Source organism: Geothrix campi (assembly GCF_024609265.1).
Lineage (GTDB): Bacteria > Acidobacteriota > Holophagae > Holophagales > Holophagaceae > Geothrix > Geothrix campi.
Genome location: NZ_JANHMP010000001.1, coordinates 220,373 through 274,824, shown reverse-complemented (window position 1 = coordinate 274,824; position 54,452 = coordinate 220,373). Strand labels below are relative to the sequence as shown.

General features: G+C 66.1%; 58 protein-coding genes (1 of these 58 cut by a window edge). 20 read left to right on the top strand and 38 right to left on the bottom strand.

The annotated features are described in order from the left end of the window. Positions 1-822, bottom strand: the 5' portion of a protein-coding gene (gene mltG / locus NOV65_RS01390; protein ID WP_257303571.1) for an endolytic transglycosylase MltG. Its footprint begins 195 nt before the window's first position; 822 of the gene's 1,017 nt are visible here — the first part of the coding sequence; its start codon is at positions 820-822; its stop codon lies beyond the left edge, outside the window. Between the two features lie 47 nt (positions 823-869). Between mltG and NOV65_RS01385 the strand changes: the two genes are divergently transcribed. Both NOV65_RS01385 and NOV65_RS01380 read left to right on the top strand, forming a co-directional pair. Then, on the top strand, positions 870-2,300 hold the full coding sequence (locus tag NOV65_RS01385) for an APC family permease (RefSeq protein WP_257303569.1): 1,431 nt from the start codon (positions 870-872) through the stop codon (positions 2,298-2,300). Next, positions 2,297-3,418, top strand: coding sequence for a saccharopine dehydrogenase family protein (locus NOV65_RS01380; RefSeq protein ID WP_257303568.1), 1,122 nt, complete (start codon positions 2,297-2,299; stop codon positions 3,416-3,418). Before NOV65_RS01385 ends, NOV65_RS01380 begins: the two co-directional genes overlap by 4 nt. Here NOV65_RS01380 and rapZ read toward each other — a convergent pair whose 3' ends face one another. Next, positions 3,419-4,270, bottom strand: coding sequence for an RNase adapter RapZ (rapZ, locus tag NOV65_RS01375; protein WP_257303566.1), 852 nt, complete (start codon positions 4,268-4,270; stop codon positions 3,419-3,421). Between the two features lie 98 nt (positions 4,271-4,368). Further along, positions 4,369-6,987: a preprotein translocase subunit SecA gene (gene secA / locus NOV65_RS01370; protein WP_257303564.1), complete on the bottom strand. Its 2,619-nt coding sequence runs from the start codon at positions 6,985-6,987 to the stop codon at positions 4,369-4,371. 139 nt (positions 6,988-7,126) lie between these two features. Here secA and ndk point away from each other — a divergent pair, with 139 nt between their 5' ends. Beyond that, the gene (ndk, locus tag NOV65_RS01365; RefSeq protein WP_257303562.1) at positions 7,127-7,546 is read left to right on the top strand and encodes a nucleoside-diphosphate kinase; all 420 of its coding nucleotides are present in this window, start codon (positions 7,127-7,129) and stop codon (positions 7,544-7,546) included. Between the two features lie 75 nt (positions 7,547-7,621). Here ndk and NOV65_RS01360 read toward each other — a convergent pair whose 3' ends face one another. The 4 genes from NOV65_RS01360 to NOV65_RS01345 all read right to left on the bottom strand — a co-directional run bounded on the left by NOV65_RS01360 (position 7,622) and on the right by NOV65_RS01345 (position 10,933). After that, complete coding sequence (locus NOV65_RS01360) at positions 7,622-8,095, bottom strand: hypothetical protein (protein WP_257303561.1); 474 nt, start codon at positions 8,093-8,095, stop codon at positions 7,622-7,624. Further along, positions 8,095-9,936: a proline--tRNA ligase gene (locus NOV65_RS01355; protein WP_257303559.1), complete on the bottom strand. Its 1,842-nt coding sequence runs from the start codon at positions 9,934-9,936 to the stop codon at positions 8,095-8,097. Before NOV65_RS01355 ends, NOV65_RS01360 begins: the two co-directional genes overlap by 1 nt. A 187-nt stretch (positions 9,937-10,123) precedes the next feature. After that, positions 10,124-10,573, bottom strand: a complete 450-nt coding sequence (locus NOV65_RS01350; protein ID WP_257303558.1) for a GatB/YqeY domain-containing protein — start codon at positions 10,571-10,573, stop codon at positions 10,124-10,126. A gap of 105 nt (positions 10,574-10,678) precedes the next feature. After that, positions 10,679-10,933 carry a ferredoxin gene (locus NOV65_RS01345; protein ID WP_026853950.1) on the bottom strand — a complete coding sequence of 85 codons (255 nt, stop codon included), beginning with the start codon at positions 10,931-10,933 and terminating at the stop codon, positions 10,679-10,681. Positions 10,934-11,068: 135 nt separating this feature from the next. Between NOV65_RS01345 and NOV65_RS01340 the strand changes: the two genes are divergently transcribed. From NOV65_RS01340 to recR, 4 genes are read left to right on the top strand one after another with little or no spacing between them, the layout of a single operon-like run. Continuing rightward, positions 11,069-11,986 carry a thiamine-phosphate kinase gene (locus tag NOV65_RS01340; RefSeq protein WP_257303555.1) on the top strand — a complete coding sequence of 306 codons (918 nt, stop codon included), beginning with the start codon at positions 11,069-11,071 and terminating at the stop codon, positions 11,984-11,986. Further along, on the top strand, positions 11,983-12,495 hold the full coding sequence (locus tag NOV65_RS01335; RefSeq protein ID WP_257303554.1) for a DUF2062 domain-containing protein: 513 nt from the start codon (positions 11,983-11,985) through the stop codon (positions 12,493-12,495). The genes NOV65_RS01340 and NOV65_RS01335 overlap by 4 nt, the downstream gene beginning before the upstream one ends. A gap of 2 nt (positions 12,496-12,497) precedes the next feature. Further along, positions 12,498-12,800, top strand: coding sequence for a YbaB/EbfC family nucleoid-associated protein (locus NOV65_RS01330; RefSeq protein WP_257303552.1), 303 nt, complete (start codon positions 12,498-12,500; stop codon positions 12,798-12,800). Positions 12,801-12,816: 16 nt separating this feature from the next. Then, the gene (recR, locus tag NOV65_RS01325) at positions 12,817-13,416 is read left to right on the top strand and encodes a recombination mediator RecR (RefSeq protein WP_257303550.1); all 600 of its coding nucleotides are present in this window, start codon (positions 12,817-12,819) and stop codon (positions 13,414-13,416) included. A 7-nt stretch (positions 13,417-13,423) separates the two neighbouring features. Here recR and NOV65_RS01320 read toward each other — a convergent pair whose 3' ends face one another. The 6 genes from NOV65_RS01320 to NOV65_RS01295 form a co-directional block, all read right to left on the bottom strand. Continuing rightward, on the bottom strand, positions 13,424-13,705 hold the full coding sequence (locus NOV65_RS01320; protein ID WP_257303548.1) for a 2Fe-2S iron-sulfur cluster-binding protein: 282 nt from the start codon (positions 13,703-13,705) through the stop codon (positions 13,424-13,426). A 76-nt stretch (positions 13,706-13,781) separates the two neighbouring features. Beyond that, complete coding sequence (locus tag NOV65_RS01315; RefSeq protein WP_257303546.1) at positions 13,782-15,653, bottom strand: erythromycin esterase family protein; 1,872 nt, start codon at positions 15,651-15,653, stop codon at positions 13,782-13,784. Positions 15,654-15,669: 16 nt separating this feature from the next. Further along, positions 15,670-17,082, bottom strand: a complete 1,413-nt coding sequence (locus NOV65_RS01310) for a cryptochrome/photolyase family protein (RefSeq protein ID WP_257303544.1) — start codon at positions 17,080-17,082, stop codon at positions 15,670-15,672. A gap of 27 nt (positions 17,083-17,109) precedes the next feature. Further along, the gene (locus tag NOV65_RS01305) at positions 17,110-17,451 is read right to left on the bottom strand and encodes a P-II family nitrogen regulator (protein WP_257303543.1); all 342 of its coding nucleotides are present in this window, start codon (positions 17,449-17,451) and stop codon (positions 17,110-17,112) included. Positions 17,452-17,460: 9 nt separating this feature from the next. Next, complete coding sequence (locus NOV65_RS01300; RefSeq protein ID WP_257303541.1) at positions 17,461-18,783, bottom strand: ammonium transporter; 1,323 nt, start codon at positions 18,781-18,783, stop codon at positions 17,461-17,463. A gap of 139 nt (positions 18,784-18,922) precedes the next feature. Further along, positions 18,923-19,423 (bottom strand): YqgE/AlgH family protein, encoded by a 501-nt coding sequence (locus tag NOV65_RS01295; protein ID WP_257303540.1) that lies wholly within the window; start codon positions 19,421-19,423, stop codon positions 18,923-18,925. A gap of 36 nt (positions 19,424-19,459) precedes the next feature. On the opposite strand from NOV65_RS01295, the gene NOV65_RS01290 reads away from it, so the two are divergent. Then, positions 19,460-20,203, top strand: a complete 744-nt coding sequence (locus NOV65_RS01290) for a hypothetical protein (RefSeq protein ID WP_257303539.1) — start codon at positions 19,460-19,462, stop codon at positions 20,201-20,203. Between the two features lie 82 nt (positions 20,204-20,285). On the opposite strand, the gene NOV65_RS01285 is transcribed toward NOV65_RS01290, so the two are convergent. The 8 genes from NOV65_RS01285 to NOV65_RS01250 form a co-directional block, all read right to left on the bottom strand. Then, entirely contained in the window at positions 20,286-20,501 is a 216-nt protein-coding gene (locus NOV65_RS01285) for a hypothetical protein (protein ID WP_257303537.1), read from the bottom strand. Beyond that, entirely contained in the window at positions 20,498-20,983 is a 486-nt protein-coding gene (locus tag NOV65_RS01280) for a MogA/MoaB family molybdenum cofactor biosynthesis protein (RefSeq protein WP_257303536.1), read from the bottom strand. The genes NOV65_RS01285 and NOV65_RS01280 overlap by 4 nt, the downstream gene beginning before the upstream one ends. 1 nt (position 20,984) lies before the next feature. Beyond that, positions 20,985-21,482, bottom strand: a complete 498-nt coding sequence (gene purE / locus NOV65_RS01275) for a 5-(carboxyamino)imidazole ribonucleotide mutase (protein WP_257303534.1) — start codon at positions 21,480-21,482, stop codon at positions 20,985-20,987. Between the two features lie 75 nt (positions 21,483-21,557). Continuing rightward, positions 21,558-21,983, bottom strand: a complete 426-nt coding sequence (locus tag NOV65_RS01270) for a hypothetical protein (protein WP_257303532.1) — start codon at positions 21,981-21,983, stop codon at positions 21,558-21,560. Positions 21,984-22,056: 73 nt separating this feature from the next. Further along, positions 22,057-23,739 (bottom strand): N-acetylmuramoyl-L-alanine amidase family protein, encoded by a 1,683-nt coding sequence (locus tag NOV65_RS01265; protein ID WP_257303530.1) that lies wholly within the window; start codon positions 23,737-23,739, stop codon positions 22,057-22,059. Continuing rightward, positions 23,736-24,284: a hypothetical protein gene (locus tag NOV65_RS01260; RefSeq protein WP_257303528.1), complete on the bottom strand. Its 549-nt coding sequence runs from the start codon at positions 24,282-24,284 to the stop codon at positions 23,736-23,738. Before NOV65_RS01260 ends, NOV65_RS01265 begins: the two co-directional genes overlap by 4 nt. Further along, positions 24,285-24,896: a recombination-associated protein RdgC gene (rdgC, locus tag NOV65_RS01255; protein ID WP_257303526.1), complete on the bottom strand. Its 612-nt coding sequence runs from the start codon at positions 24,894-24,896 to the stop codon at positions 24,285-24,287. Beyond that, the gene (locus NOV65_RS01250; protein WP_257303524.1) at positions 24,893-25,813 is read right to left on the bottom strand and encodes a PP2C family protein-serine/threonine phosphatase; all 921 of its coding nucleotides are present in this window, start codon (positions 25,811-25,813) and stop codon (positions 24,893-24,895) included. Before NOV65_RS01250 ends, rdgC begins: the two co-directional genes overlap by 4 nt. 205 nt (positions 25,814-26,018) lie before the next feature. On the opposite strand from NOV65_RS01250, the gene NOV65_RS01245 reads away from it, so the two are divergent. From NOV65_RS01245 to NOV65_RS01235, 3 genes are read left to right on the top strand one after another with little or no spacing between them, the layout of a single operon-like run. Beyond that, positions 26,019-26,879: a 3-hydroxyacyl-CoA dehydrogenase family protein gene (locus NOV65_RS01245; protein ID WP_257303522.1), complete on the top strand. Its 861-nt coding sequence runs from the start codon at positions 26,019-26,021 to the stop codon at positions 26,877-26,879. Next, positions 26,876-27,028, top strand: a complete 153-nt coding sequence (locus tag NOV65_RS01240) for a hypothetical protein (protein WP_257303521.1) — start codon at positions 26,876-26,878, stop codon at positions 27,026-27,028. The genes NOV65_RS01245 and NOV65_RS01240 overlap by 4 nt, the downstream gene beginning before the upstream one ends. Before the next feature lie 25 nt (positions 27,029-27,053). Further along, positions 27,054-27,254 (top strand): hypothetical protein, encoded by a 201-nt coding sequence (locus NOV65_RS01235; protein ID WP_257303520.1) that lies wholly within the window; start codon positions 27,054-27,056, stop codon positions 27,252-27,254. Between the two features lie 62 nt (positions 27,255-27,316). On the opposite strand, the gene NOV65_RS01230 is transcribed toward NOV65_RS01235, so the two are convergent. The 7 genes from NOV65_RS01230 to NOV65_RS01200 all read right to left on the bottom strand — a co-directional run bounded on the left by NOV65_RS01230 (position 27,317) and on the right by NOV65_RS01200 (position 33,716). After that, positions 27,317-29,341 carry a type IV pilus secretin family protein gene (locus NOV65_RS01230; protein ID WP_257303519.1) on the bottom strand — a complete coding sequence of 675 codons (2,025 nt, stop codon included), beginning with the start codon at positions 29,339-29,341 and terminating at the stop codon, positions 27,317-27,319. Next, positions 29,338-29,808, bottom strand: coding sequence for a pilus assembly protein PilP (locus NOV65_RS01225; protein WP_257303518.1), 471 nt, complete (start codon positions 29,806-29,808; stop codon positions 29,338-29,340). Before NOV65_RS01225 ends, NOV65_RS01230 begins: the two co-directional genes overlap by 4 nt. Positions 29,809-29,818: 10 nt before the next feature. Continuing rightward, positions 29,819-30,430 (bottom strand): type IV pilus inner membrane component PilO, encoded by a 612-nt coding sequence (locus tag NOV65_RS01220; protein ID WP_257303517.1) that lies wholly within the window; start codon positions 30,428-30,430, stop codon positions 29,819-29,821. An 8-nt stretch (positions 30,431-30,438) separates the two neighbouring features. After that, entirely contained in the window at positions 30,439-31,038 is a 600-nt protein-coding gene (locus NOV65_RS01215) for a PilN domain-containing protein (RefSeq protein WP_257303516.1), read from the bottom strand. Beyond that, positions 31,035-32,117 carry a type IV pilus assembly protein PilM gene (gene pilM / locus NOV65_RS01210; protein ID WP_257303515.1) on the bottom strand — a complete coding sequence of 361 codons (1,083 nt, stop codon included), beginning with the start codon at positions 32,115-32,117 and terminating at the stop codon, positions 31,035-31,037. The genes NOV65_RS01215 and pilM overlap by 4 nt, the downstream gene beginning before the upstream one ends. Positions 32,118-32,196: 79 nt before the next feature. Beyond that, positions 32,197-32,964, bottom strand: coding sequence for a Stp1/IreP family PP2C-type Ser/Thr phosphatase (locus NOV65_RS01205; RefSeq protein ID WP_257303514.1), 768 nt, complete (start codon positions 32,962-32,964; stop codon positions 32,197-32,199). A gap of 2 nt (positions 32,965-32,966) precedes the next feature. Beyond that, positions 32,967-33,716, bottom strand: coding sequence for a J domain-containing protein (locus NOV65_RS01200; protein ID WP_257303513.1), 750 nt, complete (start codon positions 33,714-33,716; stop codon positions 32,967-32,969). Between the two features lie 211 nt (positions 33,717-33,927). Between NOV65_RS01200 and gatA the strand changes: the two genes are divergently transcribed. Further along, positions 33,928-35,388: an Asp-tRNA(Asn)/Glu-tRNA(Gln) amidotransferase subunit GatA gene (gatA, locus tag NOV65_RS01195; protein WP_257303512.1), complete on the top strand. Its 1,461-nt coding sequence runs from the start codon at positions 33,928-33,930 to the stop codon at positions 35,386-35,388. Between the two features lie 9 nt (positions 35,389-35,397). Next, positions 35,398-36,732 carry a dihydrolipoamide acetyltransferase family protein gene (locus NOV65_RS01190; protein ID WP_257303511.1) on the top strand — a complete coding sequence of 445 codons (1,335 nt, stop codon included), beginning with the start codon at positions 35,398-35,400 and terminating at the stop codon, positions 36,730-36,732. 156 nt (positions 36,733-36,888) lie between these two features. Here the strand turns inward: NOV65_RS01190 and NOV65_RS01185 are convergent, their stop codons facing one another. Together NOV65_RS01185 and NOV65_RS01180 are read right to left on the bottom strand one after the other, a co-directional pair. Further along, positions 36,889-38,262 (bottom strand): replicative DNA helicase, encoded by a 1,374-nt coding sequence (locus NOV65_RS01185; protein ID WP_257303510.1) that lies wholly within the window; start codon positions 38,260-38,262, stop codon positions 36,889-36,891. Between the two features lie 119 nt (positions 38,263-38,381). Then, positions 38,382-41,528 (bottom strand): CehA/McbA family metallohydrolase domain-containing protein, encoded by a 3,147-nt coding sequence (locus NOV65_RS01180; RefSeq protein WP_257303509.1) that lies wholly within the window; start codon positions 41,526-41,528, stop codon positions 38,382-38,384. Between the two features lie 181 nt (positions 41,529-41,709). Here NOV65_RS01180 and NOV65_RS01175 point away from each other — a divergent pair, with 181 nt between their 5' ends. From NOV65_RS01175 to NOV65_RS01160, 4 genes are all read left to right on the top strand, one after another. After that, positions 41,710-42,279 carry a SanA/YdcF family protein gene (locus tag NOV65_RS01175; protein ID WP_257303508.1) on the top strand — a complete coding sequence of 190 codons (570 nt, stop codon included), beginning with the start codon at positions 41,710-41,712 and terminating at the stop codon, positions 42,277-42,279. Further along, entirely contained in the window at positions 42,276-43,415 is a 1,140-nt protein-coding gene (locus NOV65_RS01170) for a thiolase family protein (RefSeq protein ID WP_257303507.1), read from the top strand. The genes NOV65_RS01175 and NOV65_RS01170 overlap by 4 nt, the downstream gene beginning before the upstream one ends. Positions 43,416-43,485: 70 nt before the next feature. Further along, a complete protein-coding gene (locus NOV65_RS01165) occupies positions 43,486-44,217 on the top strand; it encodes an ABC transporter ATP-binding protein (protein ID WP_257303506.1) in 732 nt (243 codons plus the stop codon). Positions 44,218-44,261: 44 nt separating this feature from the next. Further along, positions 44,262-44,930 (top strand): carbonic anhydrase, encoded by a 669-nt coding sequence (locus tag NOV65_RS01160; protein WP_257303505.1) that lies wholly within the window; start codon positions 44,262-44,264, stop codon positions 44,928-44,930. An 80-nt stretch (positions 44,931-45,010) separates the two neighbouring features. Here NOV65_RS01160 and era read toward each other — a convergent pair whose 3' ends face one another. Genes era through NOV65_RS01140 form a run of 4 tightly spaced genes read right to left on the bottom strand, consistent with a single transcriptional unit; the run spans position 45,011 to position 48,920 of the window. Next, positions 45,011-45,922, bottom strand: coding sequence for a GTPase Era (gene era / locus NOV65_RS01155; protein ID WP_257303503.1), 912 nt, complete (start codon positions 45,920-45,922; stop codon positions 45,011-45,013). Continuing rightward, positions 45,915-46,700, bottom strand: a complete 786-nt coding sequence (lpxA, locus tag NOV65_RS01150) for an acyl-ACP--UDP-N-acetylglucosamine O-acyltransferase (RefSeq protein ID WP_257303501.1) — start codon at positions 46,698-46,700, stop codon at positions 45,915-45,917. The genes era and lpxA overlap by 8 nt, the downstream gene beginning before the upstream one ends. Continuing rightward, the gene (fabZ, locus tag NOV65_RS01145) at positions 46,697-47,167 is read right to left on the bottom strand and encodes a 3-hydroxyacyl-ACP dehydratase FabZ (protein ID WP_257303500.1); all 471 of its coding nucleotides are present in this window, start codon (positions 47,165-47,167) and stop codon (positions 46,697-46,699) included. Before fabZ ends, lpxA begins: the two co-directional genes overlap by 4 nt. A gap of 49 nt (positions 47,168-47,216) precedes the next feature. Continuing rightward, complete coding sequence (locus NOV65_RS01140) at positions 47,217-48,920, bottom strand: HD family phosphohydrolase (protein ID WP_257303498.1); 1,704 nt, start codon at positions 48,918-48,920, stop codon at positions 47,217-47,219. Between the two features lie 88 nt (positions 48,921-49,008). Between NOV65_RS01140 and NOV65_RS01135 the strand changes: the two genes are divergently transcribed. Beyond that, a complete protein-coding gene (locus tag NOV65_RS01135; protein ID WP_257303495.1) occupies positions 49,009-50,181 on the top strand; it encodes a class I SAM-dependent RNA methyltransferase in 1,173 nt (390 codons plus the stop codon). Continuing rightward, on the top strand, positions 50,178-50,537 hold the full coding sequence (speD, locus tag NOV65_RS01130; protein WP_257303494.1) for an adenosylmethionine decarboxylase: 360 nt from the start codon (positions 50,178-50,180) through the stop codon (positions 50,535-50,537). Before NOV65_RS01135 ends, speD begins: the two co-directional genes overlap by 4 nt. Here the strand turns inward: speD and NOV65_RS01125 are convergent. From NOV65_RS01125 to NOV65_RS01110, 4 genes are all read right to left on the bottom strand, one after another. Beyond that, a complete protein-coding gene (locus NOV65_RS01125) occupies positions 50,527-51,030 on the bottom strand; it encodes a methylated-DNA--[protein]-cysteine S-methyltransferase (protein ID WP_257303492.1) in 504 nt (167 codons plus the stop codon). The two genes, speD and NOV65_RS01125, sit on opposite strands and share 11 nt — an antisense overlap. Beyond that, positions 51,027-52,439, bottom strand: a complete 1,413-nt coding sequence (locus NOV65_RS01120; RefSeq protein WP_257303490.1) for a DNA-3-methyladenine glycosylase 2 — start codon at positions 52,437-52,439, stop codon at positions 51,027-51,029. Before NOV65_RS01120 ends, NOV65_RS01125 begins: the two co-directional genes overlap by 4 nt. A gap of 69 nt (positions 52,440-52,508) precedes the next feature. Next, positions 52,509-53,033, bottom strand: a complete 525-nt coding sequence (locus NOV65_RS01115) for a methylated-DNA--[protein]-cysteine S-methyltransferase (RefSeq protein ID WP_257303488.1) — start codon at positions 53,031-53,033, stop codon at positions 52,509-52,511. Between the two features lie 30 nt (positions 53,034-53,063). Further along, entirely contained in the window at positions 53,064-53,495 is a 432-nt protein-coding gene (locus tag NOV65_RS01110) for a methylated-DNA--[protein]-cysteine S-methyltransferase (protein WP_257303486.1), read from the bottom strand. 92 nt (positions 53,496-53,587) lie between these two features. Between NOV65_RS01110 and NOV65_RS01105 the strand changes: the two genes are divergently transcribed. Next, positions 53,588-54,397, top strand: coding sequence for a menaquinone biosynthetic enzyme MqnA/MqnD family protein (locus NOV65_RS01105; RefSeq protein WP_257303484.1), 810 nt, complete (start codon positions 53,588-53,590; stop codon positions 54,395-54,397). The last annotated feature ends 55 nt before the right edge of the window (positions 54,398-54,452 follow it).

Sequence of the window (54,452 nt, the reverse complement as noted above, 5' to 3'; positions counted from 1 at the left end):
AAGGCCCTTCACCGTGTAGGTGTTGAAACGGCTGGGGCGGCGGATGTCCTGCGGCGTGGGCGCGGTGAAACGCAGGTCGCCGGAGGCCCACCGGGCGTAGAGGCTCGTGGGATCGCACTGGAGGCGCATGCCGATCTTCAGCCGCTTCAGGTAGACGCCGGCCACCCTGGGCTGTTCCTCCGACAGCTTTGTCTCCTTCTCCACCAGACTCGCCAGGATCAAGGTTTCGTAAGGGGGCAGCACCCCGCCCTCCAGCTTCGGCCGCACCTGATTCCGGAAGGCCTCCACCAGCATGAGCATCACCTCTTCGGGCTCCAGGGCGTGATGCAGCTTGTAGGTGGCCGGAGCCACCAGCCCCTCCAGGCTCTCGGCCTCCTCGAAGCCGGCCGTCTTGGCCAGCCTGGGGCTCTTCCAGAGGGTCCAGAAAACCTCCTCGGGCACAAAGTCGTTCAGGCGCCTCTGCACGGCCCAGGCATGGGCCCCCTCGGGAATGGACACGGCAGTGTAGTGGATCTCGGCTCGCCGCAATTTGCCCGCCACGTCCGACAGGCTGGCTCGGGGGGTGAAGGTGTACTCGCCCCGGATGAGCTGGAGCTTCCGCGCCCGGGCCCAGAGCTTGAAGAGCGACGCCGACCGGATCACCCCGTCCCGCTCCAGCTGATCGGCCACCTGATTGATGCTGGTCCCCCGCTTCACCAGGACCGTGGCCTCCTGGCGGAGGGGGCCCTGCCCCTTCCAGGCCCACCAGCCCCCCGCGACAGGAGCCGCGGCCAGGATGAGAGTGGCCAGGAAGAACCTGAGGGAGATTGAAGATCGCGCCATGCCTCCAGAATGCCGTGATAGCGTGGATCCATCCACCCAAGGAACCTATGAGCGCACCCGGCTATCGCCGTCACGTCGGATTGTTTTCGGCCACCATGCTCATCGCCGGCTCGATGATCGGCAGCGGCGTGTTCATCGTGGCCGCGGACATGGTGCGCACCGGGGGCTCCGGGGGCTTCCTGCTGGCGGCCTGGGGTCTCACGGCGATACTCACCCTCTTTGCGGCCCTCAGCTACGGCGAACTGGCGGGGATGTTCCCCCAGGCCGGCGGCCAGTACACCTACCTGCGCGAGACTTATGGCCCCGCCGTCGGGTTCCTCTACGGCTGGACCTTCTTCGTCGTCATCGAATGCGGCACCATCGCGGCGGTGGCCGTGGGCTTCGGTAAGTACCTGGGCAGCTTCCTCCCGGCGGTCACGGATTCGGCCTGGATGGGGCCCCACCTGGACGTGCCCCTCATGAAGATCACCCACGCCATCGCCGTAGGCCCCTATCACCTCGGGCTCACCCCCTCGCGACTGTCCGGCATCGCCGTGGTGGTGCTGCTGAGTGCCGTGAACCTCTATGGCGTGCGGCTCGGCACCCGCATCCAGGATCTCTTCACCGTGGCCAAGATCGGCGGCCTCGCGGCCCTGATCCTGCTGGGCCTGCTGCTGAAGCCCGCCGTCGCCCCCTCCCAGGCTCCCTTCATCGCCACAGACGGCGCCGCCCTGCCCTTCCTCACGGCCCTGCTCGTGGTGCAGACGGGGAGCATGTTCTCGGCGGATGCCTGGAATTCCATCACCTTCATCGCCGGGGAAGTGAAGGATCCGAAGCGGACCATCCCCTTCGCGCTGCTCATCGGCACCACCCTGGTCTGCGGCCTCTACGTGCTGGCCAATGCCGCCTACCTGAAGGTGCTGGGGCCTTCGGGCATCGCCCACGCCCCCCAGGATCGGGTGGGCAGCGCCGCCCTCCAGGCCGTGCTGGGCAGCGGGGGTGGGCTCATCATGGCAGGGAGCATCCTGGTCTCCATGTTCGGGTGCCTCAATGGCCTGGTGCTGTCCGGTGCCCGGGTCTACCAGCGCATGGCGGAGGATGGCCTCTTCTACCCCCGGGCGGCCCTCCTCAACGAGCATGGCGTCCCGGGCTTCGGCCTCTGGATCCAGGCCCTCTGGACCTGCCTGCTCACCCTCACGGGCACCTACGGCCAGCTGCTGGACTTCGTGATGCTGCCCACGATCCTCTTCTACGTCCTGGCCGTGGGCGGGATCTTCCTCCTCCGCTGGTGGCGGCCCGACCTTGAACGTCCCGTGAAGGTCTGGGGCTACCCCTACGTTCCCGGCCTCTACGTCCTCGGCGCCCTCGCCATCATCGGTGCCCTCTTCATTTACCGCCCCAGCTATTCCTGGCCGGGCCTGGCCTTGGTGGCCCTGGGTTGGCCGGTCTACTTCGCCGTGAAGCCCCGCGCCGCGGCCCCTGAAGGGAGTCTCCCATGACCCATGTCGTCGTTCTCGGAGCCGGCCGCGTCGGCGGTGCCATGGCCAAGGATCTCGCCCTGGATTTCAAGGTCACGGTGGCCGACCGCTCGGAAGGTGCTCTGGCCCGCATGCGCAGCGTGGGGTTGACCACCCGGCCCGCCGACCTGGCTTCCCCCGATGGCGTGAAGGCGGCCGTGGCGGATGCGGACTTGGTCGTGGGTGCCGTGCCGGGCTTCATGGGCTTCGCCACGGCCAAGGCCGTGCTGGAGGCTGGCAAGCCCCTGGTGGACATCTCCTTCTTCGACGAGGACTGCTTCGAGCTGGACGCCTTGGCGAAGGCCCAGGGCCTCACGGCCATCGTGGACTGTGGTGTGGCACCGGGCTGCGGCAACATCATCCTGGGCGATACCTTGCGGCAGTGGGATCACGTGGATTCCTTCGAGTGCCTGGTGGGCGGCCTGCCCGCGGTGCGGACCTGGCCCTACGAATACAAGGCCGGCTTCAGCCCTATCGACGTCATCGAGGAATACACCCGCCCCGCCCGCTACGTGAAGGACGGCCGCACGGTGACGCTGCCGGCCCTGTCCGAACCGGAGCTGCTGGACTTCGAGGGTCTGGGCACGCTGGAATCCTTCAACACGGACGGCCTCCGCAGCCTCATCAAGACCTTCCCCCAGGTACCAGACATGAAGGAGAAGACCCTCCGCTATCCAGGTCATATCGAGAAGATGCGGATGCTGCGGGAATCCGGGTTCTTCAACAAGGAGAAGCTCCAGGTGGCCGGGGTGGAGATCAGCCCCCTGGACCTCACCACCGCCCTGCTCTTCCCCATGTGGTCCATGCAGGAAGGCGATGAGGATTTCACGATCATGCGAGTCACCGTGGCTGGCTTGAAGAATGGTCAGCGGGTGTGTCGGGAGCTGAACCTCCTGGACCGCTACGACCCCGCCACGAAGACCACCTCCATGGCGAGGACGACTGGCTACACCTGCACCGCCGCCGTGCGGCTCGTCGTCCAGAAGGGCTATGCCCGGCCCGGCGTCAACCCGCCGGAATTCCTGGGGCAGGAACCCGGAGCCTGGGACTTCATCCGCGCGGAATTGGCCAAGCGCGGCGTGATCTTTACAGGGGAATGATCACCCGTTCAGCTCGCGGTGGCGCACGGTGAGGGCGGCCACATCGTTCCGGATCCGGTGGGCGAGCAGCTCCACCAGGGCCACGGAACGGTGCTGACCGCCGGTGCAGCCGATGGCGAGGGTGTGGTAGGCCCGGCCCTCCTGGCGGACCAGGGGCAGAGACCAGCGCAGCCAGGATTCGGCGCGCTCCAGGAACTCACGGAACTCCGGGGATTCCAGCAGGTACTCCTGTACGGCCGAATCGCACCCCGTCAGCGGTTTCAGGGCTTCCACATAGTACGGATTGGGCAGGAACCGGGCGTCCAGCACCACATCCGCATCCGCGGGTACCCCCCGCTTGAAGCCGAAACTGAGCAGCCGGACGGCCGTGCTGCGGGTGGGGAGCTGGGGCACCAGGGCCGCGACGCGCAACCGCAACTCCGCCAGGCTCAGACCGGTGGTGTCCAGGATGGTGGTTGCCAGGGCGCGGATCGGGGCGAGCAGCTCCCGTTCCCGCTGGATCCCCTCGCCCGCGGAGCCCAGCAGGGCGAGGTGGTGGGGTCGCCGGGTTTCCGAATAGCGGCGCAGCAGCACGCTGTCGTCTGCCTCCACGAAGACCACCTGCACCGGCACATTGCCGCTGCTGAGACGTTCCAGCAGGGGGCCGAACTCGTGCGCGAAATCCGCGTGGCGGCTGTCCATGCCCACCACCAGGCGCTCCCGACCGGGCCTGAGCTTCGATTCCAGCTCGATCAGGGGCTCGAGAAGCCGGGGCGGGACATTGTCCAGGGCCGTGCAGCCGCTGTCCTCCAGCGCTCCCAGCACCGAATGGCGCCCGGCTCCGGAAAGTCCCGTGACGACGATGAGTTCCATATCCAGAAACCGTAGCAGGGCCGACGGGCCTGCCCAAGAAAATCGCAGGGGGCCAAGTGGCCCCCTGCGATTTTCTCAAGTCAAACAAGCCTGGGTGCTCAATCCTCCAGGCCGCCCGCGGTAAACCGCAGCACGCGCTGGATGCCCTCGGGGGGATTGCCCTGCTCGTCGGGGCCGAGCTCGATGGTGTCGCCGGGGCCGCGGAAGAGCTCCTCCTCTGGCGTGTAGGCCGGCTGGGGCTCCACCCGGTAGAGGTAGGAGATGATCTCGTCCTCGTAGCCGAAGCGCATCTGCTCGAAGTATTCGTAGCTCTCGCGCTTGTATTCCACCAGCGGATCCTTCTGCCCATACCCGCGGAAGCCGATGGCTTCCTTGAGGTGGTCCATGACCAGCAGATGGCGCTTCCAGGCCGCGTCGATGATCTGGAGGATGGACCAGCGCTCGTAGCTGCGCATGCCTTCGCCGCCCAGCCGTTCGTCCTTGCCCTCGTAGAACCGCTGCACCAGGGCAGCCAGGGCCTCGCTGGCCTGGGCGTAGGGCAGCTGGCCCACGGCGTCGACCTCTTCGCCAGTCAGCGTGAAGAGCTGCTCCACGCGCTCGCGGAAGCCCGCCAGATCGCGCTCACCCTTGTCGGGCAGGAAGTCGTGGGCAATGCCCTCGGCGATCTCCCCGGCCACCCGCAGCACGTAATCCTTCGTGTTGCCCTTCAGGATCTCCGTGCGCAGCCCGTAGAAGAAGATGCGCTGCTTGTTCATCACATCGTCGTACTCGAGCAGGTGCTTGCGGATCTCGAAGTGGTGGGCTTCCACGCGCTTCTGGCTGCGTTCGATGGCCCGGGTGACCATGCCGGCCTCGATGGGCTCGTCATCATTCATGCCCATGGCGCCCATGAGGCTCTTGATGCGATCGCCCCCGAAGATCCGCATCAGGTCGTCCTCGAGGGACAGGTAGAAGCGGCTGCTGCCGGGATCGCCCTGGCGGCCGGCGCGGCCACGGAGCTGATTGTCGATGCGGCGGCTTTCGTGGCGCTCGGTGCCGAGGATGTGCAGGCCACCGAGGCTGACCACCTCCTCGTGCTCGGCCGCAGTCTGTTCGCGCATCTGCTCCACGAGGGCGGAGAATTCGGCTGTTTCCAGGCCCTCCTCGTCGTAGAGGGCGATGTCCTTCTTCTTGGCCTCCATCCGGGCCATGCCCTCGGGGTTGCCACCGAGGATGATGTCCGTGCCGCGGCCAGCCATGTTGGTGGCGATGGTGACGGCACCTCTGCGGCCTGCCTGGGCCACGATCTCGGCCTCCCGCTCATGGTGCTTGGCGTTCAGCACCACATGGGGGATCCGGGCAGCCTTGAGGGCATCAGCCAGGTCTTCGCTGCTCTCGATGCTGGCGGTGCCCACCAGGACCGGCTGGCCCTTGGTGTGGAGCTCCCGGATCTCCTCGACGATGGCCTTCTTCTTCCCCTTGCGGGTGGCGTACACCGTGTCTGCGAAATCCCTGCGGACCATGGGCATGTTGGTGGGGACGATGACCACATCGAGCTTGTAGATGGAGTGCAGTTCCGTGGCTTCGGTCTCGGCCGTGCCGGTCATGCCCGCCAACTTGCCATACATGCGGAAGAAGTTCTGGAAGGTCACCGTGGCAAGTGTCTGGTTCTCGGCGTTGACTTCCACGCCCTCCTTGGCCTCGATGGCCTGATGCAGGCCGTTGGACCAGCGGCGGCCCGGCATGAGGCGGCCCGTGAACTCGTCCACGATGACCACTTCCATGCCCTTCCCGTCTTCCTTGGGGCGGACCATGTAGTCCACGTCCAGACGGTACAGGTTGTGGGCCAGCAAGGCCTGGTTGAGGCCGTGCAGGGTCTCGATGCTGCCCGGATCGTACAGGTTCGCCACGCCCAGGAGCTGCTCGGCATGATGGATGCCCTCATCGGTGAGCATCACCTGGCGGTCCTTCTCATCCACCTTGTAGTGGACTTCGGCCTTGAGCTTGGGCACGACGGCATCGATGCGGAAGTACTTGGAGGTGTCCTCCTCGCTGCTGCCCGCAATGATCAGCGGGGTGCGCGCCTCGTCAATGAGGATGGAGTCCACCTCGTCCACGATGGCGTAATGGAAGCCGCGCTGGGTGAAGTCCTCCAGGTCCCACTTCATGTTGTCGCGGAGGTAGTCGAAGCCCAGCTCATTGTTGGTGGCGTAGGTGATGTCGCAGGCGTAGGCGTCGCGGCGCTCCTGGTCATCGAGGCCGTGCTGGACGACGCCGATGGTGAGCCCCAGCCAGGAATAGAGGCGACCCATCCACTCGGCGTCGCGCCGAGCCAGGTAGTCGTTCACGGTGACGAGATGGGCGCCCTGGCCCGCCAGGGCGTTGAGATAGAGCGGCAGCGTGGCGGTGAGGGTCTTGCCCTCGCCCGTCCTCATCTCAGCCACCTTGCCTTCGTGCAACACCATGCCGCCCACCAGCTGCACGTCGAAGTGCCGCATCTTGAGGACGCGCTTGCTGGCTTCCCGTGCCACGGCGAAAGCCTCGGGCAGGATCTCCTCCAAGGTCGCACCGTTGGCCAGCTTCTCCCTGAAGTAGGGCGTCTTGGCCTTCAGCGCCTCATCGCTCAGGGCCGAAATCTCCGGCTCCAAGGCATTGATGAACTGGACCTTGGCCCACAGCCGCTTCAGCTCCCGGTCGTTCTTGGAACCGATGAGTTTCTTGAGGAGGTTGTCGATCATGGATCCGTCCAGTCGCGTAAACCATTGATTGTAGCCTGACGAATCGCCATTTCCCAGCGTGAGGACCACCAGCCAAGCCTCCTTGGTTGCCGAATTTACCTAGTCTGGGCAGACTGATCGTTTGGATTCTGGAGAAATCATGGCCTTCGAACGCACCTTTGCCATCGTCAAGCCCGACGCCGTCAAGGACGGCCACATGGGGGAGATCCTCACCGCCATCGAACAGAGCGGCCTCAAGATCGTCGGCCTGAAGCTGACCCGCCTCACCCCCGCCATCTGCCAGGGCTTTTACCACGAGCACGTGGGCAAGGGCTTCTACGCCGAGTTGGAGGCCTTCATGACCGAGGGCCCCGTGGCGATCATGGTGCTTGAGGGCGAGAACGCCATCCTGCGCTGGCGCGACCTCATGGGCGCCACCAACCCGGCCAATGCCGCCGAGGGCACGCTCCGCAAGCGCTTCGGCGCCAGCATCGGCCGTAATGCCACCCACGGCAGCGACAAACCCGAGAGCGCCAAGTTCGAGGTGAGCTACTTCTTCAACGCCTTCGAACAGTTCTGATTCCAGGGCGCGGCTCCTACGAAAATCGGCGCCGTTCGGCGCCGATTTTCGTAGGAACGGAAGCTGGCTGGAACCTCAGCCTTCGGACACCGCTTGCAGGGCCGCCTGGCAGAGCCTCCGCACCCCAGGCAACAGGTCCGCGTTCTGAAGACCCCTGTCGTTGAACCACTGGCCGCCGGTGGGTGGCGGAGGCAGCAGATCCTCGGGGGCCTTGGTCCGCAGGAGGTGGCTGAGGTAGAGGCGCTGCTGGCCTTCGAGCCCTTCGAGCCGGAGCAGCCAGGGCGTGGGAAGGCGACTCGTACGCTCGTCGAAGACCACTGGGAGGGTGGACTTGTCCACGAACCGGTAGGGCATGCCCCACCCCGCCTCGATTTGTGCGTTCAGCAAAGCAGTGGGCAGGAAACCAGGCGACCAGGGGATCTGGGCGGGCATGAGCAGACCGCGATGCGGAGAATGGGGCGAGGGCACGAGCAGCACGAAGGGTGTCTGCTGGCCGTGGACGAGCACACCCTCGATGAACGTCGTGAGGTGGACCCGACCCTCAGCCATTAACGTCCTCCCGCAGTTTCCAGTTCCTGCATGATGCGATCGCGAGCGGCGGCGACCTCGGCGACGGCGGCCTCCGGCTTGAGCTTCACGACTTCCTTGGTGCGGCGGTCGCGCAGCTCCACGAGGCCGTCCTTGAGTCCCTTGGCGCCCACAATAAGGCGCAGGGGGAAGCCCAGCAGATCCGCGTCCTTGAACTTGGCGCCGGGGCTCATGCCCTCGCGGTCGTCGTGCAGCACCTCGAAGCCCGCCTTTTCCAAATCCTGCTCGACCTGGGACGCGATCCCAGCCACCTCCGCACTACCCGGATCCAGGCAGACGATGTGCACCTGGTAGGGCGCGATGGGCCAAGGCCAGATGATGCCGTCGGCATCGTAGTTCTGCTCGATAGCGGCGGCCACGGTGCGGGTGATGCCGATGCCGTAGCAGCCCATCACCATGGGGTTCTCCTTGCCCTGCTCATCCAGGAAGGTGCAGCCCATGCTCTTGGAATACTTCAGGCCCAGCTTGAACACCTGGCCCACCTCGATGCCGCGGAAGGCCTGGTAGGTGCCCTTCCCGCAGCGGGTGCAGGCATCGTGCTCGGCAGCCATGCGCAGATCCACGTAGGTGCAACCCGGCAGGTCGCGCATCGGGTCGAGGCCGAAGTGATGGTAGTCCGTGTGGTTGGCACCGCAAGTGAGGTTCACCGCGCCTTCAAGGCTGCGGTCCACCAACAGCTGGACGTCCTTCAATCCCACGGGCCCCATGAAGCCGGTCTTGGCACCGGTGAAGGCCTCAGCCTCCTCCAGGGGCATCAGCTCCATCTCGGCTGCGCCCACGAAGTTCTTCACCTTCACCGGGTTCACCTCGTGATCGCCACGCAGGACAGCACCCACCAGCTTGGTGCTCCCATCCGCGAAGGTGACGCGGTAGAGGAAGAACTTGCTGGTCTGAGTGATCGGCACCCCCGCGGGATGCTCCGCATCGATCATCCCCGCGGCCTGCTCCACCTGCCCCACCACGCCCGGCGTGCGGAAGTGGTCCTTCTTCAACTCGAAGGCCTTCCCATGATCGCCCGCAGGCAGCGTCGGAGCCTCCGTCTTCTCGATGTTGGAGGTGTAGTCGCAGGCGTCGCAGCTGAGGATGGCGTCCTCGCCGCTGCCGGCCAGCACATGGAACTCATGGGTGAAGCTGCCACCGATGGCGCCGCTGTCCGCTTCCACCGGGCGGAACTTCACACCCAGGCGGCTGAAGATCCGCTTGTAGGCGTTGAACATGGCCCAGTACTCACGATCGGCGCAGGCGTCGTCCGCGTGGAAGGAGTAGCCGTCCTTCATGGTGAACTCGCGGCCCCGCATGAGGCCGAATCGCGGGCGGCGCTCGTCGCGGAACTTGGTCTGGATCTGGAAGAGGTTCATGGGCAGCTGCTTGTAGCTGCGCACGTTCTTCCGGACGATGTCGGTGATCACTTCTTCGTGGGTGGGGCCCAGACAGAAGTTGTAGAACTCGCGCTCGTCCGGCTTCTCGCCCCGGGCGCGGCGCTCGGCCACTTCCGCTTTCGCCTTGCGATCGCAGAACCGCAGCAGCTCGTCGCCATAGAATTTCCAGCGCCCACTCTCCTGCCACAGCTCCGCGGGCAGCACCGCGGGCATGAGCAGTTCCTGGCAGCCGTCCTTGGCCAGTTCCTCGCGGACGATCTCCTCGAACTTGCGGATGCTGCGGAAGGCCAGCGGCAGGTAGCTGTAGATGCCTGCGGCCACCTTTTGGATCATGCCGGCGCGCATCATGAGCTGCTGGCTCACCACGTCGGCATCGCGCGGCGTCTCGCGCAGGGTCTGGATCAGGAGCTTCGACTGCTTCATCAGGGGCCTCGAACCTTCGAGTCTAACCCAGGCAGGAGCCACATCCGGACCAGGAATGCCGAACCGCGAAAGGCGCTGCGGACCTACGCGAAAATACCTTGGTCAGGAATGAATCGGACGATTTCCAGGGATTCCCCAAAGGGCCCCGGCACCCTGGCCTCGACCCCCTTTCGCGTGTTTCGCGGTTTCAGGGCAGCAGGCTCTGGACGAGGGTGCTGGCAGCCTTGCCGTCGAAGGCGCCGCCATGGGCGGCCTGCAGGGCCTTCATGACCAGCCCCATGTCCTTCTTCGTCGTGGCCCCGGATTCAGCAATGGCCGCCTTCACGGCCGCCTCCAGGGCCGGGCCCTCGATCATGGCCGGCAGGTAGGGCTTTAGCAGCTCGATCTCCGCCCGCTCCTGGGCCGCCCGGTCCGCCTGGCCCACCTTCTCGAACTGGGCGATGCTGTCTTCCCGTGACTTCACCAGGCGCTTGAGGACAGCCAGGGCATCCGCCTCGGCCAAGGTGCCCTGAGGGCTCAGCCCCTTGGCCACCGCTTCGTTCTTGTAGGCGGCCAGGGCCATGCGGAGCACCTGGGTCCGGGCTGCATCCCTGGCCAGCATGGCGGTTTTCAGATCGGCCTGCAGACGGTTGAGCATCGGGACCTCCGGAGGACTTCCATGGTGACGCAGTTGCAGCCCGAAGTACAGAACGGGCGCCGATCGGCGCCCGTTCTCATCTGAAACGGCAAAGCCGTTTCAGTCCTAGGCTTTCTCGAACTTGATGACTTCCACGGGGCAGCCGGCGGCGGCGGCCTCGATGCTGGCTTCCAGGTCGGTGCCGAAGCTGCCGGAGAGAGGGCTCTGCTCATCCCGGTTCTCGGAATCGATGCCGTCCTCGCGCACGGAGCCATTGATGTTGCAGCTGGTGTCGGTGACGTGGAACACGTCGGGGCACTCGGCCTCGCAGGCATTGCACACGATGCAGCCTTCGTCGATCCAGACTTTGGTGATGGCCATGGTCGTCTCCTAGAAATTCAATGGGGGCCCTGGCAAGGGGCGAACCCAACCAAACTAGCATCGCCATGGCCGCGGACCAAGCTTCGCCTGGCTTCCAGGGCCGTGGGAGACTGGAGTTGTGACGGAGGTCCGCCCATGAGCCTGCAGGAAACGGGAATTCTTGCCCGGATCCGGGATCTGCTGCCTGGCGGCGGCGAGCTCATGGATGACTGCGGCGCCCTGCCAGCAACTCCCTTCGGCCAGACTCTGCTGGTGACCACGGATCTCATGGAGTCGGGCCAGCACTTCAGCCTCGACTGGCACCCCCCGGATCTCCTGGCCCGCAAGCTGCTGGCGGTGAACCTGTCGGACCTGGACGCCTCCGGCGCCCGGCCCTTCGGCTACACCCTCACCCTGGCCATGGGCCCGGAAATCGACGGCCCTTGGCTGGAGACCTTCCTGAAGGGCCTGGCGGCGGCTTCTGGTGAAGCTGCTGTCCAGGTGCTGGGCGGGGATACCGTGGGCCGGCCCTCAGGGCTTGGCCTGGGCCTCACGGCCTTCGGGTTCGCGACCCGCTGGCTGCGACGGGATGGCCTCCTTACAGGCGACCGGATCTTCGTGGACCAGCGCCCCGGCGCCAGCCTGCGGGGTTTGCGGAAGCTCCAGGCGGGCCGGCGCTGGGATCCCGCCCATCCCGACGCCGACCTGGAGGCTCATCTGGCGCCCCGGCCAAGACTGGGCCTGGGCCCGCGCCTGGCGGAGATTCCCGAAGTTCACGCCTGCCTGGACCTGTCCGACGGCCTGAGCCGGGACCTGCGCAACCTGGCGGATGCCTCCGGCCTCAGCATCACCGTGGATCCTGGCCTGGACGAGGACGCGCTGCGCGGCGGCGAGGACTACGCCCGCTGTTTCGGCAGTTCCTTGTCCCAGGTGGAGCTGGAGGCCTGCCTCGGCCTGCCCCTTATCTCCGTAGGCATGGCCCTGCCCCGCGGGGAATCCCCCGTGCTGGCCTATGATGGAGATTCGCTCCGCCCCCTTCCCGACCTCAGCTTCAACCACTTCGGATCTTCATGAAGCATCACGACAAGACGCACATCTGGGCCCGCACCAAGCGCTTCCTGGCCGATCCGGATCTGGAGCCGCACCACCTGGCCTGGAGCTTCGCCCTGGGCTTCGCCATCGCCTGGAACCCGCTGCTGGGCACGCACACCGGACTGGTGCTCATGGCCTGCGCCCTGACGAAAAAGCTGCATCGGCCCCTCGCCTTCCTGGGCGCCTTCACCAATAACCCCTGGACCATGGTGCCCATGGCCACCGGCTCCGCCCTGTTCGGCAACGTCCTCCTAGGCCGGGGCCTGCACCTGGATCTGAGCGGCGTGGCCTGGAAGAGCATCGGCTGGCAGAGCGTCAGCTCCCGTGAAGGCTTCGAGGCCGCGGCCGCCATGCTCAAACCCATCCTCGCGCCCTATCTGCTGGGCGGGTTCGTGATGAGCGGCCTGGCGATACCCGTGGGATATTTTCTGATGCTGCGGTTGGCGCACCGCCTGCGCCGCCCCGTGCCCACCCCCATTCCCGGAGACTGACCATGGACATGCGCTTCCTGATGAAACAGGCCCAGCAGATGCAGGCGAAACTGGCCGAAGCCCAGGCCAATCTGCGCGTTGAGGGCACCGCCGGCGGCGAACTGGTGAAGGTCACCCTCAACGGCTCCAAGGAACTGATGGGGATCTCCATTGCCAAGGAGGCCATGGATCCTGAGGATCCCTCCATGCTCGAGGATCTCCTCACGGCCGCCTTCCGCGATGCCGCCAGCAAGGTGGACGAGACCATGAAGAAGCAGATGGGCGGCATGGGCGCAGGTCTCAACCTGCCGGGCCTGGGGTTGTGAAGAACAGGAGCGGGCGATGAAGCTGCCGCCGCCCCTCGAGGCCGTGGTGGAAAGCCTTCAGAAGCTGCCGGGCGTGGGCGCCAAGTCCGCCCAGCGCATGGCCCTGCACCTGTTGAAGGAAGGACCGGAGGCCATGGCCCACCTGGCTCATCAGCTGCAACAGGCGTCGGAAAAGGTGGGGTTCTGCCAGGTCTGCGGCGCCTTCACGGACCAGCCCACCTGCCCCATCTGTCTGGATCCCCGGCGGGATCCCACCAGTCTCGTCATCGTGGCGGAGGCCTCCAACGTGCTCAGCTTCGAGCGTAGCGGCCACTTCCGGGGCCGCTACCACGTGCTGGGCGGCCTGGTCTCGCCCCTGCGCGGCGTGGGGCCCGACCAGCTGCGCATCCGTGAACTGCTGAAACGCCTGGAGGATGGCGCCATCCAGGAGGTCATCCTGGCCACCAATCCCACTGTGGATGGCGAGGCCACGGCCAGCTGGTTGGCCCGCATCCTCGAGCCCATCGGCGTCCGCACCACCCGCATCGGACTGGGCCTGCCGATCGGCAGCGACCTTGAATATGCCGACGAACTCACGCTGGATCGGGCCATGGAGGGCCGCCGGCCAGTGGGGTGATCCGAGGCTAGTACGTCACGCTCACATCGCCCTTCGCCCAGGCCTGGCAGGCAAGGCGCTGATCGGGCTTGGCCTTCAGCACTTCCAGCACACGGGTCTCGGTGATGCCCTTCTCACTCAGGTGTTCGGCACCCTCGACCACGGTGACGAGGCAGGTACCACAACGAGCATGTCCCCCGCAGCGGTGCGGCAGCGGCACGCCCGCCCGGGTGCTGGCCGCCAGCAGCGCCGTCTCCTGTTCACAGTCCGCGGTTCCAGGTTTCTTGCCGTCGAATCGGATGATGTGCATGCAATACCCATAAGTCAATAAAGCAGAAGGGATAGCGGCGAACCGCTTCCTCCACTCTATCAGGGCATCCCCCGCCTTAGGGCTTTTGGCAGGGCGTGGCCGCCAAGGTCCGGCTCACGAACAGCAACGCATCGTAGTAGGCGGTAATGGGTTCCTTCTGGAGGAAGCGATCGGCAGAGGCTGGGATGAATTCAGCCCCGACATCCCAGGTACCCTGAGGTGCCTCGAACCATTCCCGAATCGGCCCCTGTCCCGGCAGCCGACCCAAGTCCAACGCCAGGATGGGGAGGTTCGTAGACCCGAGCGCCGCGTCCAAGGTGCCCTTGGCCTGCGGCGCCACCGTGAAGGTCATCGCCCCTTTCCGTTCCGGCCCCGCATCCCAGGCCCGGAAGGCGCCATCCCGGAAAGCGAAGCCAAAGTTCCGATAGGCCTGCCCCATGGAGCGACGCAGGTACCAGCCCATGGTTTCGGCCCCGATCTTCACCCCCGGACGATAGGCGATATGGCCGTTGTGAGCCCACAGGACCATCTTTGCGCCCGGATCCTGTGCCAGCCTCCAGGCCACATTGGTGGCCATGAAGCGATCCCGCAGACCTCGATCGGCATCCCCCCTGACTGCCGCGAACTGAGCCAGCAGGCGGATGTTCTGGAACTGGCACCGGGCCACTTCCGACAGCCCCGCCGAAATCGAGACCGCCATCCGCTTCTCCTGGCGTTGCGTGAGGGCTTCGACTTCCTGGGCCAGATCCTTCCAGGCCTTGAGTCTCTCAGTGCTGGAACTGCTTTGCGGCGCTCCGAGTAGTGCACTCATCCGGTCGTTCAGGCTCGCGAGGCGTACGGCCTCGCCAGGATCCTCCTCGTCCAGCCACACCTTGACGCAGGCGTAGGTCCGTTTGCGTTCCTGCATGTCGAACCCGTAGAACCGCAGCTTCTTCGGATGGGCCGGGTTCGCGTTGTAGGCCCGCATCCACCGGATCAGGGCGAGCATTTCTTCGACGTTCCACACCGGGTGGGTCATAGCGAGTGCTTCGGCAGGATCACCTTTCCCGGTGAGGACAAAGTCATCCAGAAGCGACGCCTCCGGCATGCCGGCCTCCAGGCCGAAGAGGGTAAACCCCTCCTTCTCGACCAGGAATTCCAAGATCCGGTGCTTGAGCTGAAAGAACTCCTTCGTCCCATGGGTGGCTTCCCCCAGCCCCACCACCCGCGCGTTTCCCACGATGGCCTCCAAGGGCCGCAAGTCCTCGAAGCCTTGACCCGGCAGCACGGTCCGAAGGGGAAGGGCGTTCGTCTTGATCCAGGCCAGCACCTCGGCTCCAGCCGGAACAGGTTCGGCCTTCAACATCACCCTGATATCCGTCTTTTCACCCTTCAAGTCGAAACGACCGCCGATAAAGGACTGATCCTTGGCGGTGGCATCGATCGTGTAGGCTCCCGGGGCCAGGTTAAGGTCGAACCGCTGCTGTTTCACCTCTGCGAAGAAGACATCGCCTTCCTCCTGGCTGAATCGGGAGAACCCGAGGCGCATCCCTTCGAGGGAGTGCCCCTTGGCGGCGAGCACCGTCCCCCGGACAGGAAAGCCGCCGGGCCTCAGCTTCACCTCCACGGCTGGATCGGTCTTCCCCGGCTCGATATCGAGGTTGCTGAAATGAGGAAGGAACCCCGAGGCCGTGACCGTCAGGCCCCATTTCGTTCCCGGTGAGCCTTCCAGCATGAAATGGCCGGAGGCATCGACCACCTGGATCCTGGCGTCAGCCGGATTGGCGGGAACCAGTGCCACCATGGCCGCAGGCACTGGATGGCCATCGAGGTCGAGAACGCGCCCTTCCACCCGGATCGAAGGTGAAATCGGGTTGGCCCGGGCCGGTGGCGCCTGGGCCATCAGCGGCAGCCCAAAAACCAGGAAGCACACTGCGTGCGGGGCTTTGAAGTGAAAATGTTTGCGCATGCTGTCACCGGGTTGATCAGCCCATCTTCGCATGCCTCAGGTGTGCTTTCGCCGTAGCCAGGAACCGCTCCCGTGCGAAGGCGTGGTCCACGATGGGCTCGGGGTAGTCGAACCGGGTACGGATCGCCTGCGGCGCCTGCCAGGGCTCGTGGATGAATGCAGTTGGATAGTCGGCCAGCTCAGGCATCCAGCGCCTCACGTAGGCCCCGTCGGGATCGAACTTCCGGCCCTGGGTCACGGGGTTGAACATGCGGAACCAGGGCTGGGCGTCGCAGCCGCAACCAGCACACCATTGCCAGCCCGCGTTGTTTGCGGCCCAGTCCCCATCCGTGAGCCAGCGCAGGTAGTGGGCCTCGCCGCGCCGGTAGTCGAGCAATAGGTGCTTCGTGAGGAAGCTTGCGGCCACCATGCGGGCCCGGTTGTGGACGAAGCCCTCGGCCCGCAGCTGCCGGGCGGCGGCATCCACCACGGGGTAGCCCGTGCGACCTGCAGTCCAGGCCTCCCAGGCGGCTTCGTCCTCGCGCCAGGGGAAGCCCTCGAACGCCGGCCGGAAGGGCCGCTCCAGCAGCTCCGGCCACTCCCCCAGCAGGTGGTGGCTGAACTCGCGCCAGAGCAGTTCGTTGAGATAGCGGTGCCCGGACTCGCCGGCCCCGGCCGCCGCCACGGCCTGCCAGAGGGCACGCACGGACAGGGTGCCGAACTTCAGGTCCGCGCTGAGCCGCGACGTGCCGGGCAGGTCCATGCGATCCCGGTCCACCCCGTAGCCCGTCAGGGCATCGTGCAGGAAGGCCTTCAGCCGCTGGCGGGCCGCCCGCTCCCCGCCAGCCTGAAGGCGGGGATTGAGTGCGAGCCCCAGGTCAGGCAGCGCAGGGATCGGCACCGTGTCGACTCGGATGTCCCCGGGCACTGGCGGGAGCGCTCGCGGGGCCGCCAGAACCGGTTCCAGACCCAGCTTCGCCCCGCAGGCCCGGGCGAAGGGTGTGAACACCCGGAACATGCCGCCCTGCCCGTTCCGCACCGATCCGAGTGGCAGCAGGGTCTCGCCCTCAAACAGGCGGAAGGCGATGCCCTCGCGGGCCAGGGCCTCGTCCACCCGGCGGTCCCGATCCCGCGCGAAGGGCTCCACCCAGCGGTGGGCCAGCACCTGGTCGGCCTTCCATTGGGCTGCCAGCCGCGGCACCACCTCCACGCTGCGCCCCGGAACCACCAGCAGGCGCGACCCCAGGTGGGCGAGGTTGGCTTCCAGGGCCCTCAGCGATTCCAGCAGGAATTGCAGGCGATGGGGCAGGTCCCGGGCGCGTTTCGGTGCGAAGAAGAAGGGATCCAGCACGAAGAGTGGGATCACTTCGCCCGCGGCGGCGGCCTCCACCAGGGGCCGGTGGTCTGCCACACGCAGGTCCTTGCCCCGGAACCAGACGATGCTTCGCATGCTGTGAGCCTAGCGGAATTCCTGCCCTCAGATGGCCTGGCCGCCCCGCTCGCCGGTGCGGATGCGGATGCACTCCTTCAGCTCCTGGACGAAGATCTTCCCGTCGCCCACCTCGCCCGCGCCGTGCCGTGCCGTGCGGATGATGGTGTCCACGGTGATGTCCTCAAACGCGTCATTGCAGGCGATGGTGATCTGGACCTTGGGAATCAGGTTGGGGACGATCTTCTTGCCACGCTGGACCATGATCTCCTGCTGGCGACCATGGCCGCTGACGCGGGTGACGGTGATGCGCTCGATCTCCGCTTCGATCAGGGCCTCGCGGACTTCATCAAGCTTCTCTTCAGGGATGATGGCGGTGATGAGCTTCATCGGAATCTCCTAGTTCAGGTTGTTCAGACCGTAGGCACGTTCCCCGTGGATGTCGTGGTCGAGACCTGCCTTCTCCACCGCCTCGGTCACGCGGAAACCGACGATCTTCTCCACCAGGAAGGCGATGAGCAGTGTCATGACCACGGAGAAGGCGATGGTGGTTCCCACCGCGAAGGCCTGGACCTTCAGCTGGGCGAGCAGGCCCCAGCCAGGAACCTTGGCTGCGGCTTCCGCCCACCAGGAACCTCGGATGAAGAAGGTGAGGCCCAGAGCGCCGACGATGCCACCAGTACCGTGGATGCCGAAGGCGTCCAGGGAGTCGTCATACCCCAGCCGGTTCTTCAGCATGATCATGCCGTAGCAGGTGCACGCCGCGATGGCCCCGAGCGTGAGGGCCCCGCCCACCTGGACCACACCGGCGGCCGGCGTGATGACCACCAGGCCCGCCAGGATGCCCGAGGCCATGCCCAGACTCGTGGGTTTGTCCTCGCGGATGATCTCGATGAGCATCCAGGTGAGGGCCCCAGCGGCCGCGGCCACCTGCGTGACCGTGAGGGCCCGCGCGGTTTCCAGGTTCGAGGCGATGGAGGAACCGGCGTTGAAACCGAACCAGCCCACCCACAGCAGGCCCGCGCCGATGAGCGTGAAGGTCAGGTTGTTCGGGGCCATGGCGGTCTTCGGGTAGCCGTGGCGCGCCCCCAGGAACAGGGCGAGGGCCAGCCCCGCCACGCCCGAGGAAATGTGCACCACCGTGCCGCCCGCGAAGTCGATGGCCCCCTTGGCGCCGAGGTTGAAGAAATAGCCATCGGGCGCCCACACCCAGTGACAGAGCGGGCAGTAGACGAAGAGCACCCAGAGCGTGATGAAGGCCACCCAACCCCGGAAGGTGATCCGCTCGGCCACCGCCCCCGCGATCAGGGCGGGTGTGATGATGGCGAATTTGCCCTGGAACATGGCGAAGGCGTACTCGGGCACCCCGGCCGGAAGAATCGTGTGATCGATGCTGCGCAGAAGCACCAGACCCCGGCTCCAGCCGATGAGGCCGCCCAGGGCGTTGGGGCCGAAGCTCAGCGCATAGCCCACCACCGTCCAGAGGACACCCACCACGGCCATGGCCGAGAACGAATGCATCATCGTCCCCAGCACGTTCTTGGTCCGGACCAGGCCGCCGTAGAACATGGCCAGGCCAGGCACCATCAGCAGCACGAGAGTGGTGGAAGTCAGCATCCAAGCCGTGGTCCCGGTATCGTTCACCGGAGCGCTGCCCCCGGCGACCAGGGGAAGCCCCGCACCCAGGACGGCGGCGAGTCGAAGGGATCGCTTCCAGGTCATCGCTGCCTCCGGGGAGCTGTGTGGCTCCAGGCTACCCGGCGGACAATCCGTTTAATGGTTCGTCCCATTTATATAAAAATTTTTGATGCCTGTATAACACGCCCTTCGCGAAGAACCGAGGTCCAGCTCACCCACTGGCCTAGCTGCCCAGTGCCACCTGCCAAAGGCCCGTGGGGTCGGGGTGCATCAACCATTCGGAGACTACAGGGCGCCGCGTCCAGGCCCCCATCTCCAGTTCCTGGTCCAGTTGACCGGGGCTCCAGCCCGCATACCCGAGGAAGAGACGGTACCGGGCCGTCGGGTCACCCAACAGGCTCTCCAGGAGATTCTTGCGGTGGCTCACGAAGTGGGTGAGGTCCACCACCGTGTCCTCCTCTTCGGGCAGGCCACCCTGCACCAGGAGGATGCCCCGCTGGGGGTCCACGGGCCCTCCCCGCCAGGCCGTGGCCTCCTCGGAACCCTGGAAGGCCAGGCCACCCTCTTCGCTGACCTGGGCCAACGCGAGTGGCAGGGGCCGGTTGAGGATCAATCCCAGGGCGCCCTCCTCGTCGTGTTCAACGATCAGCACCACCGCGTGGAGGAAGTTGGGGTCCAGGAGTGAAGGGCTGGCCACCAGGAGGCAGGGGGCTTCGGGCGTCATGATGCCGATGATGATAGCCCCGGATAGCCTGGAGGGATGCGCACGCCTCCACCCTCTCACCTTGGCGCCCTCCGCGAAGGGCTCACCCTGGCCCGCCTGCATCCCCTGCTCGCCTTCGGGCTGGTCTTGCTGGCCATGGTGCTCACCCAGCTGGGACCCGCCCTGGAACTGGCCGCGGGGGCGGGGCCCAGCCTGCTGGTCCAGCCCATTTTCGCCTTCGCGGGGCTGCTGCCGCTCGAGATGTATTTCATCCCCAGGCTGCAGGCCCAGTTGGACGCAGAGCTCCGCGACACCCCGGTCAATCCCACCGCGACCTGGCATGCCGTCTTCGAGGCTCGCTGGCTGAAGGCCTTTCTCCTGCGCCTGGGCCTCAGCATGGCCATCGGCCTGGGTCTGCTCTGCTTCCTGATCCCGGGCGTTCTGATCCTCACCCTGTTCGGCTGGGCGCCCATGCGGATGCTGCTCCGGGGAGATTCTGCGCTGGCCTCCCTGCGCTGGAGCCAGGTTGCCATGACCCGCCATTGGCCCCGGATCGTCCAGGCGGTCTTGGCCATGCTGCTGGTGGCCCTGCTCTACCAGATCGCCGCAGGGTGGGCCCTGGACCGCCTGCTACCTTCCCTGAACCCTGACCTCGGCCCCAGTGCGCTGCTGCGCCTGAAGCACCCGGCCTTCTGGATCTTCAACCTGCTGGGCGGCGCCATGAATTTGTGGCTCAGCTGCTCATTGCTGGCGCTGTACCACCGGCTCGAGGCGTTGGTGGCCGTGCCCGTCGCAGGATAAGGGCCCGCCACCGAGACGCGGAGGTCTCCGTGCCCTTCGGGAGCCTCGGGGCTGAGGCTCCATCCTTGAATGCGAACCGGTCTCACGCCTCGTCGTCGAAGAAGCCTGGATCCTCGATCTCGACCAGGTCCCCGGCCTCCAGGGCCCGCCGCTGCTCGGCGGTGAGGGAGGCCTCCGCCCAGCGCGGGTCGGTCTTGCCGTGGAGGAAATGGACCGAGGGCTCGGCGGCCTCGAAGTCCTCGCGGCAGCGCCAGAGGTGCACCCAGCCCACGTGGTTGATGCGCGCCCAGACCTTCACGTGCAGGGCCCTCCGGCCGCACCTTCCTTCCGCAGCACGGACACGGCATGCAGAAGCAGCGGCCAGGCCAACTGGATCTGCTCCAGGGCCGCGGCGGGCCGGCCCGACAGGTTCAGGATCACCGTCCGCCCCGCGATGCCGCAGACGGCGCGGCTGGCGAAGGCCAGGGGATGGCCGCCCTTGGCGCGGATCAGCTCGCAGATGCCGGGCGCCTCGCGCTCTATGACCCGACGCGTGGCCTCAGGCGTGGTATCCCGGGGGCCGAAGCCCGTGCCGCCACAGGTCAGCACCAGGGGCGCCTCCGAGGCCACCGCGACCCGCAGGTCTGCCTCCAACGCCGCCGGATCGTCGGGCATCAGCGAGGAAGTCACCGCCTTCACCCCCTGCCCCTTGAGCCAGGACGTCAACAAGGGCGTGGACTGGTCCTGGTACTCGCCCCGCGAGGCACGGTCCGACAGGGTGATGAGGTGGACGCGGTCCATGTCAGGGCATCACGAGATCATCATCAGCCAGGGCCTTTTCCGTCTGCGCCTGGCGGTAGGCCAGGTAGCGCTCGCAGATGCCGGCATCCGTCAGCGAGAGGATCGCGGTGGCCAGGAGGGCGGCGTTGATGGCGCCGGCCTTGCCGATGGCGAGGGTGCCCACGGGAATGCCCGAGGGCATCTGCACCGTCGAGAGCAGCGCGTCCATGCCCTCCGTGGCCCAGCCCTTCATGGGCACGCCCAGCACGGGCAGGTGCGTCTTGCTCGCGCAGACACCCGCCAGGTGCGCCGCCCCACCGGCCGCAGCGATGATCACCCTCAGGCCCCGGCCTTCGGCCTCCTTGCAGAACGCCACCACCTTCTCCGGCGTGCGGTGCGCGCTGGCCACATGGGCCTCGAAGGGAACGCCCAGGCTCTTCAGGGTGAGGGCCGTGTGCTGCATGGTCTCCCAGTCGTTCTTGGAGCCCATCAGGATGCCCACCAAAGGAGTCGTCGTCATGGATGCCTCTCAATCGCCGGGGGCCAAATGGGCCGTCTCGGGAAGGGCCATTCTAGCGGAGGCCGCAGATGCCTCCTACCACCTCGTCCATCCCAACACCCACAACACCCCCAGCACAGCAAGGGCGTCGCGGTCGTCGGGGTCCATGCGGTCATTGCGGCGGGCCACCTCCTCGGGGCCGGGGCCGCGCATGACGACGCGATGGGTGTCCTGGGCGGGATCCTCCAGCAGCACCCAGTCGGGGGCCGTGCGGCCCACCACGGCGGCGCCGATGCGCGGGGTGGCGCCCTGGGCGCCGGGCTTCCAGCGGACCTCCAGGGGCTCCCACTGCCCCGCGTTCATCACCCGCCATGGCCCTTCGGCCGGCATGGCCGCCAGATCCAGCACGGCGTCCCGATCCAGGTACCGCACGATGAGCCGCGCCTGGGGCGGAGCCACAGTCTCAGGCTTCCGGCAGCCGAACCCAGCCAACAGGAGGAATGCCACCATCAGCCACCGCATCCGATCCTCCGGTCCCCATTCTGAGCCTTTTCCCATCTGCGCAAGGGGCACCTTTGCGCAGCCGCAGCGGCGGCTATTTCCGGTAGTACGCCCGGATCGCATTCACGACGGCCGCCGCGTAGCGCTCCCGGAAATCAGGATCGCGCAGATTAGCGGCGTCCTCTTCGTTGGTGAGGTTGGCCACTTCGATCAGGGCCTTGGTGGCGCCGGTGCTGTAACGGATGACGGCGGGAATCCACTTCCCGCCACCGCGGTGGATGACGTTGCGGATGGGCCGGTTGGCGTGGACGGGGATGCTGTCCTTCTGGAGCGCCGTCAGCAGGGCCTCGGAGAACTGCCGGCTGCGGGCCTCGCTCTGCAGCTTCTCCTTGCCGGTGAAGGCCACGCGACCGGAGCGCCGCGCCTCGACGATGCGCCCGGTTTTGGCGCCACCCAACGAGAAGGTAGAGGGCACCAGGGCCGCCCCTGGCACATAGATCATCGAGCCTCGGGCCGAGGGATGCAGGCTGTCGGCGTGGAAGCTGAGGAAGAGGGTCTTCTGCACGTCGCCCCGGGTCTTCTGGAAGGCCGCGAAGAGGTCGTTGGCCAGCACCCAGCGCAGGTGGACACTCACTGCCGAGGGGCTTTCCCCGTCCACGGCGAAGGGCGGGCTGGTGAGGATCTCCGCGGCGTGGCTGGGAGTCCGGATCGCCTCGCGACTCTTGAAACCCAGACCGGGGTAGCGGATGGTGCTGCTCACCTGGGCATCCGTCTCCTGTTCCAGGAGGCGCCGCACCCGCATGGTGATGTCGTAGACGAAATCGGATTCCCAGAGGCCGTTGGCCCGGGCCCCGGGGTCCACGCCGCCATGACCGGCGTCCAGGATGATCCGCACGCCCTTGAGCTTGGGGCCCGCCTCCACCCGCACCGTGCGGCGCACCTCGGCACGGACCTCACGCTCCTCAGCCAACCCCGAACTGCCTTCTGACTGGAAGGGATCGGCCAGGAAACTGACGGGGATCTTGACGAGCTGCCCCGGCTGGATGCCGCGCACATCGGCGATGCCACTGCGTTTGGCGATGAGATCCGCCAGTTCATTCACGCCCTTGGGGTCCACCCGGTCGGTGTAGCGGATGACCACGCTTGAATACAGCGCCTCGCCCTTGCGTATGCGGTAGGCGGCGAATTTGCCCTGCTCGTCCTCGCCGAAGGAGAGCATCCCGCGGTAGGCCGCCACCCGGGCCTCGTCATCGAGATCATCCTCGGGCTGGGAACGATCAGGCCTGCGGCCCGGCCCGCCGAGATCCGCGGACAGCAGGCTGCGCGGGATGCGCCAGACATCGCCCTCCCGCAGTTTTTCCGGAAGATCAGGATTCTCGGCCATGAGCCGGTCGTAGTTCTGGCCGTGACCCGTGAAGAGCGCGGCCAGAGTCCACACGGATTCCACCTCGGGGTGGCCGACCCGATGACGGACCTCCTCCTGGCGCCACTGATCCTCAGGGAACAGGGCCGCCAGGGCCCAGCGCTTGCCCTGCGGACTGAGGTTCTCGAACGGCACCCAGCCGCTCTCCTCCACACCCCTGGTCAGGAAGGCCCGGGGCAACGCCTTGCCCTCGACGCTGAGCCCCTTCCTGAATAGGAGCCGGAGGAGGATGGCCCGGCCCTCGGGCGTGCGAGCATGCGCCAGCACGGGCGCGGGTTCCTGCGCCACGACGATCACCGCGGGCAGAAGCAGGATCGCCCAGGGTTTCACGCCGGCCGACCGGAGAAGGCTCACGCCTTCCACGGGGCCTCGCCCGTGGGCAGGGCTTCGCCAGTGAGCCCGGCTCGTACCCAGGCGCGCATGGATTCCTCCAGCTCCCCGGGATTTTCGGAACGCGCGTGGAGGAAAAGCTTCAGTCTCCGTTCCAGGTGGCCCGCGCCCTCCTCGAGCAGGAAGAGCCGGTCGTGGAGGCGTTCATGCGGCGCCTTGCCGGTGCTGGGCGGGAGCTTGAGCGTCCCCATGTCCAGGGTGGCCGCATTGAGCGTGAACACCCACTCCAAGTCACCGGAGAGGATGCGGAGCTTCATCTTCGCGGGACGCATGCCACGGCTGAGGGACTCGAAGGCTTCGCGGCTTTCCGCAGGGTTGCCCTTGCGGAGGCTGATCTCCTTCACCTCGCCGCGCTCGGAAGCCAGCTGGATGGCGTCGTCCACGAAGCAGCCGGAGCCGTCGCCATCCTCGCCGCTGGCGCCGCCTTCGGTCATGCTGCGCATCCAGAGCCAGAGGAGGAACTCCTCGCCCAGGAAGCGGCCCTGCTCCATGAGTTCAAGCGGCTTCACCTAGACCTCCCCAAGTTCGAGATCCAGCGGATCCAAGGCCATCAGGCCCTCTACGGACAATCCGGGGCTGAGCCGGCCCGCCAGCACCAGGGGCGCCAGGGGATGGATCTCGCAACCGAAAGATTTGATGAAGAGGGTGGTGAGGGCACCCTGGGCCTTGCTGGACGAAGCCGTGGTCCAGAGGATGCCGCCCTTGAGATCCCAGGCCACCTCCACCACCCGGGGCGTGGGCAGGACCTTGCGCAACAGCTCGATCTTCACTTCGTCCTGCAGGGAGACGCGGGCCTCCTTGCCGATGAAGGCGAGATCCTTCTCTTTCAGCAGGCTTTGCAGCCGCAGGTCCACATGGGCCTTGAGCAGGGCCGGCGGCACGCGACGCGCGTCAATGCGGAGGCCGAAGACCGCGAAGCGCTCCTGACCCACCCAGTCCTCGTCCGGCGGCGTGATGAGGGGGTTGCGCCAGTCGCACCAGCCCATCCGCTCTTCCTCCGTCCCATCCTGGAAGGGCCGAAACTGGTCCTGCTCCAGGCCGGCCTGGAGATCCTTGGGATCCGGCACGGGACCCAGCACCAGGAAGCGTTTAAGGGACACGGTCCCTTGAAGGATGCTCATGAGGCGGCGCCTCCGAAAAGTCCCCGCAGGCGGCCCCAGAAGCTGCGCCCATGCTCCCGCGAATCCGGGTGCAGCAGATCCAGGGGCTCGCCCGAGGCAGGCAGGGGGAGGGAGGGGTCGTTGAGAACCAGGACCACGCCGGTGACATTGTCCCGGGCGCCCCGGGCGATGGCCTCGTCCAGAAGCAGCTCCAGGCTACGCCGGGGACTCAGGCTCTGGTTCAGCACCTCGCGGATGTGCCCGTCGCCCACTTCGCCGTGGAGCCCGTCGGAACAGCAGAGGAGGCGATCCCCCCGGCGCAGCGCCAGGCGGGAGAGCGCCACCTTCAGCGGCTGGGGCGAGCCCAGCGCCTGGGTGATCATGTTGCGCTGGGGATGGGTGCGGGCCTGCTCGCGGGTAAGCGCGCCCTGCGCCACGAGATCGTTCACGAGGGTCTGGTCCTCGGTGAGCTGGTGCAGGGTGCCCTGGCGCAGCAGGTAGGCCCGGGAATCGCCAATCTGGGCCACATAGGCGCAGCCGCTCCAGATGACCGCTGCCGTCAGTGTGGAGCCCATGCCCCGGGCAGTGCGGTCATCGTCGGAATACCGCAGGACGGCATCGCTGGCCTCCCGCACGGCTGCCTCCAGCGCCTTGACCAGGTCCACCTCGCGGGCCTTCCCGGGCACGAGGCGCCCCCAGTGGCCGAAGAGATAAAGAGCGACCGCCGCCAGGCCTTCCCGGCTGGCCACCTCGCCTGCCGCGGCCCCGCCCATGCCATCGGCCACCGCCACGAGCAGGCCCGCTTCGCCCACCTTCAGCGAACTGGCCGGGGCGTTGATGATGGGCTCTTCGCCATCCAGCGCGCTCAGCAGGTAGGCATCTTCATTGTTCCTCCGGACTTTGCCCGGATGGGTGATCGCGGCGAAATCGATGAGCATGAGGAATGACGACCCTGGCGGGCTGCGGGTTCGGGGAGGTACGAAGGGCCCTTTCCGTTCATCATAGCGGGTGCAGGAGGGATTCGATGGCCGAAGCACCTACGGATATGGATCTTCTGGATCTGCCGAGCGGAAGGGTGGCCTCTGCGGAGGTCGCCACAGGCAAGAAGGCTGACCGGCCAGCCGGGGGCGGATTTTGACATCTGTGCTGGCCGTCCTTGGTCCGGGCTCCCTCGGCCTCTCCACGGCCCAGTGGGCTGCAGAGTGTGGCCTGGAAGTTCGTCTACTTGGCCGCGACCTGTTCCATGCGCGACGGGGCCTCCAGGAACTGGAGCGCCGCTGGGAGGCGGCCCAACGGAAGGGCACGCTGTCCCTCCTGGCCGTCAAGAATGCTCGTTCGCGGGTTCAGGCATCAGCCTTCGGCCCGGAAGCATTGCAAGGCGTGTCCACCCTGCTGGAGGCCCTGCCCGAGGAACCCCATCTGAAGGTTCCGGCCCTGTCTGCGGCCGCAGGCTGGGGTGAGCCGGATCTGCTGCTGCTTTCCGGCACCTCAGCCCTACCCATCTTGGGCCTGGCGGAGGCCGCAGAAATCCAGGGACGCCTCCTGGGCTTCCACCTCTTTGTGCCGGTACCCCGGATGGCGGTGGTGGAGGTCGCCGTGCCGCCTGGGGTGCCGTCCGCCCTGGTGGACAGGGTGCGCACTCTGGGCCTCTCCCTTCGCAAGCGGGTGGTGGTCGTGAAAGACCAGCCGGGTTTCGCCGCCGCCCGCATGGCCCTGGTCCAGGGCCTGGAGGCCGTGCGGCTGCTGGAGGCCGGCATCGCCTCTGCTGAGGATCTGGACGCCCTCATGACCCTGGGCTACGGGCATCCCGTGGGGCCGCTGGAACTCACTGATCGCATCGGCCTGGACCTACGCCTGCGCATCGCCGAGGGTCTCTTCCGGGCCTCTGGCGATCCCCGCTTCGAGCCACCGGCCCTGCTCTGGAAGATGGTGGCCCAGGGACAGATCGGGCGCAGGGCGGGAATTGGTTTCTACACTTGGGATCCAGACGGGAGGCGCTTGTGAGCACCACCATCCTCGTGGCCGGCGGCCTCGCGCTCCTGTTCGTGATCTACGTCGCATATCGGATCGGCAAGGTGCTGCTGCGGGTCTTCGTGGGCCTCGCGGTGCTGGCTCTGCTAAGCTTGGGGCTCTGGAAACTGTTCCATTCCTGAATCTCCAGCCTCCCAAGGAGCAAGCATGGCCGCCATCTCCTGCACCCACTGCGGCGCCGATCTGACCGCCCCCCAAAGCGTGCGTATCGCCGAATACCACTTCGGTCACATGGAGAAGGTATCGGAGGATCCAGGGTTCAAGTACCACTTCGAACAGGCTGACAACTTCACCATCCTCTGCAACAGCTGCAAGCGCCTCGTCCGCACCCTTCCGATTCCCAAGTAGTTCTTTCTCTTACAAAAGGAAACGGCCCCGAACGGGGCCGTTTCCTTTTGGGCAGTGCCAGACTATTGGCGCAGCACCCGCGGCGTGATGAAGATCAGCAGCTCGCTGTTCGACTCGGACTTGGTGTCCTTGCGGAAGAGGAAACCCAGAAGGGGGATCTTCGACAGGAAGGGAACCCCAGCCCGGCCCTGGGTGTGGTTGGTCACGTAGACTCCACCCAGCACGGCCGTACCACCATCCCGCACGAGCATCTGGGTTTCCAGCGCCTTCCGGAGGATCGTGGGGGTGCCATTCACTGTGCGGCTGAAATCGGCCTCGGCCTTCTCCAGCTTGATGTCCATGATGATGGTGCCCTCGTTGGTGATCTGGGGCGTGACATCGAGCTGCAGGTTCGCGTCCACGAAGGCGACGGTGATCGCACCGCCCTGGGCCCCGCCCTGCTGGGTGGGATAAGGGATCTTCTCACCGCTGAGGATGGTGGCCTTCTTGTTGTTCTGGGTCACCACCTTCGGGGAGGACACGATCTTCACCGTGCCATCGGACTCCAGGGCTTGCAGAACCGCATTGATGCTGAGGCGGTTGCTGAGGAAGGAGAGCCAGAGCTCACCCGCGGGAGCGGCGAGGGAAGTCACGCCCGCCTTGCCGGGAGCCCAGCCGACCGCTGCATGCTGACCCGAGGCGGTCCGGTTGAAGCCCTGGATGCCGTTCCAGAAGGGAGCCGGAGGGCCAACCCAGGGTCCCCCGACGGCGGCGGGAGCACCGCTGCCGTCGCTCTGGGGCCACTTGATGCCGAACTGGCGCTGCCAGTCCTTATTGGCTTCCACCACGCGGGCTTCGATCTGCACCTGCTGGATCTGGACATCCAGGGTTTCCAGCAGCTCGGAAATGACGGGGATGCGCGAGGGCAGATCCGTGATGATCAGGGTGTTGGTCCGGTCATCCAGGATGGCCGAGCCGCGTTTGGTCATCATGTCCTTGAGGATCCTCTGGACATCGCTGACCTTCGCATAGGAAAGAGGGCGGGTAATGGTCTGGAGTTCGCCGGCGAGAGCCTTGGTTTCCTCCAGCTTCTTGCGGTCCTCCTCCTCTTTCTGGAGTTTGTCGATCTTGGCGACGCGCAAGACACCGTTCTGGATCTCCTTGCCCAGGCTCGCATTCTTCAGCACGACGTCGAGAACCTGATCCCAGGGAGTCTCGTTGAACTTGAACCCGTAGTTGCCCTGCACATCGGGATCCATGACCAGGTTCAACTTGCCGGTATCCGCAAGGATGCGCAGGAAATCCCGGATATCCGTGTTCTGGAGATCAATGGTGATCTTGGCGCCGGTATACCGGGTGGAGGTCTCACCGAGGGTGCGCCCTGCGTATCGGTTGTGGGCGGGAGCCGGGGCCTGGGCCTTCTCAGCCTCCGGCACCTGCACCGCTTCTGGGGTGGCCACGGGAAGCGCCGTGGAGGCAGCCAAGTGAGGGAGGAGCTGGAAAGAGCTGCCAAGGGCCGGCAGGCTGGCCAATGGCTTGGCCGAGGCCTGGACCGTCACGGGAATTGGAGCAGGAGAAGGCGCGGCGGCCGCAGGGGCGGCAGCCCGAACGGTCGGAAGAGCCAGGGCTTCAGGATGGTAAACCCCCTCGATCCTGGCCTGGACACGGCCTTCGCCGGGGTTCAGCACCAGCTGGACGCCGTCTGGACTTGTGCCCACGACCACCTGGGTACCGGGAGCCACCTCAAGCACCAACCGTGTTACCGGTTTAGGCGCCGCTGAGAATTGACCAAGGCGGGCCTTCTGAACCAAAGGATGGGTCAGCAGGGCAAGGTCCTTTTTGGTGACGGCGGTCCCCCGCTCGACGCCGGGAAGATCCAGCACCACGCGAAGCGGGCCCGAAAGAACCTGGATGGCCGGTTGTCCAGCCATCCCCGGGATCCGGAGCGATACCTTGGCGCCCGCGCCTGCGGACTCCAGGGTCGCGGCGGCCAAGGTGGCTTTCGCGACGGCGATTTCCGAGGCCGGCGAGGCAAGGAGGGACCCCGTGTGGATCCCCGCCAAGACCACGCCCCCTGCGACCAGCAAGGAACTCAGGCGAGCATTCATCGTTTACCCTCCTCACGCTTGAACGTCTTCGTGATGGTGCGGAATACAGAGCGGTTTGTGGTGTTCACATCCCACTGACGGAACGTCACTGCTTTATCGGTGATGCTGGAGATTTCGCCATCCTTGAACCGATGGCCCGCAGGCAGCCAACGGACATTCCCGCGGCTATCGGAGACGATGGCAAAATTCTTGCCATCTTTCCGGATCATCCCCTTGACCGAGATGTCGTCGATGAGATCGAGGGCATCGGCGGGACGATCATCCCGTGGGGTTGCAAAAGGGTCGCGCTGGATGGTGGGCTTATAGGGCGTGATCTTGATGACGGCCACGTCCTGGGCCGGGGGCTCGGATACCGGTGCCTCGGCAACCTTTTCGGCTGGTGCCTCGGCTGGCTTGGCCGATTTGCCGGTCTGAGCGGTCAAGGCCATTCCGACGAACAGGGGGAGATACAGGAGTCGATTGGTCATGGCGGGTTCCTCAATCCTCCTTGGCGCCGCCCTTGCGGGCCGGTGCCGTGGCGGGTTTCTTGGCGGGCGCCGCCGGGGGAGGTTCGGGGTTGTAGATGAAGGCGCTGATGGTGCACTTCACCGTGGCCGGGTAGATAGCGGCCTTGTCGGCCTTGCGGTTGAACTCGATGTTCGAGACGTTGATGATCTTGTCGTAACCGGAAACCAGGGAGGCGAACTGGCCGAAGGTGTGATACCCCACGCGGAATTCGAACTCTACGGGTTTTTCCGTGTAGTAAGCGTCCCTTCGCTCGGGCTTGAGAGAGAAGGAAACTTGGTCGATACCCGCGTCATCCGCGAGCTTCTTGATGCGATAGGGGATTTCGCCGTAGTCCGCTTCAGAAGGCATGATCTTGATCAGCTCTTCGATGCGCTTGTCCTGCTTGGCGACCTCGTCACGCAGCTTCTCGTAGCTGGCCTTGAGCAGCCGACCCTTGTCGACCTCAGCTTGTAGGGTCTTCACATCGACCCTGACGGTTTCCAGCTCGCTCCGCTTCCCACCGAGCAGGAAGTAGACCAAGCCGGCCAAGACGATTCCCGCCACTGCGCCGACGCCGATCTGTTTCTGAAGCTGGGGATTCATGGCCTACCTCAGACTGCGTTCTGGAGTTCGAAGGAGATCGTGAAATCGAAGGAGCCTGTGGTCCCCCGCTTCGCGCTCGGATAGTTGATCTTCTTGAACCACCTGGTGCGGGACTGGAGGTTCCCGTAGAAGGCGTTGATGGCCTCGAAATTCCGGCCCACGCCCTCGATGGTAATGAGGGACCCCTTCTGGGAGACCTTCTTGAACCACACGTCGTCCGGCAGGCTGTTGGCCAGTTCCTCGAGAAGGTGCACCGGGAGCGACTGCTGCCGCTTGAGGGTGGTCATCACCTCTTCCTTCTTCTGGAGGGCGGCCTTCTTCTCCCGGAAGGTCTTCTCCAGGGCGATGTAGGGCTCGTACTGTTTCTTGTCGCGTTCGAGTTCGGCCTTCTGCTTCTCGGCCTTGGTGAGTTCGCTGTTCAGCCAGACGTAGTAGATGCCGCCGCAGGCGGCGAACACGAGACCCACCACCACGCCGGCAATGGGCAAGCTCGAGCGGCTTCCACCCTCGCCTGTGTAGACCTGGACGGGCTCGGCGACGACCTTGCTGGCCCCCTTCTTGGCACCGCCCTGGGTCAATGCATCTCCCAGCAGGTTGATCTTGATCATCGGTCCCCCACTTGGCGCAAGGCCAGCCCCACGACGACGGTGGCGCCGCCACCGATCTCACGAACCGACATGGGATCTTCGGTCCGACCATCGATTTCAATGAGCTGGAAGGGATTGAACCGGTCCACTGAAACCCGGAGCCGGTCGCTCAATACGTCCATCAATCCGTGGATCATGGATCCGCCACCGCTGACGAGCACACGGTCGAGACGATCCACCTTGAAACTGCTCTTGAAGAAATCGAGGGTTCGGCTCAGTTCGTCTGCGAATGCGTCCGACACGGCGTTGATCGACGGGTGGACTTCATCAGGCTCGTGGCCCTCCGAGGCTTGGTTCCGCTTCAAGCGTTCCGCGCCCTCGCGGGTCACGCCCCAGTCCTCCATGAGCTTCTCGGAATACCGGCTGCTTCCCCAGGCCATGTCGCGCCAGAACACCGACTTGCCCCCCACCATCATCGTGAGATTGGTGAAGGTGGCGCCCATGTTCACCAGGGCAACGACCTCATCCCGCCCGCCGCCCATGGCATTGGCCTCATAGGCGTTCTGGAGGGCGAAGACGTCCACGTCCACCACTTTGGGGCTGCACCCGGCCTGGGCGACGCAACTCACATATGCTTCGAGTTTGTCCTTGCGGCAGGCCACCAACACCACATCCATGTTGCCGTCCGCCGCCCGTTCCTCGATGAGGTAGTAATCCAGCGCGTAGGAATCCAAACCCTGCCCTGCCGGGAAGAAGCTCTCGGCTTCCCAGCGGACGGATTCGGCCAGTTCCGCGTGGCTCATCAGGGGGAATGTCACTTTTTTGACCATCACCTGCTGACCTGACACGGAGATGGCCACATCCTTGGCTTTGATTTTCTGTTCCGCCATGACCTGCCGGATAGCAGACGCCACAGCGTTGCTATCCATGATGTCGCCATCCACGATGGCATCGGGCGGAAGGGCGACCCGCCCCAGCTTCTGGAGGCGATAGCGGGTCTGGCCGCCCTTTCCAATCTGCTGGAGTTCGCAGACTTTCACCGAGCTGGATCCGATATCCAAGCCAACAAGACTTTTGGGTTTGCTTCCGAAGAGACCCACCGGATGCCTCACTTGGAGAATTTAAGTATTGAAGATGGTACTGCTGGAAAGGATTAGGTCAAGGTTAACTAATTTTGCGTCAAGCCAATTCGGGTTCCAAACCGACCAGGATGGCCGTGATATTGTCCTCGCCACCGTGTTCACGCGCGGCCAGAACGAGTGATTCCACAGCCCCTTGGAGGTTCCCGGACTGCGTCACGATGTCCCAGATCTGTTTGTCGCCGATCATTCCTGACAGGCCGTCGGAGCAAAGCAAAAGTCGCTCCATTTTGCCCAACTCCAAATTCTGGACCTCAATATCGAGGTCTCCCCCGTTTCCCAGGGCCTGGGTGATGACGTTCCGGAAGGGGTGTACCCGGGCCTCGGAGGGGGTGAGAATGCCGTTCGCCACCTGTTCAGCCACCCAACTATGGTCCCGAGTCACCTGCCGGATGCCCTCGGGGCCCAGCAGGTAGGCCCGGCTATCCCCCACATGGGCCAGAGTCACGCTTGATCCGTGGACCAGACCTGCCACCACGGTGGATCCCATGGTCTCCCGCTCAGGGTTGCGGCGGATGTCCTCGGCGATGGCCCGGTCCGACAGCAGCAACGCCACCTTGAGCCGATTTCCGTCGTAGGAGAGGCTGGGATCGTACTCCATGGGCCAGGTCCGGTCCTTCTCACGGGTATCGCCGACAAACTTCGCGACCGTGTCCACGACGATCTGGCTGGCCACTTCCCCGGCGGCGTGACCACCGAGTCCGTCAGCCACGACGAAAAGACCCAGATCCGCATCGGCCAGGTAGCTGTCCTCGTTGTGCTTCCGGACACAACCGACATCGGTCTTGCCTGCGGCGCAGATCCTCATGATCAACCCTTTCCCGTCAGTCGGCCCCAGAGGTCCTTCAATTGGTCCATGAGGCTCGCCTGGCCCACAGCAGCAGCCTGGGCCTTCCCCTTTGCGCCGGGCGCCGGGGCAGCCTTGGCCCCCTTCCCACCCTTGGGGGCGGCTTGTCGCAGTTTCGGGTGATTGGGTGCGATTTCGCGGGCGGTCTGGAGGTGCCGCTGCGCCCGGACGGCCATGCCCAGAGTCTGGAAGTGGGCTGCCAGGCGCAGGTGGCTGTCCACATCCCTGGGGGCCAGCCGGACCGCGGCCTCCAGCGCCTTCACCACGGCGCGGAGGTCGCCTCCGCCATGCTCCAGGAAGGTGGCCAACATCGCGTGGTACTGGGGTTTCTTGTCGTCCAGCCGAATCGCGTAGTTGATGAGCGCCTGGGCCTGTTCCACTCGCCCCTCGTCGAAGGCCTCCTTGGCCATGGTCGCCCAGTCCTCCGGTGTCCGTTCCTGCGAGGGCTCGGCTTCCTTTTCCTTTTCTTTCTCCCTGGCCGGGGCTGCCATGGTCGCTGTCTTGGGCATCTGCTGCACCAGCGCCAGCCGCTTGCCGGGATCCTTCAGGGTGCTGAAGGCCTCGGCCAACTCCCGGAACTTCTCTTCAGCCTCCACCTTCGCATCGCCCGTGTAGCGGTCTGGATGCCATTGCTTGGCGAGCCGGTGGTACGCAGCTTTGATGTCCTCGGGCGAGGCATCCGGGGTGATTTCCAGCACATCAAAAGGATTCATGGGGGTCCACAGGGCACCCTGCGTCAGCGCATCGCATGGGGATGGAAGAACAGGGCTTGAGCAGAGGATGGTAGCCTATTTCCATCCCGTGTGCAGGCCCAGGGCAAGGAAACGTGGCGGAATCTCCCCAGGAGATGCCGGTTGCCCGGGCGATCCAGACTGGAAGACGCTCCGGCGTGGTGGCAGAGTAGAAGGTTCCACGGGAGCAGGCATGGCGTTGGGCACGGCGATGGACTGGCGCGAAGGCCTGGATGCCGGTGACCTGTCGTCCGAGTCCCTGGTGCGAGCCGCCCTCGACCGGATCCGAACCCTGGATGCGACCCTCCATGCCGTCCTGGCCACCGACGAGACCCGCAGCCTCGAACTGGCCCGGCGTGCCGACACGCGCCTGCGCGCGGGAGAACGCACCCCGGTGCTAGGCCTCCCGATCGTCTTGAAGGACAACCTCCACTGGTCCGGCCTGCCCATGACCTGCGGCTCCCGTGTACTCGATGGCTATGTGGCCCCTTACGACGCCACCGTGGTGTGCCGCCTGCTCGAGGCGGGCGCGATCCCCATCGCCAAGACAAACCTGGATGAGTTCGCCATGGGCTCCAGCGGCGAGTACAGCGCGTTCGACGCCGCCCGGAACCCCTGGGACCCATCTCTGGTGCCTGGCGGCAGCAGCAGCGGCTCTGTGGTGGCCGTGGCTGCTGGCTACGCCCCTCTGGCCCTGGGCAGCGATACGGGCGGCTCCGTACGCCTGCCCGCCAGCTTCTGCAATGTGACGGCCCTGCGGCCGACCTATGGCGTCCTCAGCCGGTACGGCCTGACGGCCATGGCCTCCAGCCTGGATCAGGTGGGGCCCATCGCCACGACAGCCCAGGATCTGGCATTGGCCTTCAGCGTCATGGTCGGTGGGGATCCCCTGGACAGCACCTCGGTGGACCTGCCGGGCGCCGAACAACTGGCCAGCCTGCGCGCGGCAGACCTCAAGGGGCTCCGTATCGGCCTCCCCAGGGAGTACTTCGCCGATGGTCTGGAACCCGGGGTCCGGAGCCTGCTCGACTCGGCCCTCCGGGTGTTCGAAGGCCAGGGCGCGCGGCTGGTGGAGGTGAGTCTCCCCCACACCCGCTACGCCATCGATACCTACTACCTGCTCTGCACCAGCGAAGTATCCAGCAACCTCAGCCGCTTCGACGGCGTGCGCTACGGTCTCCGGGCGTCCTCCCCGGAAGGCGGCGTTCCGGACATGATCGCCCGGACGCGGGACCTGGGCCTGGGGGATGAAGTGAAGCGCCGCATCCTCCTGGGGACCTTCTGCCTTTCGAAGGGCTACTACGACGCCTTCTACATGAAGGCACTCAAGGCCCGCACGCTCATCGCCGCCGATTTCCACGCGGCCTTCGCCCAAGTCGATATCCTGGCTTCCCCCGTCAGCCCCGGCACGGCCTTCCCGTTCGGCGCCAAGACGGATGACCCCCTGTCCATGTACCTCGCCGATGTCTTCACTGTTCCCACCGCCCTGGCGGGGCTTCCCTGTCTGTCCATGCCGGCGGGGTTCACCAGCGGGCTGCCGGCCGGCATCCAACTCATCGGGCCGGCCCTTTCGGATGTCCACTTGCTGGAGGTCGCCCACGCCTTCCAGTCCCTCACCCGCCACCACCTCGAAACCCCGACCCTGTCCGCATAGGAGTGAACCATGGCCTTTGACGTCGTCATGCCCCAGATGGGCGAGAGCATCGCGGAAGCCACCGTCCTGAAGTGGCACAAGAAGGCCGGCGACATGATCGCCAAGGACGAAACCCTCTATGAGATCAGCACCGACAAGGTGGACGCGGAGATTCCCGCCCCCGCTGCGGGCACGCTGCTGGAGATTCTCGTGGAGGTGAACGCCACCGTCCCCGTCGGTACCGTGGTGGCCCGCATCGGCGACGCCTCGGAGAAACCGACCGGCGCGGCCGCGCCCACCGTGACTGCCCCTGCCGCGGCTCAAGCCCCTGTCGCCGCGCCCCCCGCCCCGCTGGCCGAGGAGGACGACAACAGCCTGGAAGGCCGCCTGCGCACCAAAAGCAGCCCCCTAGTCCGTGAGATGGCCAAGCAGCACGGCATCGATCTCGCCAAGGTCCAGGGTACCGGCCAGGCCGGCCGCGTCACCAAGGAGGACCTGGAGGCCTATCTGGCCAAAGGCCCCGCCACCTCTGCCGCCCCCGCACCATCCATCGCCCCGGCCCTGCCCGCTGTGCACGATCCCTCCGCCCCGACCATGGGGCTGACCCCCGGCATGGCCGTGGCTCCAGCCCCGGCCATGCCCGCCTTCGCCGCCGGCGAGCGGGTGAAGGTCGAGCCCATGACCCGCATGCGCAAGATCATCGCGGACAACATGGTGGCCAGCCGCCGCACCTCGGCCCACGTCTACACGGTCTTCGAGATCGACATGACCCATGTGGCCCAGCTGCGCAACAAGCACAAGAAGGCCTTCGAGGCCCAGTTCGGCACGAAGCTGAGCTTCATGCCTTTCGTGATGATGGCGGCCTGCAAGGCCCTCCGCGCCTACCCCATCGTCAATGCCTCGGTGGACGGCGACAACATCGTCTACAAGCAGGACATCAACCTGGGTATCGCTGTGAGCCTCGACTGGGGCCTCATCGTGCCCGTGGTAAAGAATGCCGACATGATGAACCTGGGCGGTCTCGCCCGCAGCCTCAACGACCTAGCGGAGCGGGCCCGTTCCAAGCAGCTGAAGCCCGACGAGATCAGCGCCGGCACCTTCACCATCACCAACCCGGGAGTGTACGGCGACACCTTCGGCCTGCCCGTCATCAACCAGCCCCAGGTGGCCATCCAGGGCGTGGGCGCCATCGTGAAGCGCCCCGTGGTCATCACCGGCCCCGACGGCACCGACTTCATCGCCATCCGTCAGGTGATGTTCAGCAGCCTGGGTTTCGACCACCGGATCATCGACGGCGCAATGGGCGACCTGTTCATGGCGTTTGTGAAGAAAGAGCTGGAGAACTCCACCTTCGGCTTGGAATAGTCACGCCTCCACCACCGACAAGACCGGTGGAGAGGTCTCGCGTATCGCCCCCGCTTTATGGGGGCGATACCGAGAAGAAGGAGCTGGAGACGTCGACCTTCGGGTTGGAGTAGCACTCCGCTCACGCATGAAAGCGGCGGCCGCTGGCCGCCGCTTTCATGCGTAGGAGGATGTCTCTCTGACCATCTCCCGGTACATGGCGAACTCGCCCTGGAAATGAAGCTGGATGATGGCGGTGGGGCCGTTGCGGTGCTTGGCGACGATGAGCTCGGCCGAAGGGTCAGGTTCTTCATTGGCGGAGGGGATCATCTTTCGGTGGATGAAGGCCACCATGTCGGCGTCCTGCTCGATGGCGCCTGAGTCGCGGAGATCACTGAGCTGCGGCCGGCCACCGGTGCGATGTTCCACTTCGCGGTTCAACTGGGAGAGCACGACCACCGGAATCCCGAAATCCTTGGCCATGAGCTTGAGGCCGCGGCTGATCTCGCCGATGCGGACGGCTTCGTTCTGCTTGGAACCCCGGCTGTTCTCGGGGCTGCTGAGCAGCTGCAGGTAGTCGATGATGACGAACTCCACCCGCCGGTTGCTCTGGCTGCCCTGCTTCACGATCATGTTCTGGATCTGGGGCACGGTGATCGAGGCCTGATCGCAGATGAACAGCGGCATCTGCACCAGCTCGTCCCGGGATCGCATCACATGATCCAGGCGTCCAGTGGCGCGACCGGACTGGAGATCCTTCATGTTGGTCTGGCTCTGCGCAGCGAGCAGGCGCAGGAAGACCTCTTCGTGGCTCATCTCCAGGCTGAAGAAGGCGCCACAATGGCCCGGGCGGCCATCCCGCTCCTGCGCCGCGCGCAGAACCCAATTCAAGGCCAGGGCCGTCTTGCCGATGCCCGGACGGGCCGCCAGCACGATGAGATTCCCGGGCTGGAAGCCTTGGGTCAGTTCGTCGAAGCGCTGGAACCCGACCCGTACGCCCGGCGACAGGCGGCCCTCCAGTCGTTCATGGAGGCGCTCCATGGCATCGTCCGCCACGGATTGGATGGAGAGCAGGCCCCGGGCCTTGGCATCGCCCTGGGCCAGGTGGAAGAGGCTCTGGGCCGTCTGGTCCACCAGCACTTCCGGGGGCTCATCTTCTTCAGCGGCCTGACGCACCAGCTGGGCGCCCAGGTGGACGAGGCGACGCAGCTTGGCCTTGCGGCGGATCAGATCCGCCAGCACCTGGGGGCGCTCGACATCTTCGCCGGCCAGCAGCTCGACCAGGCCGGGATAGCCGCCCACCTTGTTCAGGCTGTCGTCCTGGTCCAGCGCGTCCTTCAGTGTGAGGGAATTGACCTCGACCTGGGCCTCGATGAGGGTGCGCAGGGCCCGGAACACCGCGCGGTGGGCCGGGTGGACAAAATCCTCCTCCGCCAGGGCGAACACAGCTTCACTGGCGACAAAGCCGGCGCCGGGCGCGCAGCAGGTGGCCAGGAAAGACCGCTCCGCATCGATATCCTCCGGAAGGCGTTCCGGAAGCCAATCCGCCATCAGTTCACCCCTACCAAGTCGCTATGCCAGATCGATCCTGCCACCAAAATCTTGTGGGCGACACAAGCAGCCGTAGAAACAGCCGGAAGAAGCCTGGCTGTTTCGAAATGGCTTCTGAATCAGAGCCCCGGAGGAGTGTACCCCCCGCCGTCCACATCCACAAAGACCGGATTGGTGACTGCGATGGGGTAGAGGCCCTTCATGATCTTGTTCCAGGGCGTTCCTGCCTGGTAGGCCCCGGTCGTGGATAAGGGCACACCGGCCTCGACCACCACCCAGGCATCCTTGCCAGAGGGCATGGCGATGCCGCTGAGCGTGGCCGTGCGGAGGAGGAAGTCCGAGGTGGAGGCTGTAAAGCTGGACATGGGCACCACCTGGGCCACTCCATTCACCACCACGCGCACCTCGTCCACCGGCACCCAATCCGCCGCATAGAGGGAGATGGTGATGTTGACGGTAGTCGCGGGCCCGGGTACCAACCCGCCTGGCCCCACCCCGTTGACGGCCACATCGAGCAAGGGCCCTGTGGAGGCCACGGCTGCCCCGCTGCGGAGGGCGGACAGCAAGGGATCAAGCGTCGTCTGCGACAGGGTGGATCCCACCTTGAGATAGGTGCGGGCCAGACCCACGGGCGTATCCAGGCTGAAGCGCGAGGCGGAGAGTCCGAGGCCCTTGGTGAAGGCGGTCGGAGTCTGTTGGCTCAACAGGGAGAACCAGTCCGTCCGCAGAGCCTTGAATTCCGCAAACCAGGCACTGGGATCCGCCGGATCGCAGCCCTCGGCCCGGATCAATTCCAGGGCGTCGAAGTCGCCCTGGCGCTTGCCCAGGGATACGGGACCGGTCTGGGTCCACCAGGCGTTTACGCCCGTACCGATCGGTACTGCCGGATCAAAGCCGTGCACCGTGAACAGCCCTTGGGGCCCCCGGGGGCGGTGCACGATGGTGTAGGCTCCGTCAGCCTGGGTGATGAAATCCGCGAGGGTCCAGCCCTTGGAGGGGCGAGCCCCGCCATTTCGATCACCCGTGGGCACCGGGGTGAACAACGCCGTGGCGAAACCGTCAGCCAGGGTGGAGCTCCGGGCACCGACCACCAAGGGATCGTTGCCGATGGGTGCGCGCTGAGCATCTGTGACGGACAGATTTTCGATCTCTGACCGGAACTCCGCCCGCAACGCGGCGGGGTCTGTCAGCTTGTCTTCTTCAGTGCGGGCCACCGTCTGCACGCCTTCGGCCAAGGCCGAACTGAGCATTTCGCCTGGGTTCAGGCCTCCCGTCGTCGCCTGGGTGGGGCCGGGAACATCGAAACTTGTCCAGCCCGCCGGCAGGACCGGGGGGATGGTCACGAAGGCGTGGGTCACATCTGTCTGGCCATCGAAGGACTTCACTGGCAACGCGTCCAGATGGGACAGCGGGCCTCGGGTCCCGTAGGCAAGGTAGTCTCCGGGTGCGAAGAAGGCGGAGGCGACTCCCCCCGGATACCGGAAGGCAGTCCCGAAAATCTGGTTCCCGGCCGTGTACTGGTAGGCGGCCAGGTTGGCGCCCGCGATGATTTTGGCCTTGTAGATTTGATCATAGTAGCTGGCGAGATGGCGCGACCGCTTCATCGAGGGGTCCGGGATCCCACCCAGAGCAGACAAGGTGATCCGGAGGGGATTCAGCCCCAGCAGTTCGAGGGTACCCGCCTGCCGCACTTCGAAATTATGGGCCAGCTGTTTGTGCCCGGTCACGTTGCCCGAAGGATCTATGACATCACCTCGTTCGGGACTGAGGTTTTCCGCCAGGTGCCAGACTTGGGTCTTTGATGGCGTGATGGGCGTGGGCAGGTAGGGGCGGTTGGTGTCGGCCAAATTGGTACCGAGATAGAGCGTGTTGCTCTGGAAGGCGTTGGTCGAGGTCACTCGGTACGGCTGGTTTTGCGCTGTCCCCCGGACATCGGGCACGGCCGGCAGAAGGATTCCGATGGACCCGCTGTTCGATGGGATGTCACTGGCCTCGCGCCACTCCACCCGTTCCGTCACCCAGTTGGCAGGATCTGCATCGGTCGCGGGATCAGCTTTCAGACCCGTATAGCGCTCGAACCGGAACTCGGCCTGGAGCGGGCCCGTACGGGCCGCGGTGCCGAAGGAATCATAGGCCAGAACACCGAATTCCCCACCCCGAAGACCGGTCCGGGCCTGGATCATCTCATTGAAGATCGAGGTGGCCTGGGCTGGCAGGGTGGCGGAAATGCTCGGGCCACCAAGCAGATACAAGCGTCGCCGGTAGCTCATGGACTGCCCGGCAGACAGGCTGGCGACGGCCGGGCTACCCACGACCAGGCGACCAGGAAAACGTGGCCGCAGTTCGTGAAGGGCATCCTGGGGATCCGAAGCCACCAGCACCTGGTCCACATCCAGTGGAAGGAGACCCACGGAAGTGTGGGAATCCAGGGTGCTCCCCGCCGATTCGGCACCCATGAGCGCCACCATGGGCGCCATCACACTCGTGGTGAGGGGCGCCGAGAAATCCGATCCAGGGATCTGCGCGCCCCAGTTGCTGAGCGGCGTTCCCGTAAAGCTGGATACGGCTGGAACCACGAACCGGAACCCGCCTCCATGCTGGGAAAGGAAATCGCCGAGGCTCCGGATGGGGAGCGCCGCGGTCCCGCCGTTGGTGACGGTGGTCTCCAAGGTGAAGAAGGTGTCGGCCTTGGCCAGGGTGATCCGGTGGAGGACGCTGACCCCCTGCACCCTGCCCTGAGGATCGGTGGCCACCCCCAGTTTGCCCTTGGGATCCAGCAGGTATCCCTGCATCTCCAGGTACACCAGGTTCGCATCGGTCCCGGGCGTATAGCGATCGAAGACGAGAGGCAGGTCCGGATCCTGGTTGGCTACGGGTCCAATGCGCTCAACCAGATCCGCGGGCATGGAGACCCGCTTGTAGCTCTGGTCGAGAGCGACATTGCCCATATCGAGGATGGCGCCACCAGATGGGGCATTGAACTGGCCTTCCCGTTCCCCGAAGGCCGCACCATCCACCGCCAACTGCACAGCATCGTTGCCCAGATAGAAGTCACCAGGGCCCGAGGTGGCCTTCAGGCCGGCCACCCGGTCACCGCCGGAGGCCGGGATCTCCTCCACCGCCACAGATGGCCGAGCCACGCCCGTGGCCCGGAAACAGCCCGTCCCACCCGCGGCCAGGATCAGGGCCAAGGGAGCCAGGACCAACTGCAGACGGTGCGAGGACAGACGGCTGGGGAAGATTGCGGGATCAAGGCTCATGTTCATCAAGGCGTCTCGTTCAGGCGGGAGGTCCATGGGGCTGGGGCGTACGGAAGGTCTATGCTAACTCACGATGCCGATCTCCGCCTTTCTTCATCGCTACAGGCCGCACCGGCGGACCCTGCTCCTGGCCCTGGCGCTTCTCCTCCTGGGAGACTTGCTCTGGACCCTGGGAAGGTTCCCTGCCTTGCACCACCAGCAAATCTACCGGGCTGAGGAGCTTCCGGCGGTAGGTTGCCCGGTCCTGGTGCTGGGAGCTGGCGTCTACGGGGATGGCGAACCCACGGAACTCCTCCTGGGCCGCCTCCGTACGGCCCTGAGCCTCTACAAAGCTGGAAAGGTCCGCTGGTTCCTGGTATCCGGCGACAACCGCCATCCGTCGTACAACGAGCCCCAGGCCATGCGACGCTGGCTGATCAAGCAGGGAGTTCCCACCACCCACATCGTCAGCGACTATGCGGGACTCCGCACCTGGGCCAGTCTCAAGCGGGCCCAGGCCGTTTTCGGCCAGCGGCAGGTGGTCATCGTCACGTCGGATTTCCACCTGCCGCGAGCCCTCTATCTGGCTGATCACCTCGGCCTCCAGGCCTGGGGCGTCCCGGCTTCCACCGAGGATCGACCACCGGTGAACCGTTACAGGTACTGGATCCGGGAGTATGTCGCCCGGCACCTGGCCCTCTGGGATGTCTGGTTCCCGCCGGATGTCCGGCTGGGTCCCCGGGAGCCGACCCCGGATGACTGGGATCCGGCCTCATGAAAGCGCCTCATGATCTTGTGATCCTCGCTGCAGGCCGCCTGCCCCAGGGCCGCTTTGGCGGCAGCCTCGCGGGGCTGGGGGCCGTATCGCTGGGGCTCTCGGCCGTGGAGGGCCTGCTGTCCCAGTCGAGTCTGCCACGGCCGGGCAGCCTGATCTGGGGCATGGCCCGGAGCCATACCCAGGGCATGAATCCGGCTCGTACCATCGCCCTGAAAGCTGGCCTCCCTCACGACACTCCCGCTTTCACGATCAACATGGCCTGCGGTTCCAGCCTCCAGGCCCTCATCCTCGCGGCTCAGCGGCTCCGGGACGGTGCGGAAGCGCCCATCCTCGCGGGTGGCAGCGAAGCCATGTCCGATACGCCGCACCTGCTGCCGGGTCTGCGCTGGGGCTTCCGCATGGGTCACCGCCAGGTGCCTGACGTCATGCATCACGATGGTCTGCGCTGCCCGGTGACAGGCCTGCTCATGGGCGAAACCATCGAACGCCTGGTCGCCAAGCGCGGAGTCACCCGTCTGGACGCCGATGCCTGGGCCGCAGAGAGCCACCACCGGGCGACCCGAGCGGATTTCCAGACAGAATGTCGGCCCCACCCGAAGCTTGACCACGACGAAGCCATCCGACCCGAGATCAACGTTGAGGCCCTGGCGCGTCTCGCGCCAGTCTTTGATCCGCAGGGTCAGGTTACCGCAGGGAACGCCTCCGCTCTGTCGGATGGCGCCGCCGGCCTGCTGGTGGCCAGGCGGGAGCAGGCGGGCGAGGCCGCACCCCTGGCCCGGATCCTGGGATGGAGCGAGGCCGGTGTCGATCCGCTGGACATGGGTGAGGCGCCCGTCCCTGCCGTGCAGCGCCTGCTGGCGGCCCATGGACTGACGGTGGCGGACATCGACCTGTGGGAACTCAACGAGGCTTTCTCGGCCCAGCTTCTCATTTGTCAGCGGCAACTTGGTCTTCCTGAAGATCGGCTGAATGTGGCCGGAGGGGGCGTGGCGCTGGGTCATCCCATCGGCGCCACCGGCGCCCGGATCGTCGTCACCCTGATCCACCAGCTGCGGCAGCGGGGGGGTGGTCTCGGTGTAGCTACGCTTGGCATCGGGGGCGGGCTGGGCTTGGCGCTGCTGCTCGAGGTCGAATAAGAGCGTCTAAACCGACGGAGGTACATCTGCGAAGATGAACCAGGGCCCTTGTTGGCCCTGCGAGGACCCCATGACCGACGCTCCCCTGATCCGGCTCACCGATATCACCAAGGTCTATCAGATGGGCGACATGGAAGTGCGGGCCCTGGACGGTGTATCCATGGAGATCCGACGCGGCGAGTACGTGGCGATCATGGGCCCTTCCGGTTCCGGCAAGTCCACCATGATGAATGTCATCGGCTGCCTGGACACCCCCACCAACGGCACCTACGAACTGAACGGCAAGCTGGCCTCCGCCATGACGGACGATGACCTGGCCCAGATCCGCAACGAGGAGATCGGCTTCGTCTTCCAGACCTTCAATCTGCTGGCCCGTACCACTTCGCTCCAGAACGTGGAATTGCCGCTGATCTATGCGGGGAAGACGCCCGTCGAGCGACACCAGATGGCCCTGAAGGCGCTGGAGAACGTGGGCCTCGGCACCCGCAGCGACCACATGCCCAACCAGCTCTCCGGTGGCCAGCGGCAGCGCGTGGCCATCGCCCGGGCCCTGGTGAACGACCCGTCCATTCTCCTGGCGGACGAACCCACGGGCGCCCTGGACTCCAAGACCAGCATCGAGATCATGGCCCTCTTCGAGGACCTGTACCAGAAGGGCAACACCATCATCCTCGTCACCCATGAGGAGGACATCGCCCGACACGCCCACCGCATCGTGAAGCTGCGCGATGGCAAGATCATCCACGACGAGCCGAACACGCCCATCACCTCGGAAGAGCATCTGGCGCACCTGAACCTCTGATTCACGCCCCTGTCCAGGGGCCTGACCTCCGGTAAACTGGAGGCATGCAGAAGCTCGTCCAAGGCATCCACCAGTTCCAGACCCAGATCTTCAGCTCGCACAAGGCGCTCTTCGAGCGGCTGGACAAGGATCAGGCCCCGGAAACGCTCTTCATCACCTGCTCGGACTCGCGCATCAGCCCGAACCTGATCACGCAGACTCAACCAGGGGAGCTGTTCATTCTGCGCAACGTGGGCAACCTCGTTCCCCCGTACGAGCACATGGGTGGCATGAGCGCAGGCATCGAATTCGCCGTCACGGTGCTCCAGGTGAAGGACATCATCGTCTGTGGCCATTCCAACTGCGGTGCCATGAAGGCTCTGCTGGAGCCCGACCAGCTGGGCGAACTGCCGGCCACCAAGGCCTGGCTGGCCCACGCCCGGAAGACCGAGCAGATCATGTGGGAGAGCTACGGCCATCTCCATGGGAACCAGCTGCTCCATGCGACGGTGGAGGAGAACGCCCTGGTCCAGCTGGAGAACCTGCGTACCCATCCCTCCGTCGCCAAGGCTGTAGCCGCCGGCCTGCTTCACCTGCACGCCTGGGTCTACAAGATCGAGACCGGCGAGGTCTTCGCCTTCGATCCGGACCGCGGCCAGTACACCTCGGTCACTGGCACAGAAGGTCTTGCGCCACTCGATCCCGAGCACCGCGCGACGGATCTCTCGATCTAGCCGACCGCCGGATCGCGAAGCGGCCTGCGGGGCAGGCCAGCGCAGCGAGGCTCCGGCTAAGAGACTATGCCACGATCGTATTAGATGGACAGCCGGTCCAACCGGTCGGGACGGTCCCGCCAACCTTCGTCCACCTTCACGAACAGCTCCAGGCGCACGGGGCGCTGAAGAAGCTTCCTCAGTTCGCGCTGGGCGCTCTGGCGGATGTCCTTGATCATCTCACCCTGGCTACCCAGAAGGATCTTGCGGTGGCCATCGCGATCCACCAGGATCCGCGCCGCGATGAAGACGCCTTCGGGCCCGAGGTCCTCCGGGTAATCCGCGTGACCCGCCTCGAGCCATTGCTCGATGAGCACCGCCACCCCGTGGGGGACTTCCTCCCGGGTTTTCCGGAGCACCTTCTCGCGGATGAACTCCGCGGCCAGGGACCTCTCAGTCTGGTCCGTGAAGATTTCCTCGCCGTAGGGCCAGCCGGGCTGGGTCGCGTCCCGTTCGAGGAGGGCCCAGAGCGGGTCCAGGTTCAGCCCCATCTTGGCGCCGATAGGGACGATCTCCTTGAAAGGGAGCAGATCCTTGTAGGTGGCGATCTTCTCGAGGAGCCGCCCCTTGGAGAGCAGGTCGATCTTGTTCAGCAGCAGGTAGGTGGGGCGGCCCAGCTTGCGCAGGCGCTTGGCCAGGGCGTGCTCACCCGTGCCCAGGTAGTCATCCGCGTCCACCATCCACAGGAGCAGGTCGGCTTCTTCGAGGGCCTGCTCGACGTGGGCCATCATGCGTTCGTTCAGGGCGTGCTTGGGCAGGTGGATGCCCGGCGTATCGAGGAAGGCCAGCTGGACATCGCCCCGGTTCACCACCCCCAGCACTTTCGTGCGGGTGGTCTGGGGAATCTGGCTCGTGGCCGCCAGCTTCTGCCCCAGCAGGGCGTTCAGCAGGGTGGACTTGCCGGCGTTGGGAAGGCCGATGATGGCGAGGGTGGCGTGGCGCTTGTCAGCCACGATGCACGCCCCGTTTGGCCTCGCGGATGAACCTGAGCAGGTAGGCCACTTCGGCGATGTGGCCCACTTCCTTCTCAGTCTGGGCCATGGCCTCCTCCCGCAGCAGCCCCGCGTGGAAGAGCAGGCGATGGGCCTTCTTCAACCCCTCGACGACTTCCACGGGGAAGCCCTTGCGCTGCAGGCCGATGGTGTTCACGCCATAGCTCTTGGTGTCCCGCGCGCCGGCGGTCTTCATGAACGGCAACACATCCTGGGTGGCTACGGTGAAGCCGCCCATGAAGGCATGGTGGCCCACCCGGCAGAACTGGTGCACGGCGGAGAAGGCCCCGATGTTGCAACCGTCCCCCACCTCCACGTGGCCTGCCAGGGTGGCGCAGTTGGCGAAGATGTTCTTGTTCCCCACGTGGCAGTCGTGGGCGACGTGGGAGCCCGTCATCAGGAAGTTGTCGTCGCCCAGGGTGGTGAGGCCGCCGCCGCCTTCGGTGCCGCGGTGGAGAGTGCTCCCCTCGCGGATCACGTTGCGGTTGCCGACCACCAGGCGCGTGGGCGCGCCCTTGAACTTCAGGTCCTGGGGGCCCATGCCCAGGGTGGCGTGGGGGTAGATGTCGTTGTCCTCACCAAGCTCGGTATGGGGGCCGATGACGACGTGGCTGCGCAACAGGGTGCGCGCCCCGATGACGGCATTACCTTCGATGACACAGAAGGGCCCCACAATCACGCCCTCGGCCAGCCGGGCCTCCGGGCTCACCACGCTGCTCGGATGGATCTGCGCGCTCATCGTCCTTCTCCCTCAGCCAGGTCCATCAGCATGGACATGAATTCGGCTTCAGCGACCTTCTGGCCATCCACAAAGGCCTCGCCCCGCATCTTGCAGATCCGCCCCTTCAACTGGAGCACCTTCACTTCCATCACCATCTGGTCCCCGGGAAGGACCGGCTTGCGGAACTTCACCGCATCAATGCCCATGAAGTAGATCACCTTCCGGGCCCGGTCTTCGATCTCCTGGAGCAGCAGGCAGCCACCGGTCTGGGCCATGGCCTCGATGATGTAGACGCCCGGATAGACGGGCCGGCTGGGGAAATGCCCCTGGAGGACCGCTTCGTTGAAGCTGACGTTCTTCAGCCCCTTGATCCACTGTTTGGGCTCGAAATCCAGGATGCGGTCCACCAGGAGGATCGGGTACCGGTGGGGCAGCAGGTTCATGATCCCTTGCAGATCGATCGTTCGAGGTTCGCGTTCCGACATGGCCACTCCAATCCTCTAGCCTAACGGCTCTGGGCTGTCCCCTCCAGCCTCAGCTCTTCCGGGCCGTCCGCTCGTAGATCCGGGCCTCGATGAAGAGGTCCAGCAGGCCCCGGTCCAGGGCCCCATTCCGGGCCTCCTCATCCAAGATGGCCAGGCTCCGCTCCACGGGCACCGCCCCCTTGTAGGGCCGGTCCTGGGCCGTGAGGGCATCGTAGACGTCGGCGATGGCCATGGCCCGGCTCTGGACAGGGATCTCCGGCTCCGAAAGCCGCCGGGGGTAGCCCTGCCCGGTCAACCGCTCATGGTGGGCGTAGGCGATGTCGGGGATGCCCGCCAGATCCCGGGTCCAGGGGATGCGCTCCAGGAAGCGGAAGGTATGGGTGACGTGGCTCTCGATCTCGAGGCGTTCGGCTTCGGACAGGCTCCCCCGGCGGATCCGGAGGCAGGTCAGGTCGCCTGGTTCCACCAGAGCCCGGCGCTCACCGCTCCAGTGGGTGAAGGTGAGGTCTTCCAGCAGGCCCAGCCCTGCGGCCACCTCCTGGGTCAGGACCGTGGGTTCGTTGCTTTGGCGGACCAGGTGGATGAGCCTCTCCGCCTCGGCCTGGCGGTCCTGGATCGTCTGTTCCCAGAGCCCGGGGTCGCCGCCGCCCTTCCAGGCCCGGGCCAAGGCCGCCAGGGCCTCCTCCACCTCCCGCTGGCGCAGGCGCTGGAGGATGATCTCGAGTTGGCCGGGATCCAGCTTCTTAGCCTTCACCAGCACCTGCTCCCGGACCCCCACCTTGCCGAAATCATGCAGCAGACTGGCATAGCGCAGTTCCCGCAGCTGACGATCCGTGAAGGCCAGGCTGCCGTAGGGGCCGTTCGGCGTGGCGTTGACCACTTCCGCCAGCCCCACCGTAAGCTCCGCCACCCGCCCCGAGTGGCCGCTGGTGACCGGGTCCCGCGCTTCGATGGCCGTCACGGAAGCCGCGACGAAGCCCTCGAAGAGCCGCTCGATCTCCTCCCGCAGCTGGGCGTTCTTAACGGCCACCGCCGCCTGCCCCGCCAAACTCTGGGCCAGCCTTTGATCCGCGGGGGAGAACGCGACGGTCCGGCCATCGTCCTCCAGGCGGTTGAGCAGCTGCAGGACGCCCAACGCCTGGCCTTCTGTGTCGAGCATGGGCACGACCAGCACGGAGGTGGTGTGGTACCCGGCCTGACGATCAAAGCTGTCGTTGAAACGATAGGGAGTCTCGGCCGGAAGGTGGTAGACATCCGGCAGGTTCAGGCTCTCCTTGCTGAGGGCCACGAAACCGGCCAGGGTCTCCCGGGAGATCGGCATGGCCACCCGATGGAAGGGCAGGCTCACCCTGGCGTTCTGGGTATGGGCGAAGAGCAGCTCGGGGTGGTCCTCGTCGCCAGTGAGCAGGTAGATGGATCCGGCCTCGGCCAGCAACAATTCCCGGGCCTTGGTGAGGATCAGGTCCAACAGCCGGTCGAGGTTCTGTTCCGAAACCAGGGCGCGGCCCACTTCATGGAGCCGTTCCATGTCCCGACGGTCCTGCAGGCGTGCCCAGGCGGACCGCACCAGGGCCTCCGCCGCCTCCAGGCCCGGCCAGATCTCGCAATCCGCGAAGGTTCCGTCTCCCGGCAGCCCTAGGACCACATCCGCGGGACCGCCGGCCACGAAGACCATGGCCCGGCGCATCTCACCGGTCGCACGACCCTGGAGGATGCTACGGTGCTCTGGGGGGACGGCGACAGTGAATCGCAAGGCGGAATCAGGCTCCAAAAGGATGAAGGCGAAAGTTCCGCCAGCATATCGGAATTCCCCCGCGCCCACCCAAACCTGGCAGGGCCCTGTGGAGCGACTCGCCTGGGGCGGCAAGGGCGTCGGCCGGGAGGCTGATGGTCGCCTGCTGTTGCTGGAGGCCCCCCTCGCCCTGTTCCCCGGCGAGGTGGTGGAGGCCACCGTCATCTGGAAGGCCCGCCACGGCGAAGGCCGCGTCACCCGCTGGATCACCCGGGACCCCCGCCGCGCCCCGGCAGAGTGCCCGGTGGCTGGAACCTGTGGCGGCTGCGAGCTCTGGGAAGCTGGTCGGCACGCCCCCGACCTCAAGCGGCAGATGGTCGCTGATCTCCTGCGCCGCCAGCTGGGGGAGGACGTGCCCTGGGAGTGGCATCCCGCTCCCGCGGAGACACGCCGCCACCGCATCCAGCTCCACTGGGATGGGACCGCCCTCGGCTACTTCCGCCGCCACAGCCACGCGCTGGTGCCCGTCTCCGCCTGCCCCGCCGCGGCGGAACCCCTGTCCCAGGCCATTCCGCGGCTCCAGGAAGCCCTGGTGGCGCACATCCTCACCTCCCGCCCAGGCCGCTGGGAACTGTCTACCGGCACCCCCGCGAGCGAGGTGCTCGCCACCGACGAGCGGGGTCGCACCTGGCGGCTGGAACCCGATGGCTGGCACCGCAGCGAGGAGCCCCTTGCCCAGCGGCTGGGCGGGCTCACCCTGTGCCATGAGCCCGGGGCCTTCTTCCAGGTCAGCCCACCCTGGGCTGCCGAGGCCTTCCGGGGCCTGCTTGAAACCTGGGATGTGAAGGGCCACACCCTCTATGACCTCTATGGCGGTGTCGGACTTTTCTCCGCCCTCCTCGGCAAACGGTTCAACCAACGTGTGCTGGTGGAATCCGGCGAAGCGGCCGTGGCCTGGGCCCGGCGCAACCTGGAGGCCCTGGGTCTGCCGGCGGAATGTCTGGTGGGCGATGTGGCCGAGTGGGTGCCCGAAGGCCTGGGAAAACCAGACGACGTCATCCTCCTGGATCCCCCGCGGGCCGGCCTCGAACCCGCGCTCAGCGACCGCCTCTGCTCCGCCGGCGCGGGGACGCTCGTGCTGGTGGGTTGCGATGGCGCCGCCTTCTGCCGTGACCTGAAGCGGCTGTCCCAGGCCTGGAGCCTCAAGCAGCTCGCGGTGCTGGATCTCTTCCCCCTCACCAGCCATGTGGAGTGCGTGGCCCTGCTGACCCGGCAGCCATGAGCGCCCTGGGCCGCCATCTGCTCGCGGAATTCACGGGCTGCGATTCAGCGGCCCTGGCGGACCTCGATCGGGTCACCTCCGCCATGCTCTCCGCGGCCGAGGCCTCCGGCGCCACCATCGTCACCCACAGCTTCCACCACTTCAGCCCCTACGGCATCAGCGGTGCCGTGATCATCGCGGAAAGCCACCTGGCCATCCACACCTGGCCCGAGCACGGCTTCGCCGCGGTGGACTTCTTCAGCTGCGGCGGTGTGGACATGGATCGGGGCCTGGCAATCCTCAAGGCCGCATTCGGCGTCGAGACGGAAGTCCGGCTGGAACTGGAACGCGGACCTTTGCGGGTCGTCACTCCCTGAGCGCGCCTTCCAGGCGCAGCAGCCGCTCCTTCATCCCCAAGCCGCCCGCATAACCCGTGAGGGCACCGCCGGCGCCGATCACTCGGTGGCAGGGCACGAGGATGGACACCGGATTGGCGCCATTGGCCCGACCCACGGCCCGGCTGAGGTTCGGATCGCCCAGGACCGTGGCCAGCTGGCCGTAGCTGCGGGTCTCACCAAAGGGGATGCGCTGGAGCTCAGCCCAGACGCGCTGTTCGAAGGGGCTGCCGTGGAGCCGGAAGGGGACCTCGAACCCGGTGCGACGGCCTGCGGCGTAGCTATCCAGCTGCTCGCGCAGGCGCGCCATGGCCCCGGCGGGAGGGTCCACGACCAGACTCAGGCGGGCCAGCTTCGCCCGCAAGGCCTCTCGGAATTCATGGTCCGCGAAACCCAGGTAGATCACCGCATCGTCGCTGTCAAAGGCGGCCTGGAGGGGACCAAGCAAGGTCTCGAAGCGATGGATTCCCGTCATGCGGGCACTCCTTTCAGGCTGGCCCACAAATGGAAGGTGGCGAGGCTGCGGTGCGGGGCGAAGGGCGCCATCAGGCGCAGGGTCTCGGGCCCGTCGGGACGCACCTCGAGCTTGAACCAGCGCTGGAGGGCCAAGGTCAGGGCCGCGTCCCCCACGGGCACGCAGTCCCGGAAGCCGAGCCCCCGCATCAGCACGTACTGGGCCGTCCAGGGGCCGCAGCCCCGCAGGGCGAGGAGGGCCCTCCCGGCCCCCGTGGCCGTGAACATCTCCTCCAGGCGCAGCTCGCCTTCCGCCACCTTCCTGGCGGCGTTCAGGACGTACTCGGCCTTGCGCCGGGAGAACCGCCGGGCCAACAGGTCTCTGATATCCAGCGCCGCGAGGCGTGCGGCCTCGGGATGGGCGATGAGATCCCCCACCGGCGTGCCCGTCAGACGGATCAGATCGCGCCGCAGGGCGTAGGCGAAGGCGAGGTTCACCTGCTGGCCCAGGATGGCCCAGATCAGCGCTTCGAAGGGATCCAGGGTGAGTGGCACTCGCAGGCCCTTCCGACTTCGGGCCAGCGCCGGCTGGGCCGCCTCGAAGGGGGCCGGATCCCCGTGCCAGGCCAGGAGCCGCAGGGCCGCCCGGTGGGCCGCGACCATGGCCGCGGGCCCCTGCGCGCCCTCCAGGGAAACGGTCACTGACTCGGGGCCGAAGGCCAGGCTCAGGACGGCAGGCCGTCCGGCGAAGTGGGCGGCCTTGCGCAGGGTGGTCCCCGCCACCCGCTCAGACACACTCTCCGGATCACGGCCGTGGAAGCGCAGCAGGTCGTCAAGGCGCGTCCCCTCGGGCAGCGGCAGGGTGAAGTGGTCCGCTCCCAGCAGATCCCGGTAGGCGCCGGGCGCCAGTCCCATCTGCCGCCGGAAGGCTTCGTGGAAACCCGAGGGGCTCTCGAACCCCACGGCGGCCCCCAGATCCAGCAGAGACCCCTCGCCGACCTCCAGCCGGGTGCAGGCTGCGTGGATGCGGGCCCGCTGGAGGAAGGCCGCGGGCTGGGTGTGGGCGTGGTCGCGAAACAGGGTCTTCAGTTTGGTGAGGCCCACACCGGCCACCTCCGCCAGGGCCTCCGCCTCGGGGAAGGCGGCGGGATCCACCAGGGCCCGGGCCATGGCCTCCTCCAGCCGGACCAGGTCCGCATCCTCGCCCCGGTAGAACGCATCGGGCCGGCAGCGCTTGCAAGGGCGCAACCCCGCCGCCTGGGCGGCGTCCTCATCGAGGAAGAACCGCACGTTCCGGGCCAGGGGCTTCCGCGCCGGGCAGGAGGGCAGGCAGTAGATCCCGGTGGTGAGGACGCCCGTGAGCACTCGCCCGTCGAAGGACGCGTCCTTCGCCAGGATCCGTTCGTAGAGATGCTCATCCGACCAGCGCATGACTCCATGCTAGGAGCCCTTCGCAACGAAGTCCTCCGATGGGCGGCGCCGGAATTTTTTGACGTCTGCTCAGTCCCATTCCAGCGGCAGGCGGGGCTGGGGTGGGGCCTTGGGCAGCACGCCCTCTAGGCGCAGCAGGAACTCCTTCATGTCCAGGCCCCCGGCATAGCCCACCAGGGATCCGTCCGATCCGATGACCCGGTGGCAGGGGATGAGGATGGCGATGGGATTGGCGCCGCTGGCCCGGGCCGCCGCGCGGATGCACTTCTCGTCCCCCAGGCGCCGCGCCAGTTCCAGGTAGGAGATGGCCTGGCCATAGGGGATCTTCTGCAGTTCCTTCCATACCCGCCGCTGGAAATCCGTGCCCTCGGCCAGCATGGGGATGTTGAAATCCCGGAGGTTGCCGGAGAAATAGGACTCCAGCTGCCGCTTCAGGTAGGGAAGGCTCTTCGGAACAGGACTGGGAGGAGCCAGGAGCGGGCGCCCGTGCAGGCGATCCAGCCGGATCAGGCGTCCCTCTCCATCAAAGACCGCGCCCAGGTCTCCCAGGGGCGTGGACAACAGATGGAAGGGCCCGTTCATGGGCACCAGCATGGCAGAATCGCGGTTTTTTGTTGAAGACGATCAGGGCCGCCGCCATCCCATGCCCGACTCCAGCTCCCGCAGGGCCTTCGGCAGGGGGCCCTCGCCGGGCAACACCACCCGGTGGGCCGGCACGAGCAGGACGATGGGGTTCGACGCGCAGGCCATCACGATCAGGTCTTCATCCACCCCCAGCCAGGCCGCAAGGTCGGCGGGCCGCCGGGTCTGTCCGTAGGGGATGGTCCGCACCGTGTCCCAGATGCGCTGCTGCAGGGGGGAACCCTGGGGATCCACGGGCACCGTGAAGGTGCGCAACGTGCCGGCCAGGTAGGCATCCAATTGGCGGTCCAGATAGCGCTTGGCCTCGCGCTGCTCCTTGGGCGGCAGGGGGGTGGTCTTGCGGGGATCAAGCCCCTCCACTGCCAACTCCAGCAGGCGCCCACGGCCATCGAAAGCCGCGCGCATCGCGCCCATCGGGGTATTCAGCTCATAGTGCCAGAGGACCATGGAGTCATGATGGCAGGCGCCGGGAGCCTGTCCAAGTATTCGGGCGTTAGACTCATGTCATGGCAACTCAACCCTTCCGCCTGTCCATCATCGACTACCTGAACGCGGCCCCCCTGAACCACGGATTCAAGCACGGCCTGGGCTGGGAGCATTTCCACCTGAAGTTCCACTACCCCTCGGCCTGCGCGGACCGGCTGAGGTCCGGCGAGGTGGACGCAGGCATTGTCAGCTCCATCGAGTATCTGAGGATCCCGGATCTCCTGATCGTGCCTGGCCTCTGCATCGCCTCCCCCAAGCGGGTGCGCAGCGTGGTGATCCTATCCAAGGTCCCTCCGGAGCAGATCCGCAGCCTGGCCCTGGATACCTCGAGCCGCACCAGCGTGGTCCTGGGCCAGCTCATTCTCCGGGAACGGTATGGCGTGAGCCCCGAGATCGCGGACATGGGGCCCGACCTGCCGGCCATGCTCGAGACCCATGATGCCGCCATCATGATCGGAGACACCGCCATGCGGGCCGAGCGGCACGGCCTCTTCGTGCTGGATCTGGCCGAGGAGTGGCACGCCTGGACCGGTCTGCCCTTCGTCTTCGCCCTCTGGCTGGTGCGCAAGAACGCTCCGGAACTGCCGGTGCCCGGCGGCGTGGCCTCCTTCTTCCACAAGAGCCTGGAAATCGGCATGGCCCAGTTGCCTGCGATCATCGAAGAGGCCCGGCGCACCATCGGCTGGACCAAGATCGAGCTGCACGAGTACCTCACTGAGAACATCAGCTACACCCTGGGCGAAGCCGAGCGCGAAAGCCTCGCCCTCTTCTTCGAGAAGGCCGTCCGCCACGGCTTTGCGCCGGAGGAGAAACCGCTGCGCTTCCTCTAGACCACCGATCATCTGATCATCTGGTTATCTGAACGTCTGCCTCTCACTCACAGGA

Excerpts from the sequence above, each read along its gene's own strand:
- NOV65_RS01385 (WP_257303569.1), top strand. The coding sequence starts at position 870 with ATGAGCGCACCCGGCTATCGCCGTCACGTCGGATTGTTTTCGGCCACC.
- NOV65_RS01160 (WP_257303505.1), top strand. The coding sequence starts at position 44,262 with ATGCAGAAGCTCGTCCAAGGCATCCACCAGTTCCAGACCCAGATCTTC.
- rapZ (WP_257303566.1), bottom strand. The coding sequence starts at position 4,270 with ATGGAACTCATCGTCGTCACGGGACTTTCCGGAGCCGGGCGCCATTCG.
- NOV65_RS01270 (WP_257303532.1), bottom strand. The coding sequence starts at position 21,983 with ATGCGGTGGCTGATGGTGGCATTCCTCCTGTTGGCTGGGTTCGGCTGC.
- NOV65_RS01200 (WP_257303513.1), bottom strand. The coding sequence starts at position 33,716 with ATGAATCCTTTTGATGTGCTGGAAATCACCCCGGATGCCTCGCCCGAG.
- NOV65_RS01205 (WP_257303514.1), bottom strand. The coding sequence starts at position 32,964 with ATGAGGATCTGCGCCGCAGGCAAGACCGATGTCGGTTGTGTCCGGAAG.
- NOV65_RS01190 (WP_257303511.1), top strand. The coding sequence starts at position 35,398 with ATGGCCTTTGACGTCGTCATGCCCCAGATGGGCGAGAGCATCGCGGAA.
- secA (WP_257303564.1), bottom strand. The coding sequence starts at position 6,987 with ATGATCGACAACCTCCTCAAGAAACTCATCGGTTCCAAGAACGACCGG.
- NOV65_RS01360 (WP_257303561.1), bottom strand. The coding sequence starts at position 8,095 with ATGGCTGAGGGTCGGGTCCACCTCACGACGTTCATCGAGGGTGTGCTC.
- NOV65_RS01290 (WP_257303539.1), top strand. The coding sequence starts at position 19,460 with ATGCGCACGCCTCCACCCTCTCACCTTGGCGCCCTCCGCGAAGGGCTC.
- NOV65_RS01295 (WP_257303540.1), bottom strand. The coding sequence starts at position 19,423 with ATGACGCCCGAAGCCCCCTGCCTCCTGGTGGCCAGCCCTTCACTCCTG.
- NOV65_RS01320 (WP_257303548.1), bottom strand. The coding sequence starts at position 13,705 with ATGCACATCATCCGATTCGACGGCAAGAAACCTGGAACCGCGGACTGT.
- NOV65_RS01345 (WP_026853950.1), bottom strand. The coding sequence starts at position 10,933 with ATGGCCATCACCAAAGTCTGGATCGACGAAGGCTGCATCGTGTGCAAT.
- NOV65_RS01180 (WP_257303509.1), bottom strand. The coding sequence starts at position 41,528 with ATGAACATGAGCCTTGATCCCGCAATCTTCCCCAGCCGTCTGTCCTCG.
- NOV65_RS01165 (WP_257303506.1), top strand. The coding sequence starts at position 43,486 with ATGACCGACGCTCCCCTGATCCGGCTCACCGATATCACCAAGGTCTAT.
- NOV65_RS01350 (WP_257303558.1), bottom strand. The coding sequence starts at position 10,573 with ATGCTCAACCGTCTGCAGGCCGATCTGAAAACCGCCATGCTGGCCAGG.
- NOV65_RS01310 (WP_257303544.1), bottom strand. The coding sequence starts at position 17,082 with ATGCGAAGCATCGTCTGGTTCCGGGGCAAGGACCTGCGTGTGGCAGAC.
- rdgC (WP_257303526.1), bottom strand. The coding sequence starts at position 24,896 with ATGAGCATCCTTCAAGGGACCGTGTCCCTTAAACGCTTCCTGGTGCTG.
- NOV65_RS01355 (WP_257303559.1), bottom strand. The coding sequence starts at position 9,936 with ATGAAGCAGTCGAAGCTCCTGATCCAGACCCTGCGCGAGACGCCGCGC.
- NOV65_RS01220 (WP_257303517.1), bottom strand. The coding sequence starts at position 30,430 with ATGAATCCCCAGCTTCAGAAACAGATCGGCGTCGGCGCAGTGGCGGGA.
- purE (WP_257303534.1), bottom strand. The coding sequence starts at position 21,482 with ATGACGACGACTCCTTTGGTGGGCATCCTGATGGGCTCCAAGAACGAC.
- NOV65_RS01115 (WP_257303488.1), bottom strand. The coding sequence starts at position 53,033 with ATGCTGGTGCCCATGAACGGGCCCTTCCATCTGTTGTCCACGCCCCTG.
- speD (WP_257303494.1), top strand. The coding sequence starts at position 50,178 with ATGAGCGCCCTGGGCCGCCATCTGCTCGCGGAATTCACGGGCTGCGAT.
- fabZ (WP_257303500.1), bottom strand. The coding sequence starts at position 47,167 with ATGTCGGAACGCGAACCTCGAACGATCGATCTGCAAGGGATCATGAAC.
- NOV65_RS01120 (WP_257303490.1), bottom strand. The coding sequence starts at position 52,439 with ATGCGCTGGTCGGATGAGCATCTCTACGAACGGATCCTGGCGAAGGAC.
- gatA (WP_257303512.1), top strand. The coding sequence starts at position 33,928 with ATGGCGTTGGGCACGGCGATGGACTGGCGCGAAGGCCTGGATGCCGGT.
- NOV65_RS01125 (WP_257303492.1), bottom strand. The coding sequence starts at position 51,030 with ATGACGGGAATCCATCGCTTCGAGACCTTGCTTGGTCCCCTCCAGGCC.
- NOV65_RS01280 (WP_257303536.1), bottom strand. The coding sequence starts at position 20,983 with ATGGACCGCGTCCACCTCATCACCCTGTCGGACCGTGCCTCGCGGGGC.
- lpxA (WP_257303501.1), bottom strand. The coding sequence starts at position 46,700 with ATGAGCGCGCAGATCCATCCGAGCAGCGTGGTGAGCCCGGAGGCCCGG.
- NOV65_RS01315 (WP_257303546.1), bottom strand. The coding sequence starts at position 15,653 with ATGCGCAAACATTTTCACTTCAAAGCCCCGCACGCAGTGTGCTTCCTG.
- NOV65_RS01380 (WP_257303568.1), top strand. The coding sequence starts at position 2,297 with ATGACCCATGTCGTCGTTCTCGGAGCCGGCCGCGTCGGCGGTGCCATG.
- NOV65_RS01335 (WP_257303554.1), top strand. The coding sequence starts at position 11,983 with ATGAAGCATCACGACAAGACGCACATCTGGGCCCGCACCAAGCGCTTC.
- NOV65_RS01305 (WP_257303543.1), bottom strand. The coding sequence starts at position 17,451 with ATGAAGCTCATCACCGCCATCATCCCTGAAGAGAAGCTTGATGAAGTC.
- NOV65_RS01110 (WP_257303486.1), bottom strand. The coding sequence starts at position 53,495 with ATGGGCGCGATGCGCGCGGCTTTCGATGGCCGTGGGCGCCTGCTGGAG.
- NOV65_RS01105 (WP_257303484.1), top strand. The coding sequence starts at position 53,588 with ATGGCAACTCAACCCTTCCGCCTGTCCATCATCGACTACCTGAACGCG.
- NOV65_RS01225 (WP_257303518.1), bottom strand. The coding sequence starts at position 29,808 with ATGACCAATCGACTCCTGTATCTCCCCCTGTTCGTCGGAATGGCCTTG.
- NOV65_RS01300 (WP_257303541.1), bottom strand. The coding sequence starts at position 18,783 with ATGACCTGGAAGCGATCCCTTCGACTCGCCGCCGTCCTGGGTGCGGGG.
- recR (WP_257303550.1), top strand. The coding sequence starts at position 12,817 with ATGAAGCTGCCGCCGCCCCTCGAGGCCGTGGTGGAAAGCCTTCAGAAG.
- NOV65_RS01170 (WP_257303507.1), top strand. The coding sequence starts at position 42,276 with ATGAAAGCGCCTCATGATCTTGTGATCCTCGCTGCAGGCCGCCTGCCC.
- NOV65_RS01185 (WP_257303510.1), bottom strand. The coding sequence starts at position 38,262 with ATGGCGGATTGGCTTCCGGAACGCCTTCCGGAGGATATCGATGCGGAG.
- NOV65_RS01340 (WP_257303555.1), top strand. The coding sequence starts at position 11,069 with ATGAGCCTGCAGGAAACGGGAATTCTTGCCCGGATCCGGGATCTGCTG.
- NOV65_RS01230 (WP_257303519.1), bottom strand. The coding sequence starts at position 29,341 with ATGAATGCTCGCCTGAGTTCCTTGCTGGTCGCAGGGGGCGTGGTCTTG.
- NOV65_RS01250 (WP_257303524.1), bottom strand. The coding sequence starts at position 25,813 with ATGCTCATCGATTTCGCCGCGATCACCCATCCGGGCAAAGTCCGGAGG.
- NOV65_RS01215 (WP_257303516.1), bottom strand. The coding sequence starts at position 31,038 with ATGATCAAGATCAACCTGCTGGGAGATGCATTGACCCAGGGCGGTGCC.
- ndk (WP_257303562.1), top strand. The coding sequence starts at position 7,127 with ATGGCCTTCGAACGCACCTTTGCCATCGTCAAGCCCGACGCCGTCAAG.
- NOV65_RS01235 (WP_257303520.1), top strand. The coding sequence starts at position 27,054 with ATGGCCGCCATCTCCTGCACCCACTGCGGCGCCGATCTGACCGCCCCC.
- NOV65_RS01330 (WP_257303552.1), top strand. The coding sequence starts at position 12,498 with ATGGACATGCGCTTCCTGATGAAACAGGCCCAGCAGATGCAGGCGAAA.